The sequence below is a fragment of the Nocardia sp. NPDC051787 genome (genome assembly GCF_040681325.1).
Lineage (GTDB): Bacteria > Actinomycetota > Actinomycetes > Mycobacteriales > Mycobacteriaceae > Nocardia.
The window spans coordinates 227,963-284,752 of record NZ_JBFAYO010000001.1; the positions used below are offsets into that span (position 1 = coordinate 227,963).

Sequence of the window (56,790 nt, forward strand, 5' to 3'; positions counted from 1 at the left end):
TCGGTTCCGGCCAGGGCGTGAAGGACATGGTCACCGGTGCGGTCGCGCTGGCGGAGTTCGCGCACGTCGTCGCCGCCGAGTACGACGTGACCATCGCGCTGCACACCGATCACTGCCCGAAGGACAAGCTGGACACCTTCGTTCGCCCGCTGCTCGCGATCTCCCAGGAGCGGGTCAACGCGGGGCAGAACCCGCTGTTCCAGTCGCACATGTGGGACGGCTCCGCGATTCCGATCGACGAGAACCTGGAGATCGCGAAGGAACTGCTGAAGGCCACGCACGCGGCCAACATCATCCTCGAGGTCGAGATCGGCGTCGTCGGCGGCGAAGAGGACGGTGTCGAGGCCGAGATCAACGAGAAGCTCTACACCTCGCCGGAGGACTTCGAGAAGACCATCGACGCGCTCGGCGCGGGCGAGAACGGCAAGTACCTGCTCGCGGCCACCTTCGGCAACGTGCACGGCGTGTACAAGCCGGGCAACGTGGTGCTCAAGCCCGCGGTGCTGGCCGAGGGCCAGCGCGTCGCCGCGGCCAAGCTCGGCCTTTCCGCCGACGCGCAGCCGTTCGACTTCGTCTTCCACGGCGGCTCCGGCTCGCTGAAGTCCGAGATCGAGGACTCGCTGCGCTTCGGCGTGGTGAAGATGAACGTCGACACCGACACCCAGTACGCGTTCACCCGGCCGGTCGCCGGGCACATGTTCAGCAACTACGACGGTGTGCTGAAGATCGACGGCGAGGTGGGCAACAAGAAGTCCTACGACCCGCGCAGCTACCTGAAGAAGGCCGAGGCGTCGATGGCGGCGCGCGTGCTCGAGGCGTGCAACGACCTGAAATCCGCCGGACGCTCGATCAGCGCCTGACCTGGTACACCCGTCAGGGGCTTGGTGCACATGAGTCTGGATGTGCGTGTGCTCGGGCCCGTGCGACTGCTCGTCGGCGATGAGCCGGTGGCGGTCGGCGGGCCCAAACCGCGAGCTCTGCTCGCCGCGCTCACGGTGAACCGGCGGCGCGCGGTGTCCTCGGCCGCTCTCGCGGACATGGTGTGGAACGAGGACCCGCCCGACTCCTATGCCGCCAGCCTGCAGGTTTTCGTCTCGAATATCCGCAAGGCGCTCCGGAATTCCGGAGTCGACCCGGCTACGGTGCTGCGCACCGAGTCCTCCGGGTACCGATTGGAGATCGACGAGAGCGCCTGCGACCTGGGCCGTTTCGAGGCGGCGCGGGAGGAGGGCGCTCGCGCCGCCGAGGCGGGCGATCACGCGGGCGCCGCCCAGCTGTTCGCCTCGGCGCTGCGCGAATGGAGCGGCCGTGCGCTGGCGGATCTGGCCGGTCTGCAATTCGCCGACGGCTTCGCCACCGCCATGGACGAGGAGCGGCTGCTGGCGGCCTCGGCGCGGATCGACGCCGAAATCGCCTGTGGTCGCGCATCCTCGGTGATCGGCGAACTGGTCGCGATGACCACCGAGCATCCGCTGCGCGAACCGCTGTGGGGCCAGTTGATCACCGCGCTGTATCTGTCCGGGCGTCAGGCGGATGCGCTGGAAGCGTGCCGGAAGGTGCGCGGAGTGCTCGCCGACGAACTGGGCATCGATCCGGGACCCGCGCTGATCGATCTGGAACAGCGGGTGCTGCGACAGGAGCCGTTGAATACGGTCGAACTGCGTCAGGTCGAGCGGCTGGCCGCGGCGATGACCGAGACGGTCACCGAAGTGCCGCGCGCGGTGCGCAGCGGTCAGCTGCGTTTGCCGAACGGTCGCCTGGTGGCGATCGCGCAGGGCGGTCTGCGCATCGGCCGGATGACCGACAACGACCTGGTCCTGGAGGACCCGCGGGCCAGCCGCTACCACGCGCACATCATGCCCAGCCGCGCCGGACTGCTGATCAAGGATCTGCATTCGGCCAACGGCGTCTTCGTCAACGACGACCCGATCGAGCACGGCGCACTGCTCGCCGACGGCGACCAGATCCGTATCGGCTCGACGGTCCTGATCTTCCAGGCGCTGCACTAGTCGCAGGCGATCCCGTCGCCGTCCCGGTCCAAATGCGCGTTGAAGCCGGGCTGGCCGCGATACAGCGGGCCGATGCCCTCCGCGCGGACCTGGTCGCAATCGGTGTAGATCTTGTGCGACTCGGATGCCTCTGGCGACGAGTGGTCTTCCCGGGGACCGGAGCGATTGTGCGGGATCGGATGATCGTCGTGCGGTCCGGCGATCGCGACAGCCGATTGCGGGACGGCCGATGCCGCTGGCGGCACGAACATGCATGCCACGGCCGCCAGCAGTGCCGCCCCGATCGCGGGAGCGACGCGGAGAACTGAATTACCCACGCCCCCATCCTCCTCCCGGATCAGCTGATCGGCGATGCTGTTTCGCAGGCGGTCCCGTCGTCGCCAGGGCCGTGTTCCAGCCCGATTTCCGGCCGCCGGGCGGTAGGGTCGGTCCGCTGGTTCGTGTCGCACGTTCGTGTCCGCAACGGATTTCGAGGGGATTGCAATGGCCATGCGAATGCTGGCCGCGGTGGGTGCCATGGTGGTCGGCGCGGGAATGCTCGTCTACGCCGATGGACCTGCCGCCGCGGCGCCGGAAGTGACCGACGGCCCGGTGGGCGTGGGACCGTGCGCGACCGACCCCGTGCCGACCCATGAGCCGCTGATCCCCAAGACGCTCGAGGTGCCGATTCCGTATCCGGTGGTCACCGTGCTCCCACCCGCTGCGCCGGAGCCCGCGCCCAAGCGGACACGGATGGAGCTGCCGCCGGACCCGTGCACCAACCCCTGCCCGGATCTCACCGACCTGCCAGACGCGCCACCAGGTCTCGCCGCACAGCTCGGGATTCCGGAGATCCTGTTGCATCCCAAGCCTTTCTACTTCGCGCTTCCCGGCCCCGGCCCGGACCCGGGTCCGGTGCCGCCGCCACCTCCGCCGGTGCAGCCGCCGGTCGAGCCGGCGGCGCAGTCGCCCGCCCGGTCCGCGCCGCGCATGAGCCCCGCACGCGAGGTAGCCAAGCTGACCGGCGCGAATTCGGTGAACCGCACCGACAAACGCTGGCAGGTGGACGGCACCGATCTCGGCATCATGTGGGAGAGCGCGCCGGGTGAGATCGCGACCGTGTTCGGCGACACCGTCGGACGCGGCTTCCATCCGCCGGGCGGCATGGGGCTGGATTGGCGCAGCAACGTGCTGGCTTTCAGCACCGACCGCGATCTCGCCGACGGGATGACCTACGACCGGATGGTCACCGACGACCGCTGCCACGCCGCCGAGGTGCTCACCAGCCGCAAGCTGGACAACGTCGAGGTCACCACGATCCCCACCTCGGGTTTCGCGCTCGGCGAGCGGCAGTACCTGAGCTACATGTCCATCCGGACCTGGAACAGCGCGCCCGGCACGTTCTTCACCAACTACGGCGGCATCGCCTACTCCGACGACCACGGACAGACCTGGACCAAGGACCCGCATGCCCGCTGGGACAACATCTTCGGCCTCGCCAATTTCCAAGTGAGCGCGATGGTTCCGCACGGCGGATACGTGTACATGTTCGGCACCCCCAATACCCGCCTCGGCGCGGTCGGGTTGGCCAGGGTCCCCGAAGGCCAGATCCTCAACACCACTGCCTACCAATACTGGCGGGACGGCACGTGGACTCCGGTCGGTGGATTCGCTTCGGCCACACCAATAGTGAACGGACCGGCAGGCGAACTCTCGGTGCGCTACGACGCCGCCCGAAACGTCTGGCAGATGAGCTACCTCGACACCGCCAAGGCGGCCATCGTCGTCCGCGAAGCGGATTCACCGCAGGGCGTGTGGTCGGAGAGCACGCCGACGGTAAGCGTGCTGAACTACCCCGAGCTGTACGGCGGTTTCATCCACCCCTGGTCGTCGGGGTCGGACTTCTACTTCACCCTGTCGACCTGGAGCGATTACAACGTCTACCTGATGCACTCGGTGCTCGGCGAGTGAGCCAGGCGCGGCGGGATCAGTAACTTAGGCTGAAAACTGCAACCGTTTTGAGCCTCCGTGCGCGCTCACACGGTGGTGAAATCCGTGTGCTGCTAGAGCTACGCGCGAAGGCCCAGAGGGGTTGGGGCCTTTCCAGTTGCAGCGAGGGCTACTGATCGAACGGCGGTAAACCGGCGTCTTGCCCCAGTAGCCGACCGGCGAAGGACATAGCGAGCTGAAGCGCTTGCATCGAGTCGACGCCGTAGATGCGCCGCGTGAACCGGCTCCGGCTCCCATTCGATGCGGACACCACGGGAATACGTGCTGCTGTCGTCCTGCACCGGCTTACCAAGGGTGATGGTCACCCGCTGATCGCCCTTGCGCAGCTCGCGGCTTGCGATCGGCTCACCCAGCTCATCGACCCGCATGACATGAACTCTAACGGCGCAGCCAACGCGACGCAGACTGTATTGGTCACACTTACGTGCTGGTGAACAGTTCGGGTGCAGCCTTGCGTACCTTCCGTAGGACTTTTGAGGTCCGCTCAGAAGACACGGCCGACAGAACAGGAAGCGCGGGCCGCCAGAGCTTTGCCGCGTCCTCATGCCGCCCGAGCCGCCACCGAATCCATCCTGTTTCTGCCGCGGATAGCGCGTGAATCCTGGTGTGGGTCCCAGGATTCCACATCGAATGCGACAGGTACAGGTACCGTTCGGCTTCAGCGTAGTCACCCAAGGCGGCGAACGCTTTCGACGTCTGCCTGGCTACGCTCGCTTTGTTCGGACAAAACAGCGCCGCCCACCGCGGTAACTCCGTGGTTACGTCCGGCAGAATCCACGGTTCAGCCGCCCGCAAAGTGCTCCGCGCTGCGCCTTGCTGTCCCGTTTCGGCGTAGCAGCGTGCAAGAGCGACCAGGAACAACGACATGGTGTCGGGGCTTACCTTGCCCCGTGCCGCCATCACTCCGCGTTCAGCAAGCTCGGCGGCGTGTTGCGGCTGGCTCGCGTCGGTAGCGTGCAGCCCGAGAATTCGAAAACAGAATCCGTCCTGTCCCGGTACCCCGGACTCCTCCGCGAGCCGCAATGCCGACAGGAAATACCGTTGCCCGATTCCGTCCTCCCCGGCGTCGTGTGCTTTGAAACCAGCCAGGTACGCCAGCTCAGCGGCAGCGCTGAACGCGGCGGCACGAACAGTTGAATCCGCGAACCGCGAACGCAGCAACGACGCGACATCGGTACTCAGGAACTCGGCAACAGCGGTTCGACCGATACCGCCGCCCTTTACTTCGTCCAATCGCAGAAAGGCGTCTGTGATCCCTTGTATGGCTCGAACTTCGGCCATGCCGACTCGCGTAGATTCATCGACTCGGATCAGCCGGGGAATGTCGGGCTGCGATGCCAGCGCGGTTGCGGACAGTGTCGCACTGTAGACGGACTTACGCAGGAACGACCGCCGGTCTACATCCGCTCTGCCCAGCACACTCACCAGTGTGACAGGGTCGCATGTCACTTCGCCGCAGGCATGCGTGTAGGCCACGACCACCTCGGCCGAGGCGACTCGTGTACCGGTCTCGACATGGCCGAGGTAGCTACGCGAGAACGGTATCCGCGCGCCAACTCAGCCAGTGATAGCCCCGCCGCCTGCCTGGTAGCCCGCAAACGTTCCCCGATGTCTGGCGGCAAGCCTCCGTCAGTCCCCACACGTGGATCGTAGGCGGATATGTAGACGCGCTGTAGATGTTTCTCCGGTCTCTGACGGAGATTTCCGCGCGACGCTTGAGCCAGCACCCACCCGGCGGGCGCGTCCTGGTTCTCTGTCGAAACGGACGCACCGCTAGCCGTGAGCGGCCTGCGGTGACCACAACCCCGTCGGGTGGAGTGCCCCCAAACAACAAGCGACGCAGCAGGGGTGAAATGTGATGGCGTTCAACTGGTGGCGAGAAGCCGAGCAGGACGATACTTCAGCGCAAGCGATTATCGACCGCGTGCAGGCCGAGTGGAGCGCCCAACGCCGCCACGAACGGATTCGAGCCGAGCAGCTCGACGCCAGGCTGGGGTCTACCGGGGGGCCGCACGCGGCACCCGAGTATCCGCTGAGCGCTTCCGAAGCGCACTGGACCATGCAGCGGCACAGGGGATGCCACGCCGATCAGTGCCCCCGCAAGGCGGCGGCCCGGCAAACGCTCATCGACGCCGGGCGGATGAAGCCGGACACCTCACGAGAGCCCTACTGACGTGGGCGCAGGCAAACGTGCCCGGAGTCGTACGTCATGAACTCCTCTGCCTCGAGCCCTGGTCACCCTCACGCCAACCGGCCACACCTCGAAACTCTCACCACCCCTTCGTGGTTGCAGTTTCTGCGCTTGTTCCTGCCGCACTATCTGCGCCACGGCACCCACCCTTACCACCACCACGAAGACGAGGTGATCGTCCGCCAGAACTCCCGCATCATCGCCGCACCCGAACTCGACCCCCGCGTGTGTGCTGTCATCCATGCCCCGATCGGGCTATTTCGTGAGACGCAACGCCACTACATCACCCTGCGTGATCACGTCTGGCGTTCAGGCATCCTCGGATTCACACCGATGCTCGACGGGCAACTCTCCGGGGACTGGATCGACTTCCGTACCGGTCACAAGCGCGTGCACTTCACCTTCACCGACAGCGCACCGATGTCGAACAGTGACCGTGCCAACATCCAGGCCATCAGCGAGTCCTACGGCGATCATCACGTGGTCGACGGTGACATCTTCGACGCCGTGACCGACGTCGCGCTGAACCTGTTCCTCGCTGCTGTGGAACGCGGCAACGATGACTGCGGTCAGGTCTGGGGTAGTTGGCTCGAGCGCGAAGGCCGAGAGACCTACGCCTACCTGACCGCCGACGAACTATTGACCGCCTTCGCGGTCAACTCCGTCGAGGCCGAGACAGCGACGCCGCCAACGGTCCTCATGCCGGTACAACCCATCGACGTGTTCGTGCGAGAACGTCACTACTACAACCGGTTCCTGACCAAGAACCTTGCCAACCCATTAACCGACGCGAAGCAGATGGTGTTGTTCCAGAACATCCCTATCACCGACACCGAGGCGCTACAGCAGGCGGCTCGGAACGATCCGCCAATATTGCGCCAAACCCAACCTTGCCCGCGTACATACCGCCATCCGTACGAGAGGATGATCCAGAGCATGCATCTGATCGAGGTCGAGCGTAAACGCGAACTCCCCGACCCAAGCGCCCTGCGCCAGCGGCTCGCCGAACTCGGCTACCGCGAGTCCGGACACCTCACCGAGGTCGACATCTACTACAGCCGACCCGATGTCGACTACATGAAAACCGTTGAGTGCCTTCGTGTCCGATGCCGGGATGGGTTCGCTGAGGTTACCTACAAGCCGCCGTCCAACGCGGACACCCACAGCGACGCCGACGTCATCGCCAAACGCGAAACAAATGTCACGCTCAGCGGCCCCGACCAAGCTGCTGCCGCAGACCAACTGCTTGCCGCCATCGGTATGGTCCGACTAGTGCGCGTCGAGAAAGCCCGCACCATCTACCGGCACCCCGAACACGATGACATCGTCATCAGCATCGATACCGTCACCCATGCCGGAACCTACGTCGAAACCGAGGTCACCGCCGCCGACACAGTTGCGGCGACCATCCAACTTCAAGAGGTCGAAGCCCAGCTGGGAATAGCCGATCACCAAGTCGTCAGCTTGCCCTACCGCGATCTCGTCATGGCGACTGCCCGTTGAATGCTCGGCCGGAGAGCGCCGCGCAGCCCCGACGCGCCTAGCGGAGCCGGACCTCGGCCAGTGCGCGGCCGAACAGTTTGCGTCCTTCGGCGGTGCCGCCGAGCAGGATGGTCGCGGTGCGCGTGTTCGCGTCGAGCGATTTGATGCGGCCGGTGAACTCCACCGTGCTCGCCGCGTCGGCGGCGACCGGGACGAAGCCGGAGAAGCGGACGCTGAACTTGCGGATGGCGGTCGGATCGCCCAGCCACGAGGTGAGATAGCCGCCTGCGAGGCCCATGGTCAGCATGCCGTGGGCGACCACCGTCGGTAGCCCGGCCACCTGGGCGGCGTGGTCGCTGAAGTGGATCGGGTTGGCGTCGCCGGAGACGCCTGCGTAGTTGGCGAGGTCGCCGCGGGTCAGCCGGAAGCTGCCGACCGGCAGCAGATCGCCGGGGACGAAATCGTCGAACGCGGGGACGGTGTGCACGGCCGCGATCTCGGGATCGGTCGGCTCGGCCAGCGGGCTCGCGCCGAGCGGCACCAGAGTGTCGCCGTAGGCGAGATCGGATTCAGCCGGGCGCCCGTGCATCATGATGTTCTCGATCACGTCGGCCAGGTTGGCGTCGACCTCGGCGCCACGGCGCGCGACGATCGTGGTCGAGCCGACGATAGCGACCTCGTCGTGCTGGTTGATCAGCGCGAACCGCACCACGATGAAGTCGTTGTCGCCGAACTGGCGGATCGACTCGATCACGACCTCACTGCTCAGCCGGTCGCCGGCCAGGATCGGCCGGTAGATCTCGAAGATCTGGTCTGTCTGGAGGAACTGGGACAGGTCGTAGTCGATGAGCACCGAATCGAGCAGTGCCCTGGTTGCGGTCATCCCGACCACCGACGCGAAGGTCGGCGGAGCGATGACCCCGGGATAGCCGAGCACGCGTGCGTCGGCTTCGTGCTGATGCGCCGCGTCCTGGTTCTGCACCGCACGGGCGAACTCGCGGATCTTTTCCCGGCCGACCTCGTAGTGGTCGAGTACCCGAAAGCGCTGTCCGGCCGGTGTTGCTGGAACCGCGTCGATATCCGGCCGAACCATCGTTTGTTCCCTGCCCATGATCCGGGCCATGCTACTGGCGAGCCGGACCGTTGACCAGGTATGTGTGACGCGCGCGACCGGCATCGATGCGGGTCGGCTATCACGCTGGTGGGTTACTGGGTACCGGAGGGCGGGTCGCAGACCTTCCATCCGTCGCCGGTGCGTTGCAGGTCGAAAGTGCGTTGCGACCGTTTGGCGGGGTCGGCCTCGGTGTACACAGTGGCCTGCGCGATAGCCGTGTCGTCGGTGACGCGAATGGCGTCGATGCTGTCGACCACCGGGATGTTCTTGCGCTCCATCGACAGCTTGTGCACGCCAGCGAACTGGTCATCCGGGATGCCCTGGTAGAAGTCGTGCAGCGGGCCGCAGGTGGTAGAGCGCAGGGTGGCCAGGTCGCCGGATTTCAGGGCATCGGTGTAGTCGGTGATGGTGGCCCGCACCTGCTCCTCGGGGGAATTGGCGCCGGACGTCGTGACCAGCGCCACGATCGCCGCGACCAGCGCGACCACCAGCACGGCCGCCGCGCCGAGCACGAGCAGTCGCCGACTGGACCGCGCGGTATCCGACGGCGCGGTACCAGGCTGCGGCGGCGGAGTGATCCGCTGCGGCTGCGCGATCGGCCGCGGCTGCGGCGGACGCGGACCGGCCAGCGACTGCGCGGGCACGGTTTGCTGGACGTCCGCGGGCGACGGGGCCGTCGCCACCTGCCGGGGAGCGCCCGGAGCTCGTTGCGGGGACGGGCGGGTCTCCTCGACTCCTGGTCCGTGCTGCGGTGGCGCCGACGGACCGTGTGGACCGGGCTGCTTGGGACCGCCCGCTGGGCGCGGGGTGCTCGGCGGCTTCGTGATCGGCACCGGCCCCGCCGCGGGCGCGACCACACGATCGGTACCCGCCCGGCCACCGTCGGCGGGCCGCTGGATCGGCAGCGCGACGGTCTTGGCGTCGTCCAGGTCGACCACCGGCATCGCCATGGTCACGTCATCCGAGCCCGGGGGATTCTGCTCATCGGGTTCGGTGGGTGCTGCCGCCTTCGGACCCGCGGCGCTCGACGGCTTGCGCATCACGACGGTCGCGGCGTCTCCGCCCGCTCGGCTGGGATCGTTCTGCGGGATTGCTGCCGTCTTCGCTTCGGCGTCAGAAGCGTCGGCCGCGGTTCCGGTTGACGAACTCGCCCCTGTTTGCGCGGGCGCCTCGGTCTTCGAACCCGCCCCGGACTTCGCGTCGGCGCCGGGGGCTGGCTTGCCCTTGTCCGGCTGATCTCGCGCTGCGGCTTCTTTCGAGGCAGGGGTGCTCGAAGCGGACGGGAGTTGATCCCGTTTGATCACCTGGGTGCGGTCATCGGACGCGGCCCCACCTGGTGCGGAACCGGCATTCGGCGCCGCTGGCTCGGACTTCGCGTCGTCGCTGGGGGCGGGCTTGCCCTTGTCCGGCTGGTGCTCGCGCGCCGCGGCTTCTTTCGAGGCAGGGGTGCTCGAAGCGGACGGGAGTTGATCCCGTTTGATCACCTGGGTGCGGTCGTCCGACGCGGCTCCGCCTGGTGCGGAACCGGCATTCGTCGTCCCGCGCGTCGCGTCCGCCTTGCCGGTCTCCGATCCGGCAGGTGCGTTCGCCGTACGTTCGGGTCCAGACGCGCCTGCGGCCGCCGCTCCGGTGGGCGACCCTTCTTCGGTTCGGTCGCCACGGGGTTTCGTGCCCGCCGCTCCGGACGCGAGCGAACTCGCGGATGCCGACGGGGAAGCCTTCGATTCACCTGGACTGCCAAGGGCCGCGGCCGCGGACTTGGCGGCTGTGCCACCCGAGGGCTTGCTCGCGGGCGAGTTCGGGCTTGTGCCGGAAGAAGGCCCCTTCGTGCCGCTGGCGGCTGCCGGGCGCGATGTGGGCGGTGTGGTGGCGTTGGTGGTACCGGAGGCCGATGCGGATGGGCCGCCGGTTGCCGGTCGGGACGCGGGTGCGCCGGAAGCGCCCGGGTTTCCGGACGCTGTGGGTCGGGCGGTGCCCCTGGCTGTGGTGTCGGCGGTTCCTGGCGCTGGGGTGTTCGTGCCGCCGGATGCCCCGGTCGCGGGCTTCGGGCTGGGCTGTTCTGCGGAGCCGCCGCTCTTGCCGGCGGGGCTTGCCGGTCCGGATGCGGGCGAGTTCGTTGGCGCGGAGCCGGGAGCCGAGTCCGGTGTGGAGGGGCTCGCGGGTCGGGACGTGGCCGTGTTCGCGGCAGCGGGGCCGGCGGGTGCCGTGTTGGCGTCGGCCGATTCAGGTGCCGCTGAATTCGCGTTCTTGATGTCCGCTCTCCCGCCGGGCACCCGTCCCTGCTCGCCGCCTCGAGATGCACCGGCCTGCCCCGACGCGGAACCTTTTGCCTCCGTGGGAGATTCGTCCGTGTCACGCGGCGACGCGGGCGCGGTCCACGCTGCCCAGGTCCCCGGCCGCCGCGGTGGCTGAGCGATCCGCTGCGTGGATGCGGCGGAAGGTGCCGGAGCGCCTTTCCCTGCGGGCGGGGTGCGGTCGGCGGCGGCGTCGGGGCGTGCGTCGGCCCCGGCCGAGTCGGCCGGTCCAGCGCTATCCCGCGCCGGATTCTTCTCGTCGTTCGGGTCGGACACGCACACCCCTCGCTCAGGTGGAACTGTGGAACTCGACGGCCAGCCTAATGGGCGCAACCGAACGAAGTCCGCCAATCAGCCCCGTACCAGGCCGATCGAAACCGAAGCCGCCGCATCAGTGGGCGTAGCCAGACGGAACCGATCTGATCCCGCGCCGAGCGGAGCAAGGCTGAGCCCGCCATGTGGTGGACGCAGGCGGGCGGTGCAGAATGAACCGCATGACCTCGTTCGGTGACCTGCTCGGACCGCAACCGGTACTGCTACCCGAAATCCCCGATGCCGAGGACGCGCTCGGCGACAACGCCGATCCGGTGCGGGTCGCGGCGGATCATCCCGCCGCATCGATCGCTTGGGCCCACCTCGCGGAGGCGGCGCTGACCCGCGGCGAAGCCAAGGACGAGGCGGTCAACCACGACATCATCGCCGCGTACGCGTTCGCCCGCACCGGCTACCACCGCGGCCTCGATCTGTTGCGCCGCAACGGCTGGAAGGGCTTCGGGCCGGTGCCGTGGAGCCACGAGCCCAACCGCGGTTTTCTGCGTAGCGTCGGGGCGCTGGCCCGCGCGGCGAAGGCGATCGGCGAGAGCGAGGAGTACGCGCGCTGCCTGGACCTGCTGGAAGACTGCGACCCGCGTGCGGCCGCGGAACTCGGCCTCGACTGAGCAGTAGTGTTCGCGGCATCGCGTAGCGATTCGATGAGGGCTGGTCGGGTGACGGGTGGGCTCGACCCGAATTCCCGCGTCGGCACCGCTGGCGCGAGCGGCTTGGCTCGGTTGCGCGCCTCGTGGGCGCGGCTGCGGCGTTCGGCGCTGCCGATCGTCCAATGTTCGGTCGGCGCGGCGCTGGCGTGGTTTCTCGCCCATCACGTGATCGGCCATACGCTGCCGTTCTTCGCGCCGACGGCCGCCGTGGTGTCGATCGGTATCTCCTTCGGCGCCCGGCTGCGGCGTTCGGTCGAACTGGTGGTCGGCGTCGCGCTCGGTATCGGTTTCGGCGATCTGTTCATCTCCCGTGCCGGCACCGGCGTCTGGCAGATCGCGTTCGTGGTCGCGGTCGCCATGGCAGCGGCGGTGTTCCTCGACGGCGGTTCGATCATCACCATGCAGGCGGCCGGTTCCGCGGTGCTCGTCGCGACGTTGCTGCCGCCCTCGGTGGGCGGCGGCTTCTCCCGCATGATCGACGCCCTGGTCGGCGGTCTGGTCGGCGTGGTGGTGGTGGCCGCGATTCCCCTGCATCCGGTGCGTAGGGCCAGGGCGTTGGCGGCGGACATTCTCGCCGTGATGGGCAAATCGATCACCGAGTGCGCCGACGGACTGCTCGAGCAGGACCCGGAGAAGGTGCGCCGCGCCCTCACCGCGGTTCGCGCGACCCAACCGCAGATCGACTCGTTGCGCGCCACCCTGGAAGGCGGCCGCGAGATCAGCCGGATCTCGCCGCTGTACTGGAACTCCCGTGCCCGCCTGGAACGCATCAGGGCCACCGCGGACCCGCTGGACAACGCGATCCGCAACACCCGAGTCCTGTTGCGGCGCTCGCTGACCCTGGTCCGCGACGACGAAATCCTGCATCCCGGCTTGATCGATGAGGTGGAGCGCCTCGGCCAAGCCGTGGACGTGGTGCGCCGGATGATGCTCGCCGACCCGGGCGAGCAGCCCGACCGGGCCGAGGCCGCCCGCGTACTGCGCTCGGTGGCGAAGGGTGCGCGTCCGGAACTGGTTGCCGGTGCGGGACTTTCGGCGCATGTCGTGTTCGCGCAGGTGCGTTCGACGCTGGTAGACCTGATGCAGGTGTGTGGGGTGCAGCGTATCTCGGCGATTGCCCTGCTACCGCCGACGGTCAAGCACCCGTACGTGCGGCCGGAAGCCTGAGCCAGACTACTCAGCGGTAATCGGACATTCTTGCCGGGCAAGGTGGTACGCGTCCGGCGTGCCGGGACGCAGACCCGAGCTTCGGGTAGTGCGCTACCCGTGTTCCGCGCGCACCAGCGCCGTAGTTTTGCGATGTGACCGCGAGTTGGCGGGGTATCGCGGTCGATCGCTTCGCACGCGGACGAAATGGCCCACCAGCCAGGGTGTGGTGGCTGGGGTGGGGGCGGGGTCGGACGCGGGTGAAGAAGCCAAGGCCGCCTGGTCGACACGACCGGGCGGCCTTGTGCTGCTCCGAGCGTTCCCGGGGCGCTCGGGCACCGATGCGCGGGCCGGCCATCCCGCCAGGGAATCAGGTCCAGAAGCGGGTCAGATAGCTTCCGTACCGCGACCAATTCGACGGTACGCCGGACAGTTCGAACAGCGCGTACACCGCGTCGAAGAACACTTGATTGATGGCGGGCGTGAAGAGCAGTGCGAACAGGATCAGCATGCCGAACGGCTTGAACTGATCGAGTGAGCGTCTGGTCTGGTAGCTCAAGGACGGCTCGACCATCCCGTAGCCGTCCAGTCCGGGTAGCGGGATCAGATTCAGCAGGGTGGCCGTGATCTGAAGGAACGCAAGGAAACTCACGCCGAACCAGAACGCCGGATGCGCGTCGGTGCTGCCCCAGATCCGGACCACCACCAGAAGCAGCACCGCGCACAGCGCGTTCACGGCGGGCCCGGCGCCGCTGATGATCCGTTGGGTCCGCGGCGCGACATTGTGCGTGTGCACATACACCGCGCCGCCGGGCAGGCCGATCCCCCCGAGCGCGATGAACACCATCGGTAGAACGATCGACAGCAGGGGATGGCTGTATTTCAACGGATTCAGGGTCAGATAGCCGCGCAGTTCGACCTCGCGGTCACCCGCGCGCCACGCGGTGAACGCGTGCGCGAATTCGTGCAGGCACAGGGTGACCACCCAGCCGAACACCACGAGAACGAAAACCCCGGCCTTGGCCCTGGTCGAGTCCACCGGGGCGTCCCAGGCGAGCGCGCCGCCCACCGCCGTGAGAACGACCACGAGCAGGAACACCGGGCTCGGCCGGACGGCGCGCGTCCTGCGATTGATCGGAAATGGTGAGCTCATCGCACCAGGTGCCAGGACTCGTGGTGGCGGTAGAAGGTCGAGCGCGGCACCGGGCGGTCGGTGCGGATGCCATCTCTGGCCACGATCGCGCCGGGAGTACCGAGCTGGGCGGCCCGCCCCTCCGACCAGCGGCGTTTGCGGATGCCCTTGCGCACGGTGGCCCGCACACCGGGCAGTTCGAGCGATGGTGAGACGATCATGGCCGTCACCTCTCCGGAGAACAGCTGGGTGTCGTCGACGTAGGCTTCGCCCTCCAGCTTCGCGCCCTCGACGCCGGTGATCACCGCGCGACCGACGAGCACCGTGCCGGTGTCGTCCCGGATCAGCGGCGTCTCCACGCCACGACCCCCGATGGCGCGCTTGGCCGCCGCGTTTCCGGTGCCGGTCTGGTACGCGCGTGAGGCGTAGGTCTTCTCGACCGGGACGTAGCCGATCTCCACGTGCAGCCGCTCGGTGCGCATCAGGTGGGTGAGCACCGCGGCCAGTGCGGCGTCCTCGCCCAGCACGATGAGCCGCGGCAGGCTGTCGGCGGCCAGGACGGGAAGCAGCTCGTCGATCTCGGCTGGATCGGGGATGGCGGCCGTCTGGGTGGTCGGCAGTGCCGCGAGCGCGATGGGTACGGGTGCGCTGTCGCAGCGGAGAACATGGGTACTCAAGCTGCCGTACACCCTCCTCGGTTCGAGCCGACACCGTCGGGCCCCTCGCCACTTCCGGGTGAACCGCAAGGGTTCGCCCGTGCGCCGCGCTGCCGCCCGGCGTGCCGTGCAACCATAGCCCTGCCCGGCCGTGGCCACACGGTTGTCGAGCCTACGACGAGATCCGACGCGACGCCGTCTCGGACGGGTCGGCTAGACTGTGCTTCCGGCCACCGCCTCAGTACGGCAGGTAGCTGCAACACACCAGTGTTGCCTGTCGAACCGTAGGAGACACGACCATGCCGGCAATCGTCCTGATCGGCGCCCAGTGGGGCGACGAGGGGAAGGGCAAAGCAACCGATCTGCTCGGTGGCCGGGTGCACTGGGTGGTCCGCTACCAAGGCGGCAACAACGCGGGTCACACCGTGGTGCTGCCCAACGGAGACAATTTCGCGCTGCACCTGATCCCCTCCGGCATCCTGACTCCGGGAGTGACGAACGTCATCGGCAACGGCGTTGTCGTCGATCCCGGCGTGCTGCTCGCCGAGCTGGCCGGTCTGGAGGAGCGCGGCGTCGACACCTCCGGTCTGCTGCTCTCGGCCGACGCGCACCTGATCATGCCGTACCACGTGGCCATCGATAAGGTCACCGAACGCTTCCTCGGCAACAAGAAGATCGGCACCACCGGCCGCGGCATCGGCCCGTGCTACCAGGACAAAGTCGCCCGTGTCGGCGTGCGGGTCGCGGATGTGCTGGACGAGAAGATCCTCACCCAGAAGGTCGAGGCCGCGCTCGAGTTCAAGAACCAGGTGCTGGTCAAGATCTACAACCGCCGCGCACTGGACCCGCAGCAGGTGGTGGACGAGGTGCTCGAGCAGGCCGACAGCTTCTCCCACCGGATCGCCGATACCCGGCTGAAGCTGAACCTGGCGCTGGAGCGGGGCGAGACAGTGCTGCTGGAGGGTTCGCAGGGCACCCTGCTCGACGTGGACCACGGCACCTACCCGTATGTCACGTCGTCGAACCCGACCTCGGGCGGCGCCGCGGTGGGCGCGGGCATCGGGCCGAACAAGATCAATACGGTGCTCGGCATCCTCAAGTGCTACACCACCCGGGTGGGTTCCGGTCCGTTCCCGACCGAACTGTTCGACGAGTCCGGCGCCTACCTGGCCAAGACCGGCGGTGAAGTCGGCGTCACCACCGGCCGCGCCCGGCGCTGCGGCTGGTTCGACGCGGTGATCGCCCGCTATGCCACCCGGGTGAACGGCATCACCGACTACTTCCTCACCAAACTGGACGTTCTCTCCAGTCTGGATACGGTGCCGATCTGCGTGGCCTACGAGATCGACGGCGAGCGGGTCGAGCAGATGCCGACCACGCAGACCGAATTCCATCACGCGAAGCCGATTTACGAAGAAATGCCCGGTTGGTGGGAGGACATCTCCGGCGCGCGCAGCTTCGACGAATTGCCCGCCAACGCGCGGGCGTACGTGTTGCGCCTGGAGGAGCTGTCCGGCGCCCGGATTTCCTGCATCGGCGTGGGGCCGGGCCGGGACCAAACCATCGTCCGGCACGACGTCCTCGGCTAGAACCTGTTCGAATTCCGCGCGGTCCAGCGCAAATTCGGCCGGTTCACCACAAATTCACCAGCACGATAGGGCCCGCTCGGCTTCGATCATGATCGTCGAAGCTCTAGAGTTAGAGCATGGCTCGGAACTGGCCGATGATCGAGCGCGAAAGCGAATTCGAGGCGATCCGCGCGGCGCTGACCGGTCCGGAGCACGTCGGGGTGGTGCTGACCGGCGATGCCGGAGTCGGCAAGACCACCCTGGCCCGGCACGCCACCGCCGCGATCGGTGGCAATATCCGCTGGGTGGCGGGCACCGAGTCGGCGCGCAGCATTCCGCTGGGAGTATTCGCGCACATGGTCGGCGTCTATACGGCGCACGACCCGGTCACGTTCATGTCGGCGGCGCGCGAGGCGCTGCTCGCCGACGGGCACACCGTGATCGGTGTGGACGACGCGCACCTGCTCGACCAGCTCTCCGCCACCCTGCTGCTCCAGCTGGCCATCGACAAGGCCGCGCACATCGTGGTCACCGTCCGCAGCGGAGTCCCGGTGCCGGACGCGATCACTTCACTGTGGAAAGACGGGCACTTGACGCGCATCGACCTGCGCCCGTTCACCCAGCGCCAGAGCGTGGAGCTGGTCGAGTCGATGCTCGGTGGGCAGCTCGAGGGGTTCACCGCCAATCTGATGTGGGAGTCCTCCGCCGGAAACGCGCTGTTCCTCCGGCATTTGGTCGAGGGCGCGCTGGAGGCGGGCACGCTGCGTCAGGTCAACGGCGTCTGGCAGTTGCGCGGGCGGGCCGCGGTGACCTCGGAACTGGCCGCGCTGCTCGAGGACCGGGTCGAGCAGCTGCCCGAGTCGGTGCTGCGGGTGCTGGAGCTGCTGACCTTCTGCGAGCCGATCGATCTGGACGTGCTCGCCGAATTGGCGGGTGAGGACGCGGTGGAAGCCGCCGAAACCCGCGGCGTCATCAAGGTGGTGGAGAATACGCAAGATCTGAGCGTGCGCTACAACCACCCGCTTTTCGGTGAGGTGATCCGGCGCCGGCTCGGCATCGCCTCGGCGCGCCGCTTGCGCGGCCGCCTGTATTCCTCGCTCAAGGAACGTCCGATCAAATCCGCGGCCGACCGGATCCGCTTGGCCGAATTGGCCCTGGACAGCGATAAATCCGCGGATCTGGAATTGTTCGAGGCGGCCGCCGCCGACGCGATCGGATTGGCGAATCTGCCGCTGGGCGAACGCTTCGCACGGGCCGCGGTGGAACGACGCGGCGGCGTGGAGGCTGCCGACCTACTGGCGCGCGCCCTGCTGTGGCAGGGCCACCGGATCGAGGCCGAACGCACGCTGGCCAGCTTCGATCCCGATCAGCTCGACGAGGTGCAGCTCGCGCGCTGGGGCAGTACCCGGGTGGCGAACCTGTTGTGGGCCATGGGGGATGCCGACCGCGCCGACGACGTGCTCACTCTGGTGCGCGGGAAGGTGCGGCACCCGAAGATCGCGGCCATCTTCACCGGTCTCGCCTCGGCGAGCGCGGTCAACGAGAACAACATCGATGACGCGATCGCCGAAGCCGAGACGGTCATGTCCACCACGGACGCGCCGCCGTGGGCGGTGTGGTGGGCCGCGTTCGGCGGCGGCTTGGCCTTGGCGTTGATGGGCAAAGCCGAAGCGGCCAGACAGTACGCGGCCCGCGGGCACGAGGTGGAGGAGCACATCGACGGGCTCAACCGCTTCATGTCGACCCACGCCGAGGTACTCGCGCTGACCTTCACCGGCGATCTCGAGGCCGCACGTCGTTGCGCCGGAGCGTATTTCGGTTACTCCTCGCCAGGCCAATACCTGGCCTGGGGTATGTCGAAGATCCTGCAGGGCACCGTCGACGTGGCGCAGGGCCGGTTCAACGACGGCATCGAGCATTTGGAACAGGCGCTGGCCGCGCTGGCCGCCGAGGGCGCCGCCGCATGGATGTTTCCCGCGAGAATTCGCCTGGCGGAAGCGTATTCGGCACTCGGCCGCGCCGCCGAGGCCGCCGAGTCGATCGCTCACGCCACCGAGCGCGGCGGCCGGCACAGCGCGGTCTACGAGCCACAACTGGAAGTCGCCCGCGCCTGGCTGGCCGCGGCCGAAGGCACCGTCTCCCCGGCCATCCGGATCGCGGTGGGCGCCGCCGACGCGGCGGCCCGGGCGCATCAGCACGCGATCGAGGCCATCGCACTGCACACGGCGGCCCGCTTCGGCGACCACTCCGTGGCGGGGCGACTGGCCGACCTGGCCGCTCGGCTGGACGGGCGCCTGGTCCAGGCGCAGGCGCGGCACGCGGTGGCGCTGGCCGCCCACGATGGTCCCGGACTCGACGCCGCCGCGGCGGAATTCGAGCGGATCGGCGCGATGCTGTCGGCCGCCGACGCCGCGGCGCAGGCCGCGTCGGCACACGAGCGGGCCGGAGACCGGCGCAGGCTGCTGGAGTCCGCCGCCACGGCCAACCGGCTGGCCGCGGCCTGCGGCGGAGCGAGCACCCCCGCCTTGCGGCAGGCCGCGCAGCCCTTGCCGCTGACCGCGCGGGAACGCGAGATCGCGAACCTGGTGGCGGCGGGCTTGTCCAACCGGCAGATCGCCGACCGTCTCACCGTCTCGGTACGCACGGTGGAAGGCCACCTCTACCGTGCCTGCATCAAGATGGACGTCACCGATCGCGAGTCGCTCGGCGCACTGATGCGCGGCGAATCCGGAAGTGGGTGACCGGCCGTGCGATCAACTGTCGTGGCGTGTGCGGTAGCGGCCGGGGTGGCCTTGGCCGCCGGGTGCTCGGACGGGCAGCCCGCGCCGGTCACCAGTTCAGCGGGCCCCCCGGCGACGGTGGCGCCGTCGCAGTCGGAAACCATCCAGGAGCGCAACGCCAGAATCAGGCAGAAGCTCATCGAACTCGGTTGCTCGACGAACGCATGCATCCAGACGTACTTCGGCTGCATGGACGGATACATCACCGGGGAAGCCTGCGATTTCTACCGCGAACACCCGATCGACTGATTTCGCGGCGCCGCGCGTTTCGTGCGGCTCATGTCCGAGGCCGAGCGGTGTCAACCGGCGGGCTGCTCGGCGCCGGTGAGGAAGGCGCCCGCGACCGGCGCCAGTAGGCCGATGTTCGGGTTGTGGCTGAGTCCGGGGATCTCCTGGAAGACGGCATCGGGGACAACCGCGGCGATGGCCCGGGCGCCCTTGCGGAGCAGCACGTCGCTTTTGCCGCCTGCGATGACGAGGGTCGGCGCGCCGACCGCGGACCAGTCCTGGGCGCGCAGCGGCTCACCGCGCATGAAGTCGCGCATCACGGCCCAGTCGTGCGCGGTGGACGGCGAGGTGGCGAGCAGGCCCTTCCAGAACGGGGTGAGGCGCATGAGCGCGACCATCGCGCGTGGCACCCCCATCGCCTTGGTCATGTAGAACCGCACGATGTCCGCGCGACGGTCGGCGGCGATCAGCTCATGCAGGCGCGCCCCGAGGCCGGCGTGCGGCACGAACCCCTCATGGTCGACCACGAAGGGCGGCTCGAACGCGACGACCTTCGTGATGCCGTTCACCCGGCCGGACGCGGCCGCCCGCAGCGCGAGCGCGGCGCCGGAGGACCAGCCGAACAATGCGGCCGCACCGCCCGCGGCCTCGACCAGCGCGGCGATATCGTCGATTTCCCGATCGACGTCGTAGACGCCCGGCGAGTCCGTGCTGTCGCCGCGACCACGCCGGTCGTAATTGAGCACGGTGATTTCGTGCTGCCCGGCGAGTGCCTCGGCCAGCGCGACCATCTTGGGAAACTTCCGGTAACCGAAGGCGCCGCCGATCAGGATGACGGTCTCGGCCTCGCCGCCTACGTGCCGGTCGAACGCGATGATGGTGCCGTCGGCGGAGGTTACGGTCTGCATGGCTGGCTCACTTTCCTCTTGGCGGGGTCTGTCGAAGTCCTTGCCGATACCGACGGAGTGAACGCCGCGAATTCATCGGACCGCTGCTTCCACGCCACTGGGCGGTTCAAGACTCAGAACAGGGTGGGCTCGCCGAATCCCGGTGTGCGCTCGATGGTCAAAAGTCGCTGCTTGGTGTCGATTCCGCCCGGGGCGGAAAATCCGTGCAGCGCATGGTCGGCCGCGAGCACGCGATGGCACGGGATGATGAGCGGAATCGGGTTGCGGCCAAGGGCTTGTCCGACGGCCTGGGCGGCGCCGGGTGCGCCGACGCGCTCGGCGACTTGGCCGTAGCTGAGGGTGTGGCCGGGATCGATGGCGCGGGTCACGGTGTAGACGGCGCGGTGGAACGCGGGAATTCCGGTGGTGTCCACGGGGATCCAGCGCAGGTCGTCGAGTTCTCCCGCGAGGTGGGCGCGGATGCCCGTGATGGCCTCGGCGATGGGACCGGTGGGCGCTTCTTCGCGGATCTCCTCGCCCTGGTATCCGGCACGGCGGCGGGTGATGCGCGCGCGGGTGGCGGCCGGGCTCGCCTCGGGGAGCTGGAATCGGATCACCGCTTTGCCGCTCCACGCGATCGCGCAGCAGCCGATCGCGGTATCGAACAGCGCCGCCGCAACGGGGACGGCCGCGGCCGGACGGCTCGGGGCCGCCGGCTCCGCAGCCGAGCCGGTGACCTCGGCGGCCGGGCCGGCGGCCGCGGAGGCGAGGCGCGTGGCGTCACTCATGAGCCAAGTCTGCACCCGGGGACCGACAAGTTCGAAACGACCAGTCCAGTTGTTCGGAAGTGGCCTGTGACTCGCGAACCGTCCCGTGCTCAAACGCGCGGTTTCTCCGCGTCGGGCCAGTCGGGATCAGGCACGTCTTCGCGACTGTAGATCGCCGCTAGATCGGAGTATCGCCGCTGGTCCTCGTAGTAGGAGACGGACCGGTCGGACATCGGTGTGCACGGGTGGAAGCGTTCGAGACGAAAGGTGGGCTCGTTGCGTTTCGGTGCATAGTGATAGATCGAATAGCCGAAAACGGCGAGGATGAACAAGGTGGCGAGGGCGTTCATTCCGCCAGAGTGCGCTTGACTGGCCTTGCCAATAAATATCCAATCGGTCGATACTGGACCGCATGGCAACGAGAGTGATCGGCGCGGGCAGCCTGGCCCGGGATCTGGGCAGCTGGCGCAACGTGCACGACGGCGAACCGGATTCCGCCGGGCGACGGTCCGCGCGTCCGGCGTACCTGGCGCTCGCCGAAGGCATCCGGCTGCTGATCCACGATGGTCGTGCCCCGCTCGGTGTCGCGTTGCCCAGCGAACGCGACCTCGCCGCCACGCTCGGCGTCAGCCGGACCACCATCACGTCCACCTACGCGCTGCTGCGCGAGCACGGCTACCTGATCAGCCGGCAGGGCTCGCGCAGCACCGTGGCGCTGCCCCGCGACGTGCAGCACGACGGCATCAAGCCGGCCAGGAGCATTTTGGCCATGATGGGCTCGCCCGAGCTGCCGACCATCGACATGACCTACGCCGCCATGGCCGCCCCGCTGGAGATGCAGGACGCGTATTCCACTGCCCTGGAAGGGATTCCAGCCTATCTCGGCACCCACGGCATGGACCCGGTCGGTGTGCTCGCGTTACGCGAGGCGATCGCCCGCCGCTACACCGCGCGCGGGCTGCCGACCGAGCCGGACCAGATCCTGGTCACCCTCGGCGCCCAGCACGGCATGCGCCTGTTGCTCAACGTGCTCACCGCGCCCGCCGCCCGCGTGCTCATCGACCACCCGACCTATCCGAACGCCATCGAGGCGATCCGCGACGTCGGCGCCCGTCCGGTGCCGGTGCCGCTGCGCCCGGACGATCCGGCGGGCGGCTGGGATCTGGACGGAATCCGTAGCGCGGCACGGCAAACCGCGGCCAGCCTGGCCTACCTGGTGCCGGATTACAACAACCCCACCGGCCTGCTGCTCGACGCCGGCGGCCGTGCCGAGCTGGCCGCCATCGCGCGGGAAACCAGGATGACCGTGGTGATCGACGAGTCCATGGCGGATCTGGGACTCGGCGACGCCGCCCCGCCGCCTCCGGTCGCGAGCTTCGCGAAAGGCGCCGAGATCGTCACGATCGGCTCGGCCTCGAAGTCGTTCTGGGGCGGTCTGCGCGTCGGCTGGATTCGCACCAACCAGGCGCTGATCACCAAGCTGCTCGGCATCCGCTCCACGGTCGATCTCGGCACGCCCGTGATGGACCAGCTGGCCACCGTGCACCTGCTCGAGCACGCCGACACCATCCTGGACCGCCGCCGGGACCAATTGCGTTCGCAGCGCGCCGCTCTGCTCGACGCGCTCGCCGAAGAGTTGCCGGATTGGCGCGTCACCGTCGGCGCCGGTGGCATGTCGGTGTGGGTGCAGCTGCCCACCTCGGTGTCGACGGCGCTGGCCGCCACCGCCCCCAATCACGGCGTATTGCTCGCGGCGGGGCCGAGATTCGGCGTACAGGGCGCGTTCGAACGTTTCCTCCGGTTGCCGTTCACCCACCGGGAATCCGACTTGCGGTTGGCGGTCAAGGCGATCGCATCCGCCTACGAGGCCCTTACGCCGCGCGCCGCCGATCCGTTGACGCCGCTGACCTGCTACTGAACGGATTTGTCCCCGAGGGAGGGCCTCCGCCGGCGGTACTTCCCTTCCGAGCGCCGCCGGGCACGACCGGCCGGCCACCCCTCGGGGCTGGCCCTCGTCGTGCTCGGGCGGCGTGCGGAAGGTCGCGCGGCGTCGAGGCCTCCAGTTCGAGCGTGCGGTCAAGGAGCGGACCGGATGGCGTCGGAGTGAATTCAGCTGCGCTCGAAAGCCACCTGCTCGCGGACAGTATTGCAGGTGCGGTGCCGCACTGTCGAACCGGTTGGTTTGTTGCAACGTTGAACTAACGCGCGGCGGGATGTCGCGGCGACACGCATGTGCGGTCGCCAGGCGACATCCCGCTCTCGATGCTCATTCGGCCCAGACCGATTCGATGGCCGTGGCCGTGGTCGGCGGCGGGGTGGGGACCCCGTTCGGAGTGCGGGAGAAGCGCGGCGCCGGGGTGTGCTGGGAGATGTTGTCCAGCTCGAGAAGCGAGCCGCGGGCCGCGATGTGCTCGTTGGTCGTCGCCTCCTCGAAGGTGAGCACAGGCGAGACGCACGCATCGGTGCCGATGAAGATCTCCGCCCACTCGTCGCGCGTCTTGGTCCGGAAGCGCTCGGCGAAGAGCTTTTTCAGTGTGTCCTGACCCGCCGGATCGAGCTGGAACGGCAGTCCTCCCGGATCGATCTCCAGCCCGGCGAGCAGTTGCGCGTAGAACTGCGGTTCGATCGCGCCGACGGCCATGTATTTGCCGTCGGAGGTCTCGTAGGTGTCGTAGAACGACATCCCCGTGTCGAGCAGGTTCACCCCGCGCTCGTCGGACCATGCGCCGACGCCGCGCATGCCCCAGATCATGTGCGAAAGGGCAAGCGCGCCATCGACCATCGCCGCGTCGATCACCTGTCCCTTGCCCGAGTTCTGCCGCTCGACCAGCGCGGCAAGGACGCCGAACACCAGGAACATCGAGCCGCCGCCGAAGTCGCCCACCATGTTCAGCGGCGGGACCGGACGTTCGCCCTTACGGCCGATGGCGTGCAGCACGCCGGTGATGGAGATGTAGTTGATGTCGTGCCCGGCGCGGTCGGCCAGCGGCCCCTGCTGACCCCAGCCGGTCATCCGGCCGTAGACCAGGCGCGGGTTGCGGGCGAGCGCGTCGTCCGGGCCGAGGCCCATCCGCTCGGTGACGCCGGGGCGGAAGCCTTCGATCAGCACGTCTGCTTTCTCGATCAGCCGGAGCACCTTCTCGATGTCCGCCGGGTCCTTGAGGTCGGCCTCGACAATGGTCCGGCCGCGCAGCTGCGGCCGGTCGAACCCGCCGGGGAGCTGACCCGGGCGCTGCACCCGCACCACATCGGCGCCCAGATCGGCGAGCAGAAGCGCCGCATGCGGGCCGGGGCCGATACCGGCCAACTCGATGACCTTGATGCCCGCGAGCGGGCCCTGCCCGGCGGTGGATGAAGAGCTCACGCCTTACCTCGGTTCGTCGTTGATCCAGCGCACCGGCACCGGTGCGTCCTCCCGGAGGCCACCGGGAGGGTGTATTGACAGTATGACAATAACGCTGGAAGGACGAGACCGTCACACTCGAACGCCCTGCGACGCCAGGTAGGCGATGGGCTCGATGGAACGGCCGTTGCGCCGCACTTCGTAGTGCAGGTGGGGGCCGGTGGAGTTGCCGGTAGACCCGACGGCGCCGATCGGGGTGCCCGCGGGGATTCGATCGCCGGCTTTGACCCGGATGCTGCCCGGAGTCTGGTGGGCGTAGATGGTCTCGGTGCCGTCGGCGGATCGGATTCGCACCTGGTAGCCGTAGCCATCGCCGTAGTTGCCCGCCTTGACGACCGTGCCACCGGTAGCGGCGTAGATGGGCGTGCCCGCGGGAGCGGCCATATCGAGCCCGCCGTGATGCTTTCCGCTCCGTGGGCCGAAGTGCGAGCTGATCCGGTATTTCCCCGGATCGAGGGGCGATCGTGGCCGGCCACTACCCGGCAACGCGCTGCCGAGCTGTGTTCGTTTGCTGGCAAGGGCATTGAGATATTGGGCGGTGAGCCGATCGACCGCCGCGGCGGTTTCGGTCGCGTTGGCCTGACCGCCGCGGACGATGGTTTGCGCCTTTCGCAGTGCCTCTGTGAGTATTTGGTGCGCTTTCCGCTGGCCTTCTTTGGTGTAGGCGGCGGGACCGAGCTCGGCCAGTTGCACGTTGACCTCGCGCACCAGCCGGATCACTGCTTTCCGGTCGGCCTTGTTCGACCCGGCAAGGCCGGAGACGTAGCGCGCGAGTTCGTTGTCGAGGGTGTTGAACGCTCTCGCCGCGTTCTTCTGGAACAACGCCCGCGCCTTGATCGCGGTCGCTCCCGCGCCTGAGCCGCCTCCCCCCGGCCGGGATCCCAGACTGCCGGTGCCCGATGCGGTGCCGTCGGTGCCGTACAGGGCTTCCAGGGTTTTCAAGGCTTTCAACGCCTCCTGTGCTTCCGGCGACAGCGCGCCTGCACTGGGTTCGGCGGCGGTGGGTGCCGAACCACTTGATCCCGCCCCTGATCCACCGCCTGCGAGGCCGGCGAGCGCCGACGCCAGCATCGGCAGCGCCATCATGGCCGCCGGCGCGAGGCTCGCGATGATCTCCGGGTCGATCCCGGGTGGTGGCGGCTCCTCGGTCGCCGCGGGTGTTCCGGACGGTGCCGCGGTGCCCTGCGGTGGTGCAACGACACCGCCGGGTGGTGGCGGCGCGGCGCCGTTTGATACTGATGCCACGGTGGAAGGCGGCGGCTGCACGCCGTTGGGCGCGGCGGCGGTTGTGCTCGGGGAGGAAACGGGTTGTGTGCGTGTGCCCGACGGCGGCGTCCCGGTGGGAGCACCGGGCGCATTTCGTGCCAGGTCGGTGAGAATGCGCGCCGCCTGGGTGGCGATGTCGGGCTGCTTCCGGTCGGCCGTCGACGTCGACGGCACCTGCGCGCCAGACTCGTTCTCGGCGCGGCCGCTCTCGCCTAACCCTTCGCCATCCGCGAGCTGTGCCACCTCCCCGCTAGTCATGACCACCTCCGCCTGCCCAGAGCCCCATTCGACACGCCTCCCGCCGAGCGCTGGTGCCGGGATAAATTGTGGCCCTGAGCCATAGCGGTTCGGTCCTCATCGCTGGGAACGGCGCGATCTACTACGGATTCGACGGACGAGCGGACGCCAATCGGTTGTGCAGTCGCTCGCGTATCCGCCGCACGCCGGGTGCCTTGGACCCCGGCAGCAAAGGGCCGGGATATCTGCCCTGCAGATCGCCTGCGTCGCCCTTCGCGACGTCCGTTTCCAATTGCCGGAAATCGGCGCGGATTCGGCTGTCGAGCCGGTATGGGTCCGATGAGAGGCGATATCCGACGATTCGTCGAAGCCGGGCAAGCTCCGCGCGTACCGTCACGGCTTTTCCGTCGTTTCCGTACAGTTCTTCGGCCAATGTCGCGGCGGTCAGTCCATCCGGGTTGGCGAGCAGGAGCACCACCAGCTCGCTGTGCCGGAGACTGAGCTCGTGGACCAGCCCGTCCAGCCACAGCACGGCGCGGTTTCGGCCCAGCGCGCTGACTCGAGGCACTTGTTCGCCGGAATACCGCTCGGGCAGGGCGTGGACGCAGAACGGCCCTCCCGGCGAGAGTCGTTCGATCACCACTCGCCGCCCACCGGGAAGTTCGGTTTCGCCCTCGGCCAGCGGCGCGGGCCAGATCGCGGGCAGCCACCCCGATGGAGCCGCGTGCAACACCCTGCCCTCTTGCGACAGCAGAGCGCAGTGGTTGCCGACGCGGCTGAGGACGCGATCGAGGTAGCGGGTCCGTATTTCGGCGTCTCGCTGCCAGGCGAGGTCGCGCAAATGCGCCTCGGCGAGCCGCGCTGCCGTCGTAACCAGCGCCAGCGCAAGCGGACTCGTGTTGCGCAGTTTGCAGGTGACGTCGACGACGCCGATCACAGCGCCACTGACCGGGTCCCGGATCGGCGCCGCCGAGCAGGTGAAGTCCGCAGCGACCGACAAGTAGTGCTCGGTGCCGCGAACTTGGAAGGCTCGCCCGAGAGCCAGCGCGGTGCCGACGCCATTGGTGCCCGCCTCGGTCTCGTGCCAGCGTGCTCCGGGGACGAGGTTGGCCCGCTCCGCCACCCTTCTGGCCGCGGCATCGCCCTGTACCCACAGCAAATGGCCATCCGCGTCGCCCCCGAACAGCACGTGGCCCGGCTCGAACGCCGCGCTCTCCAGGCTCGCGAACAGCACCGGCCACACCGAGGCCATCCGATGGTCCCTGCGCCAGGTCATGACCTCGTCTCGGGTCAGCCCGACCTCGGGGAGATGCCGGTCCGGATGCAGGCCGCGACGTTGGGCGCGATCCCACGAGGCGCGCACGTCGGCACGCATCAATTGCGTCTGCCTGGTCACCAAATGAGTTTGCCTCGTGATATTCCCGGCCGGTGCTTGCCGCGCCGAACGGTCATGGTTGCCGGACCAGACTAGGCGCGCCCTCGGCGGTCTGACAACGGGTTGCCTTGCGCTGCAACGTCTATGCAACCCCTCCGCGCGATCTTGGCCGCGCCCGGCCGGCACGTCATCGTGTGAGCACCACTTGTCCTGAGCTGGAGGTTGTCGATGCCCTACCTGGAATTGCCGGATGGCGTGCCGATGTACTACGAGGATCACGGCGCCGGCCGTCCCGTCGTGCTCGTTCACGGCTGGACGATGAACACCACCTTCTGGGCGCAGAACGTGCCCGCGCTGGCAGAAGGGAATCGGGTCGTCAATGTCGACCTGCGCGGGCACGGTGCCTCCGGCAAGACCGAGGACGGTCACACCCTCGCGCAGTACGCACGGGACATCCGCAGTCTGCTCGACCATCTCGGGCTCGACGATGTCGCCCTCGTGGGCTGGTCGATGGGCGCCGCGGTGATTCTCGCCTACGTCGAGCAGTTCGGGTGTGCGAAGCTGCGATCGGTGACATTCGTCGATCAGTCACCGCGTTTCCTCGACGGGGAAGGGTGGGACTTCCCGCTCCAAGGCGGCTACAGCCAGACCGACCTCGCGGTGTTCGTGCAGGCGGTGCGGCACGCCCGCCCGTTGGTGATCAAGCCGTTCATCGCCGCTTGCTTCGCGGAAGAACCGTCCGACGAGGTGATCGATGCGGTGTACGCGGAGACCACGAAGATGCCGACCTCGGCGGCATGCGCCATCTGGTACGACATGGCCTTCGCCGACTTCCGGCCGGTCCTGCCTCAGGTCACCGTGCCGACGCTGCTGATCTACGGAGCGCAGAGCAAGATCTTCCCCGGTCCGCTCGATGCATGGATCGCCGCGCAGGTCCCGAACGCGAAGGTGGTGCGTTTCGAGGGCAGCGGACATGTGCCGTTTTCCGAGGAACCCGAGGACTTCAACAAAGTTCTCGCCGACTTCCTCTGAGACATCGATGCCTCGCGACGTAACCTGTCGCCCCTCTCCTGTACCGGCTCGCCGGCCGGTCAGGAGAGGGCTTGGTCCAGGTCGTCCAGGAGGTCTTCCACGTCTTCGAGGCCCACCGAGACGCGGACGACACCGTCGGACAGGCCGATGGTGGCGCGGCCTTCGGGGCCCATGGCGCGGTGGGTAGTGGTGGCGGGGTGGGTGATCAGGGTCTTGGCGTCGCCGAGGTTGTTGGAGATGTCGATGACGCGCAACCGGTTCAGCACCTCGAAAGCGCGCTTCTTCGCCTCGTTCTCGGGGGCGTTCAGCTCGAAGGTGACCACGGTGCCGCCCGCGCTCATCTGACCGGTGGCCAGCGCGTACTGCGGATGCGACTCCAGGAAAGGGTATTTCACCCAGCTGACCGCCTTGTTGCCCTCCAGGAAGCGGGCGATCCGGAGTGCGGACTCGGCCGAATGGCGCACCCGCAGCGGCATCGTCTCCAGCCCCTTGAGCAAGGTCCACGCGTTGAACGGGCTCAGCGCCGGACCGGTGTGGCGCATCAGCGTTTTCACCGGGCCGTCGATGTAGTCCTTCGCGCCGAGAATCGCGCCGCCGAGCACCCGGCCCTGCCCGTCGATGTGCTTGGTGCCGGAGTAGACCACCACGTCGGCGCCGAGCTCGAAGCCGCGTTGCAGCAGGGGTGTCGCGAAGACGTTGTCCAGCACCACTTTCGCACCGGCGGCATGGGCCAGCTCGGTCACCCGGCGCACGTCCACCAGCGTCTGCATCGGATTGGCGGGCGTCTCGAAGAACACCGCCGTGGTCGGCACCGACAGCGCCCGTTCCCACTGGTCGAGATCTTCGCCGTCCACGAATACGGTCTCCACGCCCCAGCGCGGCAGGATCTCGTTGCACACCACGAAGCAGGAGCCGAACAGACTGCGCGCGGCGACCAGCCGGTCACCGGCGCCGAGCAGCGCTCCCAGCGCGGTGAACACGGCCGACATTCCGCTCGCGGTGGCGAAGCACGCTTCGGCGCCGTCGATCAGCCGCATCCGCTCCTCGAACATGGCGACCGTCGGGTTGCCGTAGCGGGAGTAGACGAAATGCTCCACCTCGCCGGTGAACGCGGTCTCGGCGGCTTCCGCGCTCTCGTAGACGAAGCCGGAAGTCAGGTACAGCGCCTCGGCGGTTTCCTCGAAACCGGAGCGCCGCAGTCCGCCCCGGACACCGAGCGTCGCGGGGCCGACGCCCTCGGGCAGCGGCTTGTCGAACGCGCCGCCGGTGATCACGGCTGCCGCCTATCGGCAAAGTTCCGAGGGCCCGCCAGACCCCCGCTCAGGACTGCCGCCCATCGGTAGAGCCCCGAGGACACGCCAGACGCCCTGGTCATGACTGTCGCCAGGGCAGCCCGAGGGCACGCCAGCCGGAGCCGCCGCGGTGCCTGAACTCATCGAGCGGACCTTCGAAGCCTTCGAGCACGTTGTAGGAGGTGCGGTAACCCGCCGATGTGGCGGCGATCGCAGCGCCGACCGAACGCTGGCCGGAGCGACACAAGAACACCACCGGTGCTTCGGGGTCGTGGTCGGCGAGCGCCTGCCGCAACTGCTCGACGAACATCTCGTTGCGCGCGCCGGTGGAGTCGACCCACTCGATCAGCGCGGTCGGCCGATCGATCGAGCTCGTGTCGGGTACGCCGACGAACTTCCATTCGGCTTCCGTCCGCACGTCCACGAGGACTGCTTCGGGGTTGTCGCGCAGCAGTTCCCATGCCTGCTGCGGGGTGATGTCACCGGCGTAACTCATCTACTCCTCCTGCGAATCCGCACTTGCCGCGCCCAGGACCGGAGCGCGGCCAGGTCGTCACCCGGAGCACCCCACCGCGGAGGAGGGTTGCCGACCAGTAATGCCGGGGCTTGACACTGGTTCTCATGACCTTCGACTGAGATTGCACCGACCCGGGTCACCGTGTCAAACGGCCGTTCACACTGCGGGAACGCTCAGGCGCAGACCAGCCACTTGTCGCCGGATCTGCTGAGATTCCACGTCGTGGTCGTCTCCGTGCCGTCCGCCTTCGTGGTCACGGTCGCCTTGCCTTTGTCGCCGTCCACCATCGGGTTGTCGATTTTCCTGAGCTCGACGGACTTTCCGGCGCCGGACTGCCCGGCCAGCGGTGAGCGGGCGGCGTCGAAGCCCGCGCATCCGGTGCCGGGCGCCGGCACGGTGCCGGTGCGGTTGGCGCCCTCGACGAAGTTGCGGATGGCCGCGGAGATGCGGTCGGCATCTGTGACATTTTTCTCAGCGGGCGACAGCACCCCGCCGAGCACGATCGCGATGAGCACGATCACCGCGACCACTGCGGCCGCGATGAACGGCACCATGGAGCGCTTGTCGGTTTGATCGACGCGGATGATGTCGTCCTCGCCTGCGGTCGGCTGCTGCTCGGTCATGGCTCGATGATCCCTGGTCGGGGTGGTTATCCAGCCCCCGGCCCCGGGGCAGGGCGGTGGCGGCGTCCGTCGGCGGGCAGGGGCCGCTTTAGGTCGCGCGGGAGCGGGTACGCGCCGATCGAGATGTTCGATGACATCGACCGACTGCACGCACCGGATCCTGGCGGCATCGATGGTCCCGATAGAATCGCGGGACGGCAGCCTGCTGTCATAGCGAATCGGCAGCTCATCGCCGCGGCGAACGGAGCACCGTGCAGCCACGAGCCGGCAACGCCAACGCCGGCGTCCGCACCGGAAGGGTGCGACCGAGCCGGTGCGTCAACTTAGCCTAAGCTAAGCCAGACGTCATTAATTGTTTCGACCATAAGGGTGCGCGTAAGAGATGACCGAACAGAGTGCAGTATCGGATGGCGGTGTTCGCGAGCCCTCCGTGGTGACGCAGGCTTCCTCCTCCGGGCTTGACGCGCACACCGCGAAGACCCGCCCGCTCCGCATCGCGATCGTGGGCGCCGGACCGGCCGGGATCTACGCCGCCGACGCGTTGATGAAGTCCGATGCCGATGTGAGTATCGACCTGTTCGAGCGCATGCCCGCGCCGTTCGGGCTGATCCGCTACGGCGTCGCGCCCGACCACCCGCGGATCAAGGGCATCATCACCGCCCTGCACAAGGTGCTGGACAAGCCGCAGGTGCGGCTGCTGGGCAATATCGACTACGGCACCGACATCACCCTCGATGACCTGCGTGCCTTCTACGACGCGGTGATCTTCTCCACCGGCGCAAACGCCGACCGTGCCCTGCCCATCCCCGGCATCGACCTCGACGGCTCCTACGGTGCGGCGGACTTCGTGTCCTGGTACGACGGGCACCCGGACGTGCCGCGCAGCTGGCCGCTGGACGCGGAGAAGGTCGCCGTCCTCGGCGTCGGCAACGTCGCCCTGGACGTGGCCCGAGTGCTGGCCAAGACCGGCGACGAACTGCTGCCCACGGAGATCCCGCCGAACGTCTACCAGGGGTTGAAGGCCAACAAGGCCGTCGAGGTGCACGTCTTCGGCCGCCGCGGTCCCGCCCAGGCCAAGTTCACCCCGCTGGAGCTGCGCGAACTCGACCACTCCCCGACCATCGAGGTCATCGTCGACCCCGAGGACATCGACTACGACGAAGGCTCCGAAGCCGCGCGCCGGCATTCCAAGCAGGTCGACATGGTCGCCAACACCCTCGAGCAGTGGGCCATCCGCGATGCCGGCAACCGGCCGCACAAGCTGTTCCTGCACTTCTTCGAGTCCCCCTCCGAGGTGCTCGGCGAGAACGGCAAGGTCGTCGGCCTGCGCACCGAACGCACCCAGCTCGACGGCACCGGCAACGTCAAGGGGACCGGCGTGTTCAAGGACTGGGACGTGCAGGCGGTATACCGTGCCGTGGGCTACCTGTCGCAGAACATCAACAACCTCCCCTTCGACGACCAAGCCGGTACCGTGCCCAACGAAGCGGGCCGGGTGATCGTCGACGAGAACGCCGACGGCGCCGCTCGCTACATGCCCGCCACCTACGTGACCGGCTGGATCAAACGCGGCCCGGTCGGCCTGATCGGCCACACCAAGGGTGACGCCAACGAGACCATCGCCTGCCTGCTGGACGACGCCCCCGGCTTCACCCCCGCCGAGCGGCCCGAACCCGAAGCCGTCACCGAGTTCCTCGAAGGCAAGGGCATCCCGTTCACCACCTGGGCCGGCTGGTACCGCCTCGACGCCCATGAGCGCTCCCTCGGCGAACCCGAAGGCCGCGAACGCGTCAAGGTCGTCGAACGCGAGGACATGCTGCGCGCCAGCGAACCGCACAAGGTCTGATCACCTCGCCGCGACCGACTCCGGTGCCGCGGCAGCACCCCCGGCGGGCCGACACCGCGGTCGGTGCTGGTCGTTGTGGCAGCGGAAAATCCGACCCTGAGGCATTCTGTACAAGTGTTCGATGCCCACCTGCACATCTTCGACCCGCGGTTCCCGCTGGCCGAAAACGAGGGCTACCTGCCCGAGCCGTTCACCATCGCGGACTACCGCAAGCGCATGTCGCGGTTCGACATCAGTGGTGGCGCCGTGGTCAGCGGGTCGTTCCAGGGCACGGATCAGAGCTACCTGAAGGCCGCCCTCGCCGAGCTCGGCGAGGGCTGGGTCGGCGTCACCCGCCTCGACCTGGACGCCACCGACGAGGAGATCATCGAGCTGGACCGCATCGGCGTGCGCGCGCTGCGGTTCAACCTCAAACGCGCGGCCGCCGACATCACCGGGATGACGCTGCAAGCGCTGCGCGCGCACGAATTGGCCGGCTGGCACGTCGAGGTCTACATCGACGGCACGATGCTCGCCTCCCTGCAACCCGTCATCTCGAAGCTGCCCGCGCTCTCGGTCGACCATCTCGGCATGTCCGAGGAGGGTCTGCCGTTCCTGCTCGATCTCGTCGATCGCGGAGCGCGGGTCAAGGCAACGGGTTTCGGCCGGGTCGCCATGAACGTCGCCGACACGCTGCGCCGCATCCACGCCGTGAATCCCGAAGCGCTCATGTTCGGCACCGATCTGCCCGGCACCCGGGCGGGACGCCCGTTCGAGGACTCGGACGTCGACCTGATCTGTGACGTGGTGGGCACCGACATGTACGCGGTGCTCGAGGACAACGCGCGCGCGTTCTACCGGCTTCCCGCTCGCGAGCGGACCGTCACCACCGACCCGGCCCCGACCCTGCCGCTGTATCGTCCGGAACCGCCGACGCTCCGGCTGCGCCGCGACGAATTGCCCGGCAGCCGAGCCGGAGACACGATTCCGTTCCCCGCCATCGACCGTTGACACCCATGCCTGCGCCTCGCTGACGCTCGGCTCCGGCATGCGCGATGCGCGCTGTGTTGATCATTCTCAGGCGGCGATCGCGCCGACGATCCAGACGCCGGTGGCCAGCAGCGCGCCGAAGAGCTCGATGAGGATGGACAGGCCGACACCCTTCAGCGCCTGAACCGTAGCCCGCCACGCCTGTTGGTTGACGCGCAGCCGGTGAAGTTCCGAAAGGTACACGCCGAGAACGAAACCGACGAACAGGCCGACGACCGGAATGACGAAGAATCCGACGATGCCGAGGATCGCGCCCAGGAAGATCGCGCGATTGGACACCCCCGCTTCCTTCATCTTGCGTCCCGGCCAGGTGTATTTGACGACCCCGGAGAGCGCCAGCAGCAACGTGCTGATGGCGAAGACGGTCCACGCCGTGGCTCCACCGGTCATGAATGCCCAGACGGCGACGGCCCCGAAGATCAGGATGACGCCCGGCAGGATCGGCACGACGATTCCGAGGAGGCCGACCAGGATCACCAGGCCGACGACCACTTCACCCCACACGCTCACAGACGGTTCCTCCCGCTTTCCGGCGAATTTCGCGCTGCTGGGATTCTGGCGCACCGGCGTTGCCCGCGCACAGCGGAGGTTCCGGTCCAGCCGAGTCGCGGCCATCCGGACCGAGAGTATTGACAGTATGCTGTCAAATACGACATGATGCTGTCATGACCACGAAGGCAGTGCACATGGCCGTTTACGACACTCTCGCCGACTGGGAGGTGGGCGCGGCCACCGCGCACATCAACAAGCCGAGCTGGCATCGGGAGCCGGGAACGTGGCAGGTCAAGACGGTCGGGCTGACCGCGGATCCGATCACGACGATGGGCGGTATGCGGATCGTGCCGGACGTCGTGCTCGCCGATATCACGCCCGCCGACAGCGCGATGCTGATCCTCCCCGGCGCCGAGACCTGGATGGGGCCGGAGCTGGACGCGTTCGGGGAGAAGGCGCGCGAGTTCGTGGAGGCGGGCGTTCCGGTCGCCGCGATCTGCGGCGCGACTTACGGTCTGGCCAAGCAGGGTCTGCTCGATAACCGCAAGCACACCAGCAATGTCGCGGAATTCCTGGTCTACAGCGGGTATTCCGGCGCAGAGCATTATGTTCAGGAGCCTGCCGTCACCGACGGCGACGTGATCACGGCCAGCGCGAGCGCGCCGTTCGAATTCGCCCGCGAGGTGCTCGGTAGGCTCGGTGTGTACGAGCCGCATGTGCTGGAGGGCTGGTACCGGCTGTTCGCGCACGCCGATCCGGAAGGATGGGCGGTGCTCGAGGCGTACGAGGCGCAGCAGGCATGAGCGAGCGCCAGCGAGGCGCAGTCGTGAGCAGCGATTCGTCGGCGGTCCGGTCGATCGGCCGGGTCGCCGACCCGGTCGGCAGGAGGCGAACGCATGGCCGATGAACAGGAATTGTTCTCCGCGGCGGCGATCACGTCGTTCCGTTTGAACGGTCAGTTCCTCGCGGTGGCCGAGGAACTGGCGCGACCGGCGGGTTTGACCGCCGCGTGGTGGCAGGTGCTGGGCGCGGTGCTGTACACACCGTTGCCCGTCGCGGGGATCGCCCGCGAAATGGGCATCACCCGCCAGAGCGTGCAGCGCATCGCGGATCTTCTGGTGGACAAGGGACTTGCCGAATATCGGCCCAACCCGGCCCATCGCCGTGCGAAACTCGTCGCAGTCACCGACGCGGGCCTGGCCGCGGTCCGGCGTATCAACCCGCAACATGCGGTGATGTCCAAACGCCTTGCGGCCGAACTGGGTCCCGAACAGCTCGCGCTCACGGTTGCGGTACTCGCAAAGCTCTCCGCCGCGATGGACGCGATCGTCACCGCCGACGACTAGCGGATGCGATCACTGGTCCATCCGGCTCGAGCTCGAGCGCCGAGCAGCCACAGCCGATGCGCGGCTGCACCAGTCGATCCGGCTCGGGCAAGTCCACGAACCCCGGCCATCGGCTCGTGGCCGGTCTGCGCCGGGACGATGGCGATCCCGGCGGACTTCCCCGCCGCCGCCACCGTTGCGATCGGCTTCTGGTATCGGCCGACGCAGGCGGCGCAGTTCTGGATTTCGGCTGTCGACCAGCAGAATCGAGTCGGCTTCGCATACGTGCAGAACCAGTCGATCAACGGCGTGTTCGGTCGCCTGCAGTGGCTACCTGGGACAACCACACGCCCTGGCTGCTGGCCGCCGGCGTGTTGGGAGTGGGCGGGCTGGCCGCGGCGAGATTCGCGTACCGGCGCGGCGACGAACTGCTTGCCATCCTGCTCGTCGCGGCGGTTTCGCTACTGTGCTCGCCGATTTCGCGGACCCACTACTGGGTGTGGATGATCCCTGCACTCATGTGGGCCTGGCGCGCCATGCGACCCCTGGCCCTGGTGATCCGGGCTGGTGTGCCGGCACTACTCGCTTTGTGGGCCTTCGCCTGGCCGATGCAGGTCGACCGCGTCGGCTCATGGGACACCGGCCTGCCGGTGATCCCCCAGGGCGTGATCTGGTTCGTTCCGCAGACCGATTACCGCGAATCGCAGTGGACCCTGGCGGAATTCCTGATCGGTAACTCCTACACCCTGCTCGGTCTCGCGTCGGTGCTGACCGCGATCGGGTGGATGCTGTCCCACGCGCGGCCCGCCGTGCCCGGCTATGCGACTACGCCGTTCGACACCGGTGATCTCACTCTCGAGGTGGCCGCGGCCAGCCTTGCCGGAAGTATGCTGCACTCTTGGCCGAAACCGGCACCGGCGCTACGGTAGCGCGCTCGCTGCCAGCTGCGACCGCTGCCGGACCTGTCCTCGCCCCGCCCGGTCAGGCGGTGAACGGGGACTTGGTTTTTCCGATCAGATCGGCGACGGAGTCCACCACCATGGTTGGGCGGTAGGGGTATGCCTCGAAGGACGCACGAGTGGAGATGCCCGAGGTGACCAGGATGGTGCGCATGCCCGCTTCCAGGCCGGAGATGACGTCGGTGTCCATCCGGTCGCCGATCATCACGGTGGACTGGGAGTGGGCGCCGATGCGGCGCAGCGCGGAACGCATCATCAGCGGGTTCGGCTTGCCGACGTAGTACGGCTCGCGGCCGGTGGCACGGGTGATCAGCGCGGCCACCGACCCGGTCGCGGGCAGCGAGCCCTCGCGGGACGGGCCGGTCGGGTCCGGGTTGGTCGCGATGAAACGGGCGCCACGCTCGACCAGCCGGATCGCGGTGGTGATCGCCTCGAAGGAGTAGGTCCGGGTCTCACCGAGCACCACGTAGTCGGGTTGGCTGTCGGTGAGCACGTAGCCGATCTCGTGCAGCGCCGTGGTGAGCCCGGATTCGCCGACCACATAAGCGGTTCCGTTGGGGCGCTGGTCGTTCAGGAAGGTGGCGGTGGCCAGCGCGGAGGTCCAGATCGCCTCCTCCGGGATGTCGAGCCCGGTGTGCCGCAGCCGCGCCTGGAGATCGCGCGGCGTGCGGATCGAGTTGTTCGTCAGCACCAGGAACGGTGTCTCGTTGGCACGCAGTTCGGCGAGGAACTCGTCGGCGCCGGGTATGAGATGGTCCTCGTGCACCAGCACCCCGTCCATATCGGTCAGGTAGGACAGGATCGGTTCGTCGTCCGCAGTCACCCGGCCATTATCCGCTATCGGCCCGCAACCGAAACGGGAACGGTCAAGACCGCCCCTTGGCTCGCATCCGGTACGGCGATCGCCGACGAAATACCTCGCCCCGGCCTCGGCGTTCTCTTGCTGAGGCCCGGGCAGGCGCGAGCGTCACCTGGCGACGACGAAGATCATCCACGGCAGGCCGTCGGCACCGCACGACCATCGGGTTGGCTACTGTCGAGGGCGGATCGCGATGGCGGCGAAACGATACGCGAGGAGCGTGGCAGATGAGCGAACTCAAGCTCGGATACAAGGCATCGGCGGAGCAGTTCGGCCCCCGTGAACTCGTGGAGATCGCGGTGCTGGCCGAGGAACACGGCCTGGACAGCGCCACCGTGAGCGACCACTTCCAGCCGTGGCGGCACAAGGGCGGGCACGCGCCGTTCTCGCTGGCCTGGATGGCGGCGGTCGGCGAGCGCACCCAGCGCATCCAGCTGGGCACCTCGGTGCTCACCCCGACCTTCCGCTACAACCCCGCGGTGATCGCGCAGGCGTTCGCCACCATGGGCTGCCTGTACCCGGACCGCGTCATGCTCGGGGTCGGCACCGGCGAGGCGCTCAACGAGATCGCCACCGGATACACCGGCGAATGGCCGGAATTCAAGGAGCGTTTCGCCCGCCTGCGCGAGGCGGTCGACCTGATGCGTGCGCTGTGGACCGGCGACCGCGTCGACTTCGACGGCGAGTACTACAAGGCCGTCGGCGCCTCCATCTACGACGTGCCCAAGGGCGGTATCCCGATCTACATCGCCGCGGGCGGTCCGCTGGTCGCGCGGTACGCCGGACGCGCGGGCGACGGCTTCATCTGCACCTCGGGCAAGGGTATGGACCTCTACACCGAGAAGCTGATGCCCGCGGTCGCCGAGGGCGCGGCGAAGGCGGGCCGTACCGTCGGCGACATCGACCGAATGATCGAGATCAAGATCTCCTACGACACCGATCCGGAACTGGCGCTGGAGAACACCCGCTTCTGGGCCCCCCTGTCGCTGACCGCGGAGCAGAAGCACAGCATCACCGACCCGATCGAAATGGAAGCCGCCGCCGACGCGCTGCCCATCGAGCAGATCGCCAAGCGCTGGATCGTCGCCAGCGACCCCGACCAGGCCGTGGAGCAGATCAAGCCCTACCTCGACGCCGGCCTCAACCATCTCGTCTTCCACGCCCCCGGCCACGACCAGCGCCGCTTCCTCGACCTCTTCCAGCGCGACCTGTCCCCCCGCCTGCGCGCCCTCGCTTGACTCCCTCCGTCGAGTGGCACACCACGGAGAGGTCTTCTCGGCCGATGCCGCGGCGATGTGCCACTCGTCGGACGGCTACGCCCGGCGGAGGGCGAAGACGCGCAGGTCGCGGGTAGTGCGGGAGCGGTAGGCGGCGTAGGCGGCGGTTACTTCTACGAAGCGGTTGAAGATGGCGTCTTTGTCGGATCCGTCGATGGGGGTGGCGGTGACATCGATGCGTTCGCCCGCGATCGCCACCGTGGCGGTGGGGTTCGCCAGGAGATTGGCGGTCCAGGCGGGGTGGTGTGCCTGGCCGAAATTGCTGCCGACCACGTAGAGCGTGTCGCCGTCGTGCACGTAGAGCAGGGGCTGGGTGCGCGGCTGACCGGATTTGCGGCCGATGGTGGTGAGCAGGATGACCGGCGCGCCGATCGGGCCGAGCAGGGTGTATTTGGCGTCGGTGCGTTCCAGGATCGCCCGGTCCAGTGGAGTGATGGCACGGATCAACCGGGAACCCGGCTTCGTCGCCGCCAATCTGGTTGCCGCGCGCGCCAATAGGTTGGTTCTCGAACCCCACTGCCGATCCGGAAACTGCTCAGCCATGCCCGGACTATAGCGGTCGGGCCGAGCCTGGGCGTGCAGTAGCCGAAACCGCTCGTCACCGGGGACCGGTCGTGCGACCGAGTCGGATAGCCGCCTGTTCACTAAGCTCTCGGGCATGGCCGACAACGCTCCATCAGCCGTCTACATCGCCTCTCCGGAAGGCGACACCGGTAAATCGACGGTGGCTCTCGGAGTGCTGCAGATGCTGTGCGCCACCACGGCACGGGTCGGGGTGTTCCGGCCGATCACGCGCTCGACTGCCGAGCCCGACTACGTCCTGGAGTTGCTGCTCGAGCACAGCACCGCGGACATCGACTACAAGCAGGCCATCGGCACGACCTACGAGCAGGTACACGCCGACCCGGACGCGGCGATCAGCGAGATCGTCCTGCGCTTCCACGAGGTCGCGAAGATGTGCGACGCGGTGGTCGTGGTCGGCAGCGACTACACCGACGTTGCCAGCCCCAGCGAGCTGCGGTTCAACGCCAGGATCGCGGTCAACCTGGGCGCCCCCGTGTTGCTGGTGGTGCGTGGCGCGGGCCGTACTCCCGACGAGGTGAAGCAGCTGGCCGAACTGTGCGCGGCCGAGTTGACTCACGAGCACGCGCAGTTGGTTGCCATCATCGCCAACCGCTGCGACCCGCGGCGGCTGGAGGAGGTCTGCGCGGCGCTGCGCGGCTTCGACGTCCCGTCCTGGACGCTGCCCGAGGTCCCGCTGCTGATCGCGCCGACCATGGCCGAGCTGTGCGCGGCGATCGACGGCGAAATGTACAGCGGCGACCCGGAGTTGCTGCATCGCGAGGCGCTGCAGATCATGGTCGGCGGCATGACCGCCGAACACATCCTGGAGCGCCTGTCCGAGGGCGTCGTGGTGATCGCACCGGGTGACCGGTCCGATGTGCTGCTCAGCGTCGTGAACGCGCATGAGGCGGAAGGCTTTCCGTCGCTGTCGGGCATCATCATGAACGGCGGCCTGCTGCCGCATCCCGCGGTGGCGCGGCTGATGACCGGCCTCAAGCCCAAGCTGCCGATCCTCACCACCGACCTCGGCACGTACGACACCGCGGGCGCGGCCTACCGCACCCGCGGCCGCATGTCGGCGGGCAGCCCGCGCAAGGTCGACACCGCGCTCGCGCTGATGGAGGAGCACGTCGACGCGGAGGAACTGTTGCGGCGCATCGACGTTCCGCCCAGTTCGGTGGTCACCCCGGAGATGTTCGAATACCAGCTCATCGAACGCGCGCGGGCCGACCGCAAACGCATCGTGCTGCCCGAGGGCGACGACGACCGCATCCTGCGCGCTGCGGGCCGGGTGCTCCAGCGCAAGATCGCCGACCTGGTCATCCTCGGCGACGAGACCGCGGTGCGCGCCCGCGCGGCCGAACTCGGCGTGGACATCTCCGCCGCGCAGGTGCTCGACCCGCGCAGCTCCGGCTACCTGGACGAGTTCGCCGCCGAGTACGCGGAACTGCGCAAACACAAGGGCATGACGCTGGAGCGGGCCCGCGAAACCGTCGCCGACATCTCGTATTTCGGCACCATGATGGTGTACCGGGGGATTGCCGACGGTATGGTCTCCGGCGCCGCGCACACCACCGCGCACACCATCCGGCCGTCGTTGGAGATCATCAAGACGGTGCCGGGCGTCGCCACCGTCTCCAGCGTGTTCCTCATGTGCCTGGCCGACCGGGTGCTCGCCTACGGCGACTGCGCCGTCGTGCCGGACCCGACCTCGCAGCAGCTTGCCGATATCGCGATCTCCTCCGCGGCGACCGCCGCCCGCTTCGGCATCGACCCCCGGGTGGCGATGCTGTCGTACTCGACCGGTGAATCCGGCACGGGGGCCGATGTGGACAAGGTGCGTGTCGCGACCAAGCTGGTGCGCGAGCGCGCGCCGGAACTGCCGGTGGAGGGCCCGATCCAGTACGACGCCGCGATCGAGCCGACCGTCGCCGACGCCAAGCTGCCCGATTCCGAGGTCGCCGGCCACGCGACGGTGTTCGTGTTTCCCGATCTGAATACCGGCAACAACACCTACAAGGCGGTGCAGCGCAGCGCGGGCGCGATCGCGATCGGACCCGTGCTGCAAGGTCTGCGCAAGCCGGTCAACGACTTGTCCCGCGGCGCCCTGGTGGCCGACATCGTCAACACCGTGGCGATCACGGCCATCCAAGCGCAGGAGGGGTGATGCGGGCGCTGTCCGCTCATCATGGCGTGGGCGGAACAATCGCGTCGTGAGCCTGGTTGCTGGGCGAGACAAAGGAGGCGTGATGAGGAACAGCCGCGGAGCGCCTTATCGCGCCTATCCGGTGCGATTCGACCGCAGGGCACGGGAGGCGTCATGAGCAAGGCGGCCGAGGACTTGGTGCTGGTGATCAACTCCGGCTCGTCGTCCATCAAATATCAACTCCTCGATCCGGAGTCGAGCGTGGTGGCCGCGTCCGGGATCGTGGAGCGGATCGGCGAAGACGACGGGCGGATCGAGCATCACGCCGACGGAGAGACCACCGAGCGTCCCGGCCGGATCGCCGACCACACCGCGGGGCTGCGCTTGATCTTCGACGCGTTCTCCGCGACGGGACACGACTTGGTGGGGGAGGGGGTGCGCGCGGTCGGTCATCGGGTGGTGCACGGCGGTGAGGTGTTCTACCAGCCCACACTGATCGATGACGCGGTCGTTGCCGCCATCACCGATCTCTCCGTGCTTGCGCCGCTACACAATCCGGCCAACGTGGCCGGTATCGAGAGCGCACGGGAACTATTGCCAGGGGTGCCGCAGGTCGCCGTATTCGATACCGCGTTCTTCCATAGCCTGCCCGCCGCCGCGAAGACCTACGCGATCGACGCCAAAGTCGCGGCCGCCCATGGCATCCGGAAGTACGGATTCCACGGCACCTCGCACGAGTACGTGTCCGGCCGCGTCGCCGAGCTGCTCGGGCGTGATCCCGCCGAGCTGAATCAGATCATCTTTCACTTGGGCAACGGCGCGTCGGCCTCCGCCCTGCGCGGCGGACGCCCGATCGACACCACGATGGGTCTCACGCCACTGGAAGGGCTGGTGATGGGCACCAGGTCGGGTGATCTCGATCCGGGTATCGTGCCGCACCTGGTGCGGTCGGCGCACCTGGACATCGACCAGGTCGACACGCTGCTCAATCGGGATTCCGGGATCAAGGGACTGTCCGGAGTGAACGATTTCCGCGAATTGCGGCGCCTCATCGAGAGCGGCGACCAGGCCGCCCGGCTGGCCTACGACGTGTACATCCACCGGTTGCGGCGTTATCTCGGGGCGTACCTGATCGAGCTCGGCGGCCTGGACGCGATCACCTTCACCGCCGGTGTCGGCGAGAACAGCCCGCAGGTGCGCGCCGATGCCCTGGCGGATCTCGGTCGGTTCGGCATCGAAGTCGACCCGGTCGCGAATACCGCGAAAGATCGCGGCGCGCGGCGCATTTCCCCGCCGAGCGCGCCGGTCACGGTGCTGGTGGTGCCGACCAACGAGGAGTTGGCGATCGCCCGCGCCGCGCGGCAGGTGGTCGCCGACCTCGAGCACGACCAACCCTGATGTCGTGTTGGGCGCGGATGTCCGCGGCCCCACCGGGATGACCGCGTCGGCGGATCAGGCCGATCGCGTCCGCCGGTGGTGCCGCTGACCGTGCCTGGTCGGTCGCCGATCGACCTAGCTAGATCCAGCTCTTCGCGCGAATCGCGTTGGCCAGGTCGACGAGCGCGTAGCGATGTTTGCGGTCGGGCGCCCCGCGGGCCAGGGCACGCAGCCCCGCCTCGGTGCCCGCCCTCAGTTCGCGTTCGGTGAAGGGCGCGCCGAACAGCGTCGCGTCGGGGCGCTTCGGCGTGTTGCCCGCCTGGAGCCAGGCCAGCGCCGCGCCGAGAACGAGCACCCGCATCTGCACCGCACGACTCTCGCCTCTGGGCAGGCTCAGCACCCGCGAGGCCGAGATGTGCAGGGTGAATTCGTCCAGTTCGGCTACCGGAGCGGCGGTCAGCATGAACAGCACGGCGGTCATCCGCGCGATGGTGAAACACCGCGACGCTGCGGGCACGGCGTCGAGCGCCTGCACGGCCTCGGTCACCCTGCCGTTCGCGGCGAGCTGCCTGGCCAGCCCGAAGGCGGCACTCACCACGCCGCGGTCGGTGCGCCAGACGGTCTCGTACGCCTGCTCGGCATAGGCGCGCCAGTGTTCGGGATCCGGTGCGTCCCAGTGCTGCAGAATGAGTTCGGCGGTGGCGGCGAGGGCCAGCTTGGGGGCGATTTCGCCGGGCAGCACCCGGAAGACCTCGTCGAAATTCGTGAAAGCGCGCTCGTACTCGCGGTCGAGCAGTTCGGCCATGCCGCGATACCAGCTGACCCGCCATTCCCGCTCGGGCAAGCGCGCGAGCAGGTCCAGGACGGTGCTCGACTCGCGCAGGTCGATTCGCACCCGCGCCTCGGCGAGCGTGAGCTCGAGCTCCAGATTCTCCGGGGCGTTCTCAGGATCGGCCTCGGCCCGGTCGCGCGCATCCCGCAGCGCCTCGAGCGCCTGGGCGGGTTCGGGATGCACCGCGGCCGCGAGCAACGGTGCCGACGGATCGGCCGGGTCCAGCAGTGGAACCGGCAGCCCCGCCACCACATCGAGGGGGTCGAGCTGGCTGCTGCGGGAGCGGCCGTCGGTGTAGGCGTCGGTCTGGCTGATCAGTTCGTCGGTCCCGAAGCTTGCGCGAGGCGGAGTGAACACCATGGACAGCTGGGCGTGCTCGTTACCGGTCTCCAGCGCGAGGATCTCGCGCAGCACTCCCGCCAGCTGCGCCGCCATCGTCCGGGCGGAGGGGAAGCGGCGTTCCGGGTCCGGGTCGGTCGCGCAGAGCAGCAGGCGATGGAAGAACGGGTAGCGCGCCAGCACCGGCTCGTCGGCGCGATCGGGGATGCCGTCGAGATAGCGTCCGTGCTCCGATGGCATGTGCAGGGTGAGCACGGCCAGCGTGCGGCCGACGGTGTAGATGTCCGACGCGATGGTCGGGCCGGTCTTGGCGATCTCCGGCGCCTGGAAACCCCTGGTGCCGTAGAGGTTTCCGTATGCCTCGATGGCGGTGACCGCGCCGAGGTCGATCAGTTTGACCTGGTCCTCGGTGACCATGATGTTGTCCGGCTTGAGGTCGTTGTAGACCAGCTCGGTCGAGTGCAGGTACTCCAGTGCGGGCATGATCTCCAGCAGATAGGCGATCGCCTCGGTGACCGGCATGCGCATCGGGCGTTCGTAGCTGTCGAGAATGTCGCACAGCGAGCAGCCGCCCACGTACTCCATGACGATGTAGCCGACCGGCGTGCCGTCGGCCGCGGGGTGCTCGACGAAGTTGTAGATCTTGACGATGCTGGGATGGGTCACCTCGGCGAGAAATTGGCGTTCGGCCATCGCCACGGCCTGCGCTTCGGCGTCGCCGGTGTGCAGCAGGCCTTTCAACACCACCCAGCGGTCGCTGACATTGCGGTCGATCGCCAGGTAGATCCAGCCGAGCCCGCCGTGGGCGATGCAGCCCTGGATCTCGTACTGGCCCGCCACCATGTCGCCCGTGTGCAGCGACGGCCGGAAATCGAACGGCGCTTCACACGTCGCGCAGGTGCCCGCCGAAGTGGATGGCCGGATCGGCGTCGCCCGGCCGACCGGTTTGCCGCAGCGCCAGCAGTACCGTCTGCGCTCGGACACCACCGGGTCGGCGAGCACGGCATCGCGTGGATCGGTGGGCGGCACCGTCGGAATGGGCACCAGGCCCGCGCCGAGCCGTCGCACCGCTGGACGGCTCCGCGCGGTACGCACGCTTCGTCCTGTGGTGCGCGGCGAGCCCGGTCCCGAGTGCGTCCGCCGCGCACCTTCCTGTGCCGACTCCGATTCGTCAGGCGCGAGTTGCGTGGCGGGACCTTCGTCCGCGGGTGGTTGCTTTCGGGTGGCGGACGAGTCCTCGGCCTCCGATGCCGGTTTCCATGCCGCCGTGTCGGAACTGGTCTCCGGCTCGTCGACGTGCTTGCGGGTAGTCTCGGCCGCTCCTGATTCCGGCTCGCCAGCGGGCGGGCCGTCGGTGTCCGATGTCCGGTTCCATAGCTCCGTGTTGGAGCTGGTTTCCCGGCGGTCGCCGCAGGTTGCGTGTGTGTCCTTTTCGCCGGCATCCGGTTCCGGATCGGCTGGAGCTGCGTGCCGCTCGCTTGCGGACGATGGCGGTTCGTTCGGATCGGCCGGCCCCGGCTGCCCCGTGGCGGTTTCGTCCGGGTCGGGCTCAGGGGCGGGCCGTGGGTTCATCGCCCGTCAGTCCTGATACGTGGGAGCGGGTGGAGCGGGAACGGGGCCGAGCACGGTCAGATATTGCTGGTATAGCCGAGTCCAGGTGCCGTCGCTCCGGATACGGTCCAGCGTGGCGTTGACGAAGCGGACGAGATCGTCGTGGCCTTTGGGAATGCCGATGCCGTAGGGCTCCTCGGCGACGCTGCCGCCGACCAGTTCGGTGTACGGGTCCTGCGCGGCGAGGCCCGCGAGGACTGCGTCATCGGTGCTGACCGCGTCGACTTGGCGCTGCTGCAGAACGACCAAGCAGTCCGCCCAGGTCGGTACGGTGAGGATGGCGGCGGCGGGCTGGTCGCGGCGGATGTGGTCAAGCGAAGTGGTACCGGATACGATGCACACCCGCTTACCCGCAAGATCGGCGAGGCTGCGGATACCGGAGTTCTTCACCGCGAGTACGCGCTGATTCGCGTGCAGATAGACGGTGGAGAAGGTGACTTTCTCGCGCCGTTCGCAGTTGATCGTCATGGTCTTGGCGACCAGGTCGACGGTGTGGTTCTGCAGCGCGGTCTCCCGCTCGGCCGAGCCGAGGCTGCGGAATTCGATCAGATCCGGGCTACCGAGCAGGTCACGGGCGACCTCCCTGGCGATGTCGGCGTCGAAACCGACGATGGAGCCGGAGATCGGGTCGCGGTAGCTGAACAGATTGCTGCCGGTATCCAGCCCCACGAGCAGCCTGCCTCGCGCCCGGATCGCATCGATCACCGGTCCGCGCGCGGCGGCGCCCGCTCCGGTGGGCCGCAGACTGGCGGTGGGGTCTCCGCAGCGCGGTGCGCTGGGCGGCGGCGGGACCGGCGAATCCGTCAGCACCGGTATGGCTTTCGCGGGCAGCGGGGGATCGGTGTACTCGGGCGTCTTGGTCGCCAGCGGCGCGCTGGACTCGCTCGCACAGCCACTCGCCAGCGCCACCACGACGAGGACGACAACCAGAATGCCGCGCGGGGATCTCATCGGTACTCCCGAAGCCGGGGCCATATGCCGAGTCCGACATAGCCTGCCGCCAGAATGCCGAGCACCATCGCTCCTGCTCCTAGGAAGTCCAGTATGCGGGCCGCCTGGGAGATCTCGTGTCGCAGGGTGTCCCGCGTCTCGGCGATGCCCTGCTCCAGCGCGCGGTCCAGCGCGTCCACCTGCGCGGTGGCGTCCGCGGAGCCGGGGCCGATCGTCACCGCGGCCGCGCCGTTGAAATCGCCCTTGGCCAGCGCATCGTTCATGCGCTGATGCGCTATCCGCCAACGTTCCAGCGCGGGCACGGCATTGCGCACGTCGTCGGTGGCGGGCGCGGAATCGGGGTACTTGCCGAGCAGATCGGCCAGGCGCTCGATATTCACATCGTAAGTGCGGTCGTAGTCGCCGGTCGCGTCCCGGCGCACCAGCTTCAATGTCTCCGCGGCGCGCGCCTGCTGGGTCAGGATCCGGCTCTCGGTCAGCCGCGACGACGGTACCGCGCCGTCGTCGCGGGCGTCGATCATCGCCGCCGCCGACACCGAGCCCGCGATCACCGTCCACGCCAGCAGGATCAGCATCGCCGCCGAGGCGAACAGGAGACCGGGATTGAGTACCCGGCGCCAGCGCCGCGCCAGATCCCGCTGCACCCAGCCCAATACCCCCAGCGTGAGTATCAGCAGGCCGATGGCGGACCAAGGTGGGCGCACGTGATGGCGCTGCGCGGCGGTCACCGCGGCGGAGCGGTGATTCTCCAGTTCCTCGGCCATGGGCAGCAGCGTGGTCTGCATCTGGTTGGACGCCTCGCTCAGGTACGCGGCCCCGACCGGATACCCGATGCGATTGTTCGTCCGTGCGGTCTCCACCAGACCCGAGTACACCGGCAGGCCGGTGACTATGCCGGAGCGCAGCCGGGCATCCGAACCGGCCGTCGCGTGCGGCCCGACGCGGTCGGATTGGGTCACCAACTCCGCGGCCGCCTCGCCCATGGCCTGGGTGTAGCGATCGCGCACCGTCTGCGGCTCCAGTCCGCCCGAGATGAAGGCGGTGCTCGCGGCGGCGTCGGCGATCGAGAGCGAGGTATACAGCCGGTGCGCGGAGTACGCGTCCGGTTCGGTGTCGTAGAGCAGTACGTCCAAGCCCTGCTGCCGTTCGCTGACCGTCGCGGCGGTCATCGAGCCCGCGGCCAGGCACAGGCCGATGAGCAGCAGTCCGAGCGCGATCAGTCGCCCCGGTGAAGAATTGGCGAACGAACGCAGGTTGGCCAGGTCGAGACGTTCGCGCACCACGGCGACGCTCAGCCCGCCGGGATTCTCCCGGTCGGCGGGCGCGGACGACGGCCGGAGTTCGGCCGTCGTCGGCTCGGAGCTAGCCATGTCCACCTCCCCAGTTTGGGCCGCGTGCGCGGATTTCACACGGCCGGACCGCATATTCGATCACTCCGCGCGTATCGGTGCGGAGTTTATTGTGGTCGTACGAACGCCGCGGCGTGTTGAACACCCCCGGTTGGGAGCAAATGACGGGCGGGGGAGCACAGTCGTAGCTGGATGAGGATGGTACGAGATGCGTGGTGACGGCGACGGTTGGTCGCGTGGCCCGGACGGATTGCGGCACTGGGGCCGCTTCGGCGCCGCCGGGTTGCTCCTGCGTGCTCCACTCGCCGACGGCGGTTCGGCGGTGCTGCTGCAACACCGCGCCCCGTGGAGCCACCAGGGCGGGACCTGGGCATTGCCCGGCGGCGCGCGCGACAGTCACGAGACGCCCGAGCACGCGGCGGTCCGCGAGGCATGGGAGGAGGCGGGCATCGATCCCGCCGACGTCCGGGTGCGCGGCGCGCGCGTGACTGCCTCCGCTCTGAGTGGCTGGACCTACACCACGGTCGTCGCCGACGCGGTCATGACCCTCCCGACCATCGGCAACCGGGAGAGCACCGCGCTGGCCTGGGTTCCCGAACACGAGGTCGATGCCCGTCCGCTGCACCCCGGTTTCGCCGCCTCGTGGCCCACCCTGCGCGCCGCGCCCGCCCGTGTGCTGCTCGCCGAGATCGACCACACGGTAGCCGCGGCGCTGCCCCGCACGATCGACCTCGCCGATCTCGGTTTCGTCTGGCTGCATTCGGATCAGCACGGACCGGGCGACTACGCCAGGATCGTCGATGAGTCCGGCGTTCCGACCGCCGAGCCGACCTCGAACGGGAACACCGCGGTGGACACCGCTCTGTCGTTCACCCGAGGACAGCTGCTTTCCTGACGCAGAAAAGGGCGCAGCCGGACGGAGTCCGTCCATAGCCGGCGCCGGGGCCGAGCGGAGGCAGAGGCAGCCGCAGTAAGGGCGCTGCCGGACGGAGTCCGTCCATAGCCCGCGCCGGGCCGAGCGGAGGCGAGGCAGCCGCCTACGCGTTCGCCAGCAGCGCCGTTTTCAGCTGCCGCGCCGCGGCTTCCGGATCCCGGGCCTCGGTGATCGCGCGCACCACGACGACCCGTGTCGCCCCGGCTTCCAGCACTTGCGGCAGGTTCTCCGCGTTGATTCCGCCGATCGCGAACCACGGCCGGGTCGGGTGGGCGTCGGCGGTCGAGCGGATCAGCTCGGGTCCCGCCGCCTGCCTGCCCGGCTTGGTCGGGGTCGCCCAGATCGGTCCGGTGCAGAAGTAGTCGATGTGCTCGTCGATCGCGGCGAGCCCGGCCTGCGCGCGGTTGTGCGTGGATCGTCCGATCACCACGTCGGGGCCGAGAATCCGGCGCGCGTACCAGGGCGGGAGGTCGCCCTGTCCGAGGTGCAGCACGTCAGCGCCCGACGCCAGCGCGATGTCCGCGCGATCGTTCACCGCGACGAGTGCGCCGTGCCTGCGCGCGGCCGCCTTCAATTCGGCGAGCGCGCCGAGTTCGGCCCTGGCCTCCAGCGGACCGAACTTCGCTTCGCCCGGTGACCCCTTGTCTCTGAGCTGGATGATGTCGACTCCGCCCGCGAAGGCCGCCTCGGCGAACCTGGCCAGATCGCCTTTCTCCCGGCGTGCGTCGGTGCAGAGATACAGCCGCGCGCGTGCCAGGCGCTCCCGCGGCGAAGCGAGTCGGTTCGGGTGGGAGGGTTGCACGCCTTCGACGGTAGCCGCGCTACCGTGGGATGCGAAATAGGAGGCAGGTGGAGCGGATGCGGACTCTGGCGGTCGTCGGTGGCGGCGCCATCGGGCTCGCCGTGGCCTGGCGGGCCGCCGAGGCCGGTTGGTCGGTCACCCTGCTGGATCCGGCGGTGGCCAGCGGCGCCTCGTGGGTGGCCGGGGGCATGCTCGCACCACTGTCGGAGGGCTGGCCGGGAGAGGATCGGGTGCTCGAATTCGGCGCCGCCTCGCTGGCCCGCTGGCCGGAATTCGCCGCCCGGCTGGAAGCTGCGACGGGGGTCTCGGTCTTCGTCGCCGACGAGACCATGACCGTCGCGCTGGACGCGGCCGACGCCGCCGACCTGCGCACCGTCGCCGACTGGGTCGGCGGACGCGGCCATCAGCTGCGCATCCTGGATCGTGCCGGGGTCCGCGAGCTGGAACCCACGCTGGCCCGTTCGGTGCGCGCCGCGCTGCTCGCGCCCACCGAACCCGCGATCGACAACCGTAAGCTGATCGCCGCGTTGCGTCAGGCGGCCGCGGCGGAGGGCGTGGTGGTGCGCGCCGAATCCGTAGATTCGCTGACGGACCTTCCGCACGACCAGATCGTGCTCGCGGCGGGCGCCGCGTCGGCCGAGCTGTGGCCTGAGCTGCCGGTCCACCCGGTCAAGGGCGAGATCCTGCGCCTGCGGCAGCGGCCCGGTGTCGCTCCCGCGCCGCGACGGGTGATCCGAGCCCGAGTGCACGGCAGGCCGGTATATCTGGTGCCGCGGGCCGACGGGATCGTCGTCGGAGCCACCCAGTACGAGGCGGGTTTCGACACCGCGGTCACCGTCGCGGGTGTTCGCGATCTGATCGCCGACGCGGAGGCGGTGTTCCCCGGCATCGGCGAATACGAGCTGGCCGAGGCCGGCGCCGGTTCCCGGCCGGGCAGCCCCGACAACCTGCCGCTGATCGGCCGGCTCACCGACCGGGTCGTCGCGGCCACCGGGCACGGCCGCAACGGCATGCTGACCGTGCCGCTCACCGCGGACGCGGTGACGAGCCTGCTCGGCGGGGCAACGCTGCCCGAAGCGGAAGCCGCCGACCCGCAACGCTTTTCGACGACTGTAGGAGGAATACGATGACGCTGTCATCCGTCCCCATCGGTGTCACGGTGAACGGCGACGAGCATGAGTTCGCCGAGCCGCTCACCGTGCGTGAGCTGATGGAACGCCTCGGCCTGCCGTGCAAGGGCGTCGCGCTCGCGGTGGACGGGGCGGTGTTCCCGAAGTCGCGCTGGGACGAACCGGTGGAGCGTGGCTGGCAGATCGAGGTGCTGACGGCGGTCCAAGGTGGCTGAGGAATCGGCCGCGCCGGGGCGCTCGGAGATCGACGCGCCGCTGCGGATCGCCGACCGCGCGTTCGGTTCCCGCCTGATCATGGGAACCGGCGGCGCGGAGAACCTCGCCGTGCTGGAGGAGGCGTTGATCGCCTCCGGCACCGAGCTGACCACCGTGGCCATGCGGCGGATCGACGCCGCGGGCGGCACCGGTGTGCTCGACCTGCTGAAGCGATTGAACATCGCGCCGCTGCCGAACACCGCGGGCTGTCGCACCGCCGCCGAAGCGGTGCTCACCGCGCAGCTGGCGCGCGAGGCGCTGGACACCAACTGGGTGAAGCTCGAGGTGGTCGCCGACGAGCGCACCCTGCTGCCCGACCCGATCGAATTGCTCACCGCCGCAGAACAACTCGTCGACGACGGTTTCGTCGTGCTGCCCTACACCAACGACGATCCGATCATGGCCCGCCGCCTGGAGGACGCGGGCTGCGCGGCGGTCATGCCGCTCGGCGCCCCCATCGGCACCGGCCTCGGCATCGGCAACCCGCACAACATCGAGATGATCGTCGCCGCCGCGAACGTCCCGGTCATCCTGGACGCGGGCATCGGCACCGCCAGCGACGCCGCGCTTGCCATGGAACTCGGCTGCTCGGCTGTGCTTCTGGCAACCGCCGTGACCAGGGCGCACCGTCCCGAATTGATGGCAGCGGCCATGGCGGACGCGGTCCGCGCCGGATATGCGGCGCGGTTGGCCGGGCGCATTCCGAAGCGGTTCTGGGCACAGGCGTCCTCCCCCGCGCTGTAGCGCGCCCGCGGATGTGGCCTGGTGCCGAGCCGAGGAGCGGTGTGAAATTGCCACATAGGCCCGGCCGACAGCGAATGCGAGCACCGGGCCAGGTCCTCGATCGACGCCCGTGGTCGCCGACGAGGGCCGTCGGCTGGAGTTGACCAACTCCGCCGTGCCGACCGGTACGGACATCAGTTACGCGGGGGATCAGTAGCGCTTGCAGCGAGCGGGTCAGACTGCCGGCATCGGCGCCCTGATCGGTGCGCTGATCGGGCTACCGCTGCTGATCGGCAGCATCCCGGGAGCTGTCTTCGGTGCGCTGCTGGGTGCCGCGATCGGTTACTCCATGCCGGTGCCCGATGAGATCGACAACCCCACGGCCGGCTGCGACCCCGGTGGGCTGATGTCGCGATATCTTTCTAACCGAACAGCTGTAGCGCTACGACTGTAGCGCTACAGCTGTTCGAATACAATGGCGACCGTGGCGGCAGATCTGACGGACGATCGGCGGGTGCGGGAGCGCAATCCGCGCGGGCAAGGCGAGCGGTTACGCGAAGACATCGTGGCGGCCGCAATGCGGATGCTCGACGAACTCGGTGACGATCAGGCGCTGTCGATGCGGGCCGTGGCACGGGCGATCGGCACGGCGGCCACATCGGTCTATCTGCACTTCGGTGATCGCGACGCCTTGATCCTTGCGGTGCTCAACCGCTGTCACGACGAGTTGATGCAGGCGATGCGGGAAGCCGAGGCGAGGCGCCCCGACCCGGTGAGCCAGTTGCGTTCTCGCACCATGGTTCTCGGCGAGTGGGCGTATCGGCATCCCGGGTTGTACAAAGTCCTGCATGAGAGCACGCTGAACCAGCGCACGGACATGGCGTTCAAGCAAGAGTTGGCCGACGGCACCGTCGCTGCGGTCCGGCGATGCATGGACGCCGGGGCGATTCCGGACGACGACGCGGCCGCTGTCGCGCTGGATCTGCGAGCAGCCGTCTACGGCGCGGTATCGATGCGGCTGAACCAACCCGATCACCGGTGGCCGCCGTTGGACGAGCAGGTCGAACGTTTCCTGATCAAACTCGTGGGTGTCGCACCCTCCGCACCCGATCAGTGAGACCGAGTGGCCCGGTGCGCTGATGCGGCACGCCTCTCGTAGCGGGAGCGTGCGCGCTCATACGCTGTGCCGAGCAGTTCGCGGATTGCCTCCTCGGCGCGTTGGCCTGGGTTGACCACCGCGAGCCAGCCGGCGGAGCCGTAAACGGGGTGGGCGATCACGCTGTCGGTGACGCTGGTGTCGACATCGACAGCTCGTTCGCGTGGTGCGTGGCCGGTCCAGTGGACGAAGGCTTCCTTTCCGGCGGCGATGTTGACGCGGAACGTATCCGGGCGGTCCAGGCAAGAGCTTTCGTCGCCCGGATAGTTCTTCGTCACGATCGTTGCGAAGGGCTGAGTTGCTTGCGGCACTTCCCCGCTCGGCGAGTAGTAGAAGAACGTGTCGCCCCAGCTGATCTCGGGTGAGCCGTCGCCGGGTCCAGGCCGGAGGGTGAGGACTCCGTCGAGGCGGGATACCGAGCCGATGATCTCGTCGATGGTCATGTGCTCCAGCGTCACATTAAGGTGCTCGTGGAGACTTCGCTGCGGAAGACCAGGAATGGAAGGGTGTCGACTCTCAACTCCTCTATGCGTACGGTCGATGTCGCGCGGCGCTCCGGCTACTCCGTGCAGCAGATCCGCAACCTGGAGCGAGACAGGGTACTGCCGACCGCGCTGCGCACAGCCGCGGGTTATCGCAGATACGGCGAGATCCACCTGCGTTCCGCGCTGGCCTATCGGGCGCTGGCGGCGGGCGTCGGCCCGGTCGAGGCCAAGCGGATCGTTTGCGCGGTGCATGATCGCCCGATCTCGGAGGTGTTAGCGCTGCTCGATGCTGCGCACGCCCGGCTCGATCGTGAGCGTGCCGACCTCGCGCTGGCCGAGCGGGCGGCCGAGGCGATCTCCGCCGAGCCGATCGAGGACGTGCGCGCGTCGGATTCGATGAGCGTGTCCGAACTCGCCGCCGCACTCGGAGTGCGCCCGTCGACCTTGCGGCATTGGGACGCCGAGGGTCTCGTCGTTCCGGATCGCATCGCCGCCCAAGGAATTCGGCGGTACTCGCCGGTTCAGGTCCGGGATGCGCGGATCGTCCACCAGCTGCGCGGCGCCGGATACCGCATCGACACGCTCCGGACCTTGATGCCGGACCTGCCGCGCGGAAACCGATCCGAAGACCTCACAGCCGCGCTGGCAGCCCGGGACGCGAGCATCACGGCTCGCTCCCGCGCTCTCCTCGACGCGGCCGCCGCACTCGGTGCCGTGATCGCACTCGAGGCAAACCGCTGAACGAGCTTCGCTCGGGGCTCAGCGGCCTGTCATGCAGTCTCCACTCTCGACAGTCCAGTGACCCTGGTGGGCAGTGACATTGCGAAATCAGCGCGGAAGGCGGCACCCACCGCCGCGCAGGGTTCAGGCGGCTGCCCAGGAGCGGATCGCGGCGACTATCTCGTCGGACGCGTCTTCCTGAATGTAATGACCGGCGCCGACAAGAGCGACGGTGCGATGTTGCGGAAAAAACTCCTCCCACCGGCGAAGTTCGGCGGCGCGAAAGGCGACGTCCTTGGTGCCCCACACGATCAGCGCGGGACGGTCGGTCACCGTCGGTAGTTTGCGTTCGATATCGGTGAGCAGATCGCGGCTGGCGAGGATCTCGCGGGGGAACACGTGCACCGGCTCGCGGGAGCCGGGGGTGGGGAAGGGCCCGCGGTAGGCGTTCATCACGGTGTCGTCCAGCGTCGTGCGGCGGACTCCGGCGGGGATGATGCGTTCGACGAAGAAATTGCGCTGCCGGATCAGCCAGCCACCGATCGGTCCGCCGAGAAAGCGCGAGAACGCTTGTGTTCCCAAGTCGGATTTGGGCCATGCCCAGGTGTTTCCGATGACGAATGCGGTGAACCGGTCCGCATGACGTGTGGCGGTGGCGAACCCGATCGGGCCGCCCCAGTCCTGCACCATCAGAGTGATCTCGCGCAGATCGAGCCGCTCGACCAGTTGACCCACGATGCCGGCGTGCTCGGCGGGAGTGAAGCGGTAGCCCGGCGCCGCGTAGGACAGGCCGAATCCGGGGTAGTCGACCGCGATGCAGCGGTAGCGGTCACGCAGGCCGATGACGATATTGCGGTAGAGGAACGACCAGGTGGGGTTGCCGTGCAACATCAGCAATGGCGGCCCATCGCCTTCATCGATGTAGTGGACCCTGGCCTCGGTGAGGTCGAGGTAGTGGTCGGTGAACGGGTAGAGCTGGTCGGGCACCCAGGACGGGCGGTGCGGTTGCGAGTCGGGTGCGGGCATGCCGACGATCCTCCTTCTGGGGTAGGTCGGTTCGGAGCTGGTAGCGGGCTGAAACCGGAACGTCCGGCGCTGATCTTCGGTCATCGATGACTTCCACACCGTGTTCGGTCGAAACCGCCTGTGCCCTGCGCGGATGACTCAGGTGTCGACGCCTGTAGACCGACGGCGTGCCCGCGCATCTCGGTAGGCCGACGGCCGACGGGAACCGGGAATCGCCCTCATCCTCGAGGATGACCGAACTCGCCACTATTTACCGACGCGCGCCGCGCGGTTTTGCGGAATGCTGGGCAGCATGATCGAGCTGAGAGGCCTGACCAAGCATTACGGGAAGACCGTCGCGGTGCAGGACCTGTCCTTCACCGTGCGACCGGGGCAGGTGACGGGCTTCCTGGGGCCGAACGGCGCGGGTAAGTCGACCACCATGCGGATGATCCTCGGGTTGGACAAGCCCACCGAGGGTACCGCGCTGATCAACGGCAAGCAGTACCACGAGCTGGACCATCCGCTGCGCGCCGTCGGCGCGCTGCTGGATGCCAAGTGGGTGCATCCGAACCGGTCTGCGCGCGCCCACCTGGAGTGGATGGCCGCGTCCAACGACATCCCCAAGTCCCGGGTGGAGGAGGTGCTGCGGCTGGTCGGCCTGTCGGAGGTGGCGGGCAAGTCCGCGGGCGGGTTCTCGCTCGGCATGTCGCAGCGGCTCGGCCTGGCCGGCGCGCTGCTGGGCGACCCGCAGGTGCTGCTGTTCGACGAGCCGGTCAACGGCCTCGATCCGGAGGGCATCCTGTGGATCCGCCGGTTCATGCAGCGACTGGCCGCCGAAGGCCGCACGGTGCTGGTCTCCAGCCATCTGCTCTCGGAGATGGCGCAGACCGCCGAGCACTTGGTCGTCATCGGCCGCGGCAAGCTCATCTCGGACTCGACCACGCAGGAGTTCATCGAGCGCGCGTCGGAGCAGTCGGTGCGGGTGCGAAGTCCGCAGCTGGACCAGCTGCGCAGCGTGCTCACCTCGAACGGCATGACCGTCCGCGAAGACGGCGCGGGCGCCGACGGCCCTGCGCTCGTCGTCGCTGGCGTGACCAGTGACGCGGTCGGCAAACTGGCCGCCGAGAACGAGATCACGCTGTTCGAGCTGGCCCCGCAGCGTGCCTCGCTGGAGGAAGCGTTCATGCGGATGACCGGCGGCGCCGTGCAGTACCACGGCGAAGGCTTCGACCAGGTGATGGGAGGCGCGCTCTGATGGGCGTACTGGCAGCGGAACGAATCAAGCTCACCTCCACCAGGTCGCCCTGGTGGTGCTCGGCGATCGTGGTAGCCCTAGCGCTCGGCATGGCCGCCCTGCTCGCCTGGGTGGCGCGGACCACCTACGGCGAGGAAGGCGCGATCGACATGACCGTCTCTACCGCGGTGGCCGGGATCAGCGGCTTCGGCGTCATGGTCCTGATGATCATGGCTACCTTGACCGTGACCAGCGAATATCGCTTCGGCATCATCCGGACGACGTTTCAGGCAACCCCGCATCGGGACCGGGTCATCCTCACCAAGGCGGGGTTGGTCGGCCTGTACGGCGCGCTGCTGACCACCGTTCTGGTGTTCCTCGCCTACCTGGTGGCCAAGGCGCTCAGCGGCCCGAAGGCGGGC

53 protein-coding genes, 2 pseudogenes and 1 riboswitch (2 of these 56 only partly in view) are annotated in these 56,790 nt (G+C 68.3%); of the genes and pseudogenes, 31 read left to right on the top strand and 24 right to left on the bottom strand.

Going from position 1 to position 56,790, the window contains the following annotated elements:
- Together fbaA and AB0M45_RS01050 are read left to right on the top strand one after the other, a co-directional pair.
- Positions 1-860, top strand: partial view of a class II fructose-bisphosphate aldolase gene (fbaA, locus tag AB0M45_RS01045; protein WP_364321198.1) — the 3' portion only. 175 nt of this gene lie to the left of the window's left edge; the window shows 860 of its 1,035 coding nt (coding positions 176-1,035); its start codon lies beyond the left edge, outside the window; the stop codon is at positions 858-860.
- A 30-nt stretch (positions 861-890) separates the two neighbouring features.
- Positions 891-2,009 carry a BTAD domain-containing putative transcriptional regulator gene (locus AB0M45_RS01050; RefSeq protein ID WP_364321201.1) on the top strand — a complete coding sequence of 373 codons (1,119 nt, stop codon included), beginning with the start codon at positions 891-893 and terminating at the stop codon, positions 2,007-2,009.
- Here AB0M45_RS01050 and AB0M45_RS01055 read toward each other — a convergent pair.
- Positions 2,006-2,326, bottom strand: coding sequence for an excalibur calcium-binding domain-containing protein (locus AB0M45_RS01055; protein WP_364321204.1), 321 nt, complete (start codon positions 2,324-2,326; stop codon positions 2,006-2,008). The genes AB0M45_RS01050 and AB0M45_RS01055 overlap by 4 nt on opposite strands.
- Positions 2,327-2,492: 166 nt before the next feature.
- On the opposite strand from AB0M45_RS01055, the gene AB0M45_RS01060 reads away from it, so the two are divergent.
- Complete coding sequence (locus tag AB0M45_RS01060) at positions 2,493-3,959, top strand: DUF4185 domain-containing protein (protein ID WP_364321207.1); 1,467 nt, start codon at positions 2,493-2,495, stop codon at positions 3,957-3,959.
- A 459-nt stretch (positions 3,960-4,418) separates the two neighbouring features.
- On the opposite strand, the gene AB0M45_RS01065 is transcribed toward AB0M45_RS01060, so the two are convergent.
- On the bottom strand, positions 4,419-5,474 hold the full coding sequence (locus AB0M45_RS01065) for a hypothetical protein (RefSeq protein WP_364321210.1): 1,056 nt from the start codon (positions 5,472-5,474) through the stop codon (positions 4,419-4,421).
- Positions 5,475-5,856: 382 nt separating this feature from the next.
- Here AB0M45_RS01065 and AB0M45_RS01070 point away from each other — a divergent pair, with 382 nt between their 5' ends.
- Positions 5,857-6,171: a hypothetical protein gene (locus AB0M45_RS01070; RefSeq protein WP_364321213.1), complete on the top strand. Its 315-nt coding sequence runs from the start codon at positions 5,857-5,859 to the stop codon at positions 6,169-6,171.
- A 114-nt stretch (positions 6,172-6,285) separates the two neighbouring features.
- Positions 6,286-7,692: a class IV adenylate cyclase gene (gene cyaB, locus AB0M45_RS01075; protein ID WP_364321216.1), complete on the top strand. Its 1,407-nt coding sequence runs from the start codon at positions 6,286-6,288 to the stop codon at positions 7,690-7,692.
- 37 nt (positions 7,693-7,729) lie between these two features.
- On the opposite strand, the gene AB0M45_RS01080 is transcribed toward cyaB, so the two are convergent.
- Together AB0M45_RS01080 and AB0M45_RS01085 are read right to left on the bottom strand one after the other, a co-directional pair.
- A complete protein-coding gene (locus tag AB0M45_RS01080) occupies positions 7,730-8,764 on the bottom strand; it encodes a fused (3R)-hydroxyacyl-ACP dehydratase subunits HadA/HadB (RefSeq protein WP_364321219.1) in 1,035 nt (344 codons plus the stop codon).
- Positions 8,765-8,877: 113 nt separating this feature from the next.
- Positions 8,878-10,269 (bottom strand): hypothetical protein, encoded by a 1,392-nt coding sequence (locus AB0M45_RS01085; protein WP_364321222.1) that lies wholly within the window; start codon positions 10,267-10,269, stop codon positions 8,878-8,880.
- A gap of 184 nt (positions 10,270-10,453) precedes the next feature.
- On the opposite strand from AB0M45_RS01085, the gene AB0M45_RS01090 reads away from it, so the two are divergent.
- From AB0M45_RS01090 to AB0M45_RS01100, 3 genes are all read left to right on the top strand, one after another.
- On the top strand, positions 10,454-11,197 hold the full coding sequence (locus AB0M45_RS01090; protein ID WP_364321225.1) for a hypothetical protein: 744 nt from the start codon (positions 10,454-10,456) through the stop codon (positions 11,195-11,197).
- A gap of 367 nt (positions 11,198-11,564) precedes the next feature.
- Positions 11,565-12,017: a DUF3151 domain-containing protein gene (locus AB0M45_RS01095; protein WP_364321228.1), complete on the top strand. Its 453-nt coding sequence runs from the start codon at positions 11,565-11,567 to the stop codon at positions 12,015-12,017.
- A 111-nt stretch (positions 12,018-12,128) separates the two neighbouring features.
- Positions 12,129-13,223: an FUSC family protein gene (locus AB0M45_RS01100; RefSeq protein ID WP_364321762.1), complete on the top strand. Its 1,095-nt coding sequence runs from the start codon at positions 12,129-12,131 to the stop codon at positions 13,221-13,223.
- 349 nt (positions 13,224-13,572) lie between these two features.
- Here the strand turns inward: AB0M45_RS01100 and AB0M45_RS01105 are convergent, their stop codons facing one another.
- Positions 13,573-14,355 (bottom strand): site-2 protease family protein, encoded by a 783-nt coding sequence (locus AB0M45_RS01105; protein ID WP_364321231.1) that lies wholly within the window; start codon positions 14,353-14,355, stop codon positions 13,573-13,575.
- On the bottom strand, positions 14,352-15,011 hold the full coding sequence (locus tag AB0M45_RS01110; protein ID WP_364321234.1) for a hypothetical protein: 660 nt from the start codon (positions 15,009-15,011) through the stop codon (positions 14,352-14,354). The genes AB0M45_RS01105 and AB0M45_RS01110 overlap by 4 nt, the downstream gene beginning before the upstream one ends.
- A 278-nt stretch (positions 15,012-15,289) precedes the next feature.
- Between AB0M45_RS01110 and AB0M45_RS01115 the strand changes: the two genes are divergently transcribed.
- From AB0M45_RS01115 to AB0M45_RS01125, 3 genes are all read left to right on the top strand, one after another.
- On the top strand, positions 15,290-16,579 hold the full coding sequence (locus tag AB0M45_RS01115; protein WP_364321237.1) for an adenylosuccinate synthase: 1,290 nt from the start codon (positions 15,290-15,292) through the stop codon (positions 16,577-16,579).
- Positions 16,580-16,695: 116 nt separating this feature from the next.
- Complete coding sequence (locus tag AB0M45_RS01120; RefSeq protein WP_364321240.1) at positions 16,696-19,299, top strand: LuxR C-terminal-related transcriptional regulator; 2,604 nt, start codon at positions 16,696-16,698, stop codon at positions 19,297-19,299.
- 6 nt (positions 19,300-19,305) lie between these two features.
- Positions 19,306-19,587: a hypothetical protein gene (locus AB0M45_RS01125; protein WP_364321243.1), complete on the top strand. Its 282-nt coding sequence runs from the start codon at positions 19,306-19,308 to the stop codon at positions 19,585-19,587.
- Positions 19,588-19,637: 50 nt separating this feature from the next.
- Here the strand turns inward: AB0M45_RS01125 and AB0M45_RS01130 are convergent, their stop codons facing one another.
- The 3 genes from AB0M45_RS01130 to AB0M45_RS01140 all read right to left on the bottom strand — a co-directional run bounded on the left by AB0M45_RS01130 (position 19,638) and on the right by AB0M45_RS01140 (position 21,570).
- Positions 19,638-20,474 carry an alpha/beta hydrolase gene (locus tag AB0M45_RS01130; protein ID WP_364321246.1) on the bottom strand — a complete coding sequence of 279 codons (837 nt, stop codon included), beginning with the start codon at positions 20,472-20,474 and terminating at the stop codon, positions 19,638-19,640.
- A 113-nt stretch (positions 20,475-20,587) separates the two neighbouring features.
- A complete protein-coding gene (locus AB0M45_RS01135) occupies positions 20,588-21,241 on the bottom strand; it encodes an MGMT family protein (RefSeq protein WP_364321249.1) in 654 nt (217 codons plus the stop codon).
- An 89-nt stretch (positions 21,242-21,330) separates the two neighbouring features.
- Positions 21,331-21,570 carry a hypothetical protein gene (locus AB0M45_RS01140; RefSeq protein ID WP_364321252.1) on the bottom strand — a complete coding sequence of 80 codons (240 nt, stop codon included), beginning with the start codon at positions 21,568-21,570 and terminating at the stop codon, positions 21,331-21,333.
- 62 nt (positions 21,571-21,632) lie between these two features.
- On the opposite strand from AB0M45_RS01140, the gene AB0M45_RS01145 reads away from it, so the two are divergent.
- Positions 21,633-23,138: a PLP-dependent aminotransferase family protein gene (locus AB0M45_RS01145; protein WP_364321255.1), complete on the top strand. Its 1,506-nt coding sequence runs from the start codon at positions 21,633-21,635 to the stop codon at positions 23,136-23,138.
- Positions 23,139-23,486: 348 nt separating this feature from the next.
- Here AB0M45_RS01145 and AB0M45_RS01150 read toward each other — a convergent pair whose 3' ends face one another.
- From AB0M45_RS01150 to AB0M45_RS01160, 3 genes are all read right to left on the bottom strand, one after another.
- Entirely contained in the window at positions 23,487-24,584 is a 1,098-nt protein-coding gene (locus tag AB0M45_RS01150) for a CaiB/BaiF CoA-transferase family protein (protein WP_364321258.1), read from the bottom strand.
- A 111-nt stretch (positions 24,585-24,695) separates the two neighbouring features.
- Positions 24,696-26,147 carry a M23 family metallopeptidase gene (locus AB0M45_RS01155; protein WP_364321261.1) on the bottom strand — a complete coding sequence of 484 codons (1,452 nt, stop codon included), beginning with the start codon at positions 26,145-26,147 and terminating at the stop codon, positions 24,696-24,698.
- Between the two features lie 121 nt (positions 26,148-26,268).
- Complete coding sequence (locus tag AB0M45_RS01160; RefSeq protein WP_364321264.1) at positions 26,269-27,522, bottom strand: GAF domain-containing protein; 1,254 nt, start codon at positions 27,520-27,522, stop codon at positions 26,269-26,271.
- A 207-nt stretch (positions 27,523-27,729) separates the two neighbouring features.
- Here AB0M45_RS01160 and AB0M45_RS01165 point away from each other — a divergent pair, with 207 nt between their 5' ends.
- Positions 27,730-28,533: an alpha/beta hydrolase gene (locus AB0M45_RS01165; protein WP_364321267.1), complete on the top strand. Its 804-nt coding sequence runs from the start codon at positions 27,730-27,732 to the stop codon at positions 28,531-28,533.
- A 59-nt stretch (positions 28,534-28,592) separates the two neighbouring features.
- Here the strand turns inward: AB0M45_RS01165 and AB0M45_RS01170 are convergent, their stop codons facing one another.
- The 3 genes from AB0M45_RS01170 to AB0M45_RS01180 form a co-directional block, all read right to left on the bottom strand.
- Complete coding sequence (locus AB0M45_RS01170) at positions 28,593-29,807, bottom strand: O-succinylhomoserine sulfhydrylase (protein ID WP_364321270.1); 1,215 nt, start codon at positions 29,805-29,807, stop codon at positions 28,593-28,595.
- Between the two features lie 97 nt (positions 29,808-29,904).
- Positions 29,905-30,321, bottom strand: coding sequence for a rhodanese-like domain-containing protein (locus AB0M45_RS01175; RefSeq protein ID WP_364321273.1), 417 nt, complete (start codon positions 30,319-30,321; stop codon positions 29,905-29,907).
- Positions 30,322-30,335: 14 nt separating this feature from the next.
- Positions 30,336-30,452: riboswitch (SAM riboswitch) on the bottom strand.
- Positions 30,453-30,515: 63 nt separating this feature from the next.
- Positions 30,516-30,965: a hypothetical protein gene (locus AB0M45_RS01180; RefSeq protein WP_364321276.1), complete on the bottom strand. Its 450-nt coding sequence runs from the start codon at positions 30,963-30,965 to the stop codon at positions 30,516-30,518.
- A gap of 382 nt (positions 30,966-31,347) precedes the next feature.
- On the opposite strand from AB0M45_RS01180, the gene AB0M45_RS01185 reads away from it, so the two are divergent.
- Both AB0M45_RS01185 and AB0M45_RS01190 read left to right on the top strand, forming a co-directional pair.
- Entirely contained in the window at positions 31,348-32,811 is a 1,464-nt protein-coding gene (locus AB0M45_RS01185) for an FAD-dependent oxidoreductase (protein ID WP_364321279.1), read from the top strand.
- A gap of 114 nt (positions 32,812-32,925) precedes the next feature.
- Positions 32,926-33,801 (top strand): amidohydrolase family protein, encoded by an 876-nt coding sequence (locus tag AB0M45_RS01190; protein WP_364321282.1) that lies wholly within the window; start codon positions 32,926-32,928, stop codon positions 33,799-33,801.
- Positions 33,802-33,867: 66 nt separating this feature from the next.
- Here the strand turns inward: AB0M45_RS01190 and AB0M45_RS01195 are convergent, their stop codons facing one another.
- Positions 33,868-34,350 carry a DUF456 domain-containing protein gene (locus AB0M45_RS01195; protein WP_364321285.1) on the bottom strand — a complete coding sequence of 161 codons (483 nt, stop codon included), beginning with the start codon at positions 34,348-34,350 and terminating at the stop codon, positions 33,868-33,870.
- Positions 34,351-34,505: 155 nt separating this feature from the next.
- Between AB0M45_RS01195 and AB0M45_RS01200 the strand changes: the two genes are divergently transcribed.
- From AB0M45_RS01200 to AB0M45_RS01215, 4 genes and pseudogenes are all read left to right on the top strand, one after another.
- Positions 34,506-35,135, top strand: a complete 630-nt coding sequence (locus AB0M45_RS01200) for a type 1 glutamine amidotransferase family protein (RefSeq protein WP_364321288.1) — start codon at positions 34,506-34,508, stop codon at positions 35,133-35,135.
- Positions 35,136-35,228: 93 nt separating this feature from the next.
- Positions 35,229-35,678, top strand: a complete 450-nt coding sequence (locus tag AB0M45_RS01205) for a MarR family transcriptional regulator (RefSeq protein ID WP_364321290.1) — start codon at positions 35,229-35,231, stop codon at positions 35,676-35,678.
- Between the two features lie 138 nt (positions 35,679-35,816).
- A pseudogene (locus tag AB0M45_RS01210) lies at positions 35,817-35,972 on the top strand (hypothetical protein); the annotation flags it as partial.
- An 11-nt stretch (positions 35,973-35,983) separates the two neighbouring features.
- Positions 35,984-36,586 (top strand): hypothetical protein, encoded by a 603-nt coding sequence (locus AB0M45_RS01215; protein WP_364321786.1) that lies wholly within the window; start codon positions 35,984-35,986, stop codon positions 36,584-36,586.
- A 52-nt stretch (positions 36,587-36,638) separates the two neighbouring features.
- Here the strand turns inward: AB0M45_RS01215 and AB0M45_RS01220 are convergent, their stop codons facing one another.
- A complete protein-coding gene (locus tag AB0M45_RS01220; RefSeq protein WP_364321293.1) occupies positions 36,639-37,439 on the bottom strand; it encodes an HAD-IIA family hydrolase in 801 nt (266 codons plus the stop codon).
- A 263-nt stretch (positions 37,440-37,702) separates the two neighbouring features.
- On the opposite strand from AB0M45_RS01220, the gene fgd reads away from it, so the two are divergent.
- Positions 37,703-38,713 carry a glucose-6-phosphate dehydrogenase (coenzyme-F420) gene (gene fgd / locus AB0M45_RS01225; RefSeq protein ID WP_364321296.1) on the top strand — a complete coding sequence of 337 codons (1,011 nt, stop codon included), beginning with the start codon at positions 37,703-37,705 and terminating at the stop codon, positions 38,711-38,713.
- 75 nt (positions 38,714-38,788) lie between these two features.
- On the opposite strand, the gene AB0M45_RS01230 is transcribed toward fgd, so the two are convergent.
- Positions 38,789-39,295: a nitroreductase family deazaflavin-dependent oxidoreductase gene (locus tag AB0M45_RS01230; protein ID WP_364321299.1), complete on the bottom strand. Its 507-nt coding sequence runs from the start codon at positions 39,293-39,295 to the stop codon at positions 38,789-38,791.
- 115 nt (positions 39,296-39,410) lie between these two features.
- On the opposite strand from AB0M45_RS01230, the gene pta reads away from it, so the two are divergent.
- Together pta and AB0M45_RS01240 are read left to right on the top strand one after the other, a co-directional pair.
- Positions 39,411-41,483: a phosphate acetyltransferase gene (gene pta / locus AB0M45_RS01235; protein ID WP_364321302.1), complete on the top strand. Its 2,073-nt coding sequence runs from the start codon at positions 39,411-39,413 to the stop codon at positions 41,481-41,483.
- Between the two features lie 153 nt (positions 41,484-41,636).
- Positions 41,637-42,860: an acetate kinase gene (locus AB0M45_RS01240; protein ID WP_364321305.1), complete on the top strand. Its 1,224-nt coding sequence runs from the start codon at positions 41,637-41,639 to the stop codon at positions 42,858-42,860.
- Between the two features lie 118 nt (positions 42,861-42,978).
- Here the strand turns inward: AB0M45_RS01240 and AB0M45_RS01245 are convergent.
- The 3 genes and pseudogenes from AB0M45_RS01245 to AB0M45_RS01255 all read right to left on the bottom strand — a co-directional run.
- Positions 42,979-45,231, bottom strand: a pseudogene (locus AB0M45_RS01245) (tetratricopeptide repeat protein); the annotation flags it as partial.
- A 357-nt stretch (positions 45,232-45,588) separates the two neighbouring features.
- Positions 45,589-46,572, bottom strand: a complete 984-nt coding sequence (locus AB0M45_RS01250; protein ID WP_364321308.1) for a glutamate ABC transporter substrate-binding protein — start codon at positions 46,570-46,572, stop codon at positions 45,589-45,591.
- The gene (locus AB0M45_RS01255; RefSeq protein WP_364321311.1) at positions 46,569-47,942 is read right to left on the bottom strand and encodes a hypothetical protein; all 1,374 of its coding nucleotides are present in this window, start codon (positions 47,940-47,942) and stop codon (positions 46,569-46,571) included. The genes AB0M45_RS01250 and AB0M45_RS01255 overlap by 4 nt, the downstream gene beginning before the upstream one ends.
- A 187-nt stretch (positions 47,943-48,129) precedes the next feature.
- On the opposite strand from AB0M45_RS01255, the gene AB0M45_RS01260 reads away from it, so the two are divergent.
- On the top strand, positions 48,130-48,816 hold the full coding sequence (locus AB0M45_RS01260; RefSeq protein WP_364321314.1) for an NUDIX hydrolase: 687 nt from the start codon (positions 48,130-48,132) through the stop codon (positions 48,814-48,816).
- 142 nt (positions 48,817-48,958) lie between these two features.
- Here the strand turns inward: AB0M45_RS01260 and thiE are convergent, their stop codons facing one another.
- Positions 48,959-49,657, bottom strand: coding sequence for a thiamine phosphate synthase (thiE, locus tag AB0M45_RS01265; protein ID WP_364321317.1), 699 nt, complete (start codon positions 49,655-49,657; stop codon positions 48,959-48,961).
- 56 nt (positions 49,658-49,713) lie between these two features.
- Between thiE and thiO the strand changes: the two genes are divergently transcribed.
- The 5 genes from thiO to AB0M45_RS01290 all read left to right on the top strand — a co-directional run bounded on the left by thiO (position 49,714) and on the right by AB0M45_RS01290 (position 52,882).
- A complete protein-coding gene (gene thiO / locus AB0M45_RS01270) occupies positions 49,714-50,787 on the top strand; it encodes a glycine oxidase ThiO (protein WP_364321319.1) in 1,074 nt (357 codons plus the stop codon).
- Positions 50,784-51,002 carry a sulfur carrier protein ThiS gene (thiS, locus tag AB0M45_RS01275; RefSeq protein ID WP_364321321.1) on the top strand — a complete coding sequence of 73 codons (219 nt, stop codon included), beginning with the start codon at positions 50,784-50,786 and terminating at the stop codon, positions 51,000-51,002. Before thiO ends, thiS begins: the two co-directional genes overlap by 4 nt.
- Before the next feature lie 28 nt (positions 51,003-51,030).
- Complete coding sequence (locus tag AB0M45_RS01280) at positions 51,031-51,786, top strand: thiazole synthase (RefSeq protein ID WP_364321765.1); 756 nt, start codon at positions 51,031-51,033, stop codon at positions 51,784-51,786.
- 199 nt (positions 51,787-51,985) lie between these two features.
- On the top strand, positions 51,986-52,219 hold the full coding sequence (locus AB0M45_RS01285) for a hypothetical protein (protein WP_364321324.1): 234 nt from the start codon (positions 51,986-51,988) through the stop codon (positions 52,217-52,219).
- 30 nt (positions 52,220-52,249) lie between these two features.
- Positions 52,250-52,882: a TetR/AcrR family transcriptional regulator gene (locus tag AB0M45_RS01290; protein ID WP_364321327.1), complete on the top strand. Its 633-nt coding sequence runs from the start codon at positions 52,250-52,252 to the stop codon at positions 52,880-52,882.
- Here AB0M45_RS01290 and AB0M45_RS01295 read toward each other — a convergent pair.
- Positions 52,876-53,364, bottom strand: a complete 489-nt coding sequence (locus AB0M45_RS01295; protein ID WP_364321330.1) for a DUF6194 family protein — start codon at positions 53,362-53,364, stop codon at positions 52,876-52,878. The two genes, AB0M45_RS01290 and AB0M45_RS01295, sit on opposite strands and share 7 nt — an antisense overlap.
- A gap of 84 nt (positions 53,365-53,448) precedes the next feature.
- Between AB0M45_RS01295 and AB0M45_RS01300 the strand changes: the two genes are divergently transcribed.
- A complete protein-coding gene (locus tag AB0M45_RS01300) occupies positions 53,449-54,147 on the top strand; it encodes a MerR family transcriptional regulator (RefSeq protein ID WP_364321333.1) in 699 nt (232 codons plus the stop codon).
- 123 nt (positions 54,148-54,270) lie between these two features.
- Here the strand turns inward: AB0M45_RS01300 and AB0M45_RS01305 are convergent, their stop codons facing one another.
- Positions 54,271-55,152 (bottom strand): alpha/beta fold hydrolase, encoded by an 882-nt coding sequence (locus AB0M45_RS01305; RefSeq protein WP_364321337.1) that lies wholly within the window; start codon positions 55,150-55,152, stop codon positions 54,271-54,273.
- A 292-nt stretch (positions 55,153-55,444) separates the two neighbouring features.
- Here AB0M45_RS01305 and AB0M45_RS01310 point away from each other — a divergent pair, with 292 nt between their 5' ends.
- Together AB0M45_RS01310 and AB0M45_RS01315 are read left to right on the top strand one after the other, a co-directional pair.
- A complete protein-coding gene (locus AB0M45_RS01310; RefSeq protein ID WP_364321340.1) occupies positions 55,445-56,389 on the top strand; it encodes an ABC transporter ATP-binding protein in 945 nt (314 codons plus the stop codon).
- Positions 56,389-56,790 carry the 5' portion of an ABC transporter permease gene (locus tag AB0M45_RS01315; protein ID WP_364321343.1) on the top strand. It continues 360 nt past the right edge of the window, so 402 of the gene's 762 nt are visible here — the first part of the coding sequence; it begins with the start codon at positions 56,389-56,391; the stop codon falls past the right edge of the window. The genes AB0M45_RS01310 and AB0M45_RS01315 overlap by 1 nt, the downstream gene beginning before the upstream one ends.

Coding starts and splice junctions, on each gene's coding strand:
- pta (WP_364321302.1), top strand. CDS start 39,411: ATGGCCGACAACGCTCCATCAGCCGTCTACATCGCCTCTCCGGAAGGC.
- AB0M45_RS01205 (WP_364321290.1), top strand. CDS start 35,229: ATGGCCGATGAACAGGAATTGTTCTCCGCGGCGGCGATCACGTCGTTC.
- AB0M45_RS01050 (WP_364321201.1), top strand. CDS start 891: ATGAGTCTGGATGTGCGTGTGCTCGGGCCCGTGCGACTGCTCGTCGGC.
- AB0M45_RS01140 (WP_364321252.1), bottom strand. CDS start 21,570: ATGAACGCCCTCGCCACCTTGTTCATCCTCGCCGTTTTCGGCTATTCG.
- AB0M45_RS01230 (WP_364321299.1), bottom strand. CDS start 39,295: ATGGCTGAGCAGTTTCCGGATCGGCAGTGGGGTTCGAGAACCAACCTA.
- AB0M45_RS01310 (WP_364321340.1), top strand. CDS start 55,445: ATGATCGAGCTGAGAGGCCTGACCAAGCATTACGGGAAGACCGTCGCG.
- AB0M45_RS01300 (WP_364321333.1), top strand. CDS start 53,449: ATGCGTACGGTCGATGTCGCGCGGCGCTCCGGCTACTCCGTGCAGCAG.
- AB0M45_RS01240 (WP_364321305.1), top strand. CDS start 41,637: ATGAGCAAGGCGGCCGAGGACTTGGTGCTGGTGATCAACTCCGGCTCG.
- AB0M45_RS01095 (WP_364321228.1), top strand. CDS start 11,565: ATGAACCGCATGACCTCGTTCGGTGACCTGCTCGGACCGCAACCGGTA.
- AB0M45_RS01130 (WP_364321246.1), bottom strand. CDS start 20,474: ATGCAGACCGTAACCTCCGCCGACGGCACCATCATCGCGTTCGACCGG.
- AB0M45_RS01060 (WP_364321207.1), top strand. CDS start 2,493: ATGGCCATGCGAATGCTGGCCGCGGTGGGTGCCATGGTGGTCGGCGCG.
- AB0M45_RS01145 (WP_364321255.1), top strand. CDS start 21,633: ATGGCAACGAGAGTGATCGGCGCGGGCAGCCTGGCCCGGGATCTGGGC.
- AB0M45_RS01185 (WP_364321279.1), top strand. CDS start 31,348: ATGACCGAACAGAGTGCAGTATCGGATGGCGGTGTTCGCGAGCCCTCC.
- AB0M45_RS01175 (WP_364321273.1), bottom strand. CDS start 30,321: ATGAGTTACGCCGGTGACATCACCCCGCAGCAGGCATGGGAACTGCTG.
- AB0M45_RS01080 (WP_364321219.1), bottom strand. CDS start 8,764: ATGGTTCGGCCGGATATCGACGCGGTTCCAGCAACACCGGCCGGACAG.
- fgd (WP_364321296.1), top strand. CDS start 37,703: ATGAGCGAACTCAAGCTCGGATACAAGGCATCGGCGGAGCAGTTCGGC.
- thiS (WP_364321321.1), top strand. CDS start 50,784: ATGACGCTGTCATCCGTCCCCATCGGTGTCACGGTGAACGGCGACGAG.
- AB0M45_RS01105 (WP_364321231.1), bottom strand. CDS start 14,355: ATGAGCTCACCATTTCCGATCAATCGCAGGACGCGCGCCGTCCGGCCG.
- AB0M45_RS01305 (WP_364321337.1), bottom strand. CDS start 55,152: ATGCCCGCACCCGACTCGCAACCGCACCGCCCGTCCTGGGTGCCCGAC.
- AB0M45_RS01165 (WP_364321267.1), top strand. CDS start 27,730: ATGCCCTACCTGGAATTGCCGGATGGCGTGCCGATGTACTACGAGGAT.
- AB0M45_RS01070 (WP_364321213.1), top strand. CDS start 5,857: ATGGCGTTCAACTGGTGGCGAGAAGCCGAGCAGGACGATACTTCAGCG.
- thiO (WP_364321319.1), top strand. CDS start 49,714: ATGCGGACTCTGGCGGTCGTCGGTGGCGGCGCCATCGGGCTCGCCGTG.
- AB0M45_RS01135 (WP_364321249.1), bottom strand. CDS start 21,241: ATGAGTGACGCCACGCGCCTCGCCTCCGCGGCCGCCGGCCCGGCCGCC.
- AB0M45_RS01260 (WP_364321314.1), top strand. CDS start 48,130: ATGCGTGGTGACGGCGACGGTTGGTCGCGTGGCCCGGACGGATTGCGG.
- AB0M45_RS01180 (WP_364321276.1), bottom strand. CDS start 30,965: ATGACCGAGCAGCAGCCGACCGCAGGCGAGGACGACATCATCCGCGTC.
- AB0M45_RS01200 (WP_364321288.1), top strand. CDS start 34,506: ATGACCACGAAGGCAGTGCACATGGCCGTTTACGACACTCTCGCCGAC.
- AB0M45_RS01295 (WP_364321330.1), bottom strand. CDS start 53,364: ATGACCATCGACGAGATCATCGGCTCGGTATCCCGCCTCGACGGAGTC.
- AB0M45_RS01250 (WP_364321308.1), bottom strand. CDS start 46,572: ATGAGATCCCCGCGCGGCATTCTGGTTGTCGTCCTCGTCGTGGTGGCG.
- AB0M45_RS01115 (WP_364321237.1), top strand. CDS start 15,290: ATGCCGGCAATCGTCCTGATCGGCGCCCAGTGGGGCGACGAGGGGAAG.
- AB0M45_RS01155 (WP_364321261.1), bottom strand. CDS start 26,147: ATGACTAGCGGGGAGGTGGCACAGCTCGCGGATGGCGAAGGGTTAGGC.
- AB0M45_RS01120 (WP_364321240.1), top strand. CDS start 16,696: ATGGCTCGGAACTGGCCGATGATCGAGCGCGAAAGCGAATTCGAGGCG.
- AB0M45_RS01255 (WP_364321311.1), bottom strand. CDS start 47,942: ATGGCTAGCTCCGAGCCGACGACGGCCGAACTCCGGCCGTCGTCCGCG.